The 57,037-nt window shown below is 66.5% G+C and carries 52 protein-coding genes, 1 tRNA gene and 2 pseudogenes (1 of these 55 cut by a window edge); 25 read left to right on the top strand and 30 right to left on the bottom strand.

Annotated features, from left to right (window positions below):
• Positions 1–168: 168 nt before the first annotated feature.
• A pseudogene (locus WC597_RS02985) lies at positions 169–285 on the top strand (hypothetical protein); the annotation flags it as partial.
• 1 nt (position 286) lies between these two features.
• On the opposite strand, the gene WC597_RS02990 reads toward WC597_RS02985, so the two are convergent.
• From WC597_RS02990 to topA, 5 genes are all read right to left on the bottom strand, one after another.
• The gene (locus tag WC597_RS02990) at positions 287–931 is read right to left on the bottom strand and encodes a hypothetical protein (protein WP_372692050.1); all 645 of its coding nucleotides are present in this window, start codon (positions 929–931) and stop codon (positions 287–289) included.
• 243 nt (positions 932–1,174) lie between these two features.
• A complete protein-coding gene (locus tag WC597_RS02995) occupies positions 1,175–1,627 on the bottom strand; it encodes a low molecular weight protein-tyrosine-phosphatase (RefSeq protein ID WP_372691745.1) in 453 nt (150 codons plus the stop codon).
• A gap of 22 nt (positions 1,628–1,649) precedes the next feature.
• The gene (locus WC597_RS03000) at positions 1,650–2,834 is read right to left on the bottom strand and encodes a hypothetical protein (RefSeq protein WP_372691746.1); all 1,185 of its coding nucleotides are present in this window, start codon (positions 2,832–2,834) and stop codon (positions 1,650–1,652) included.
• A gap of 5 nt (positions 2,835–2,839) precedes the next feature.
• Positions 2,840–4,729 (bottom strand): DNA mismatch repair endonuclease MutL, encoded by a 1,890-nt coding sequence (mutL, locus tag WC597_RS03005; protein ID WP_372692042.1) that lies wholly within the window; start codon positions 4,727–4,729, stop codon positions 2,840–2,842.
• A gap of 199 nt (positions 4,730–4,928) precedes the next feature.
• Complete coding sequence (gene topA / locus WC597_RS03010) at positions 4,929–7,556, bottom strand: type I DNA topoisomerase (RefSeq protein ID WP_372691747.1); 2,628 nt, start codon at positions 7,554–7,556, stop codon at positions 4,929–4,931.
• Between the two features lie 138 nt (positions 7,557–7,694).
• Between topA and WC597_RS03015 the strand changes: the two genes are divergently transcribed.
• A complete protein-coding gene (locus WC597_RS03015) occupies positions 7,695–7,889 on the top strand; it encodes a hypothetical protein (protein ID WP_159844650.1) in 195 nt (64 codons plus the stop codon).
• Here the strand turns inward: WC597_RS03015 and dprA are convergent.
• Positions 7,886–8,959 (bottom strand): DNA-processing protein DprA, encoded by a 1,074-nt coding sequence (gene dprA, locus WC597_RS03020; protein WP_372691748.1) that lies wholly within the window; start codon positions 8,957–8,959, stop codon positions 7,886–7,888. The genes WC597_RS03015 and dprA overlap by 4 nt on opposite strands.
• Positions 8,956–9,594, bottom strand: a complete 639-nt coding sequence (gene plsY, locus WC597_RS03025) for a glycerol-3-phosphate 1-O-acyltransferase PlsY (RefSeq protein WP_372691749.1) — start codon at positions 9,592–9,594, stop codon at positions 8,956–8,958. The genes dprA and plsY overlap by 4 nt, the downstream gene beginning before the upstream one ends.
• Before the next feature lie 127 nt (positions 9,595–9,721).
• On the opposite strand from plsY, the gene WC597_RS03030 reads away from it, so the two are divergent.
• Positions 9,722–10,654 (top strand): glycerophosphodiester phosphodiesterase family protein, encoded by a 933-nt coding sequence (locus WC597_RS03030; protein WP_372691750.1) that lies wholly within the window; start codon positions 9,722–9,724, stop codon positions 10,652–10,654.
• On the opposite strand, the gene WC597_RS03035 is transcribed toward WC597_RS03030, so the two are convergent.
• The 5 genes from WC597_RS03035 to ruvX form a co-directional block, all read right to left on the bottom strand.
• Positions 10,655–11,578: a DUF3693 domain-containing protein gene (locus WC597_RS03035; protein WP_372691752.1), complete on the bottom strand. Its 924-nt coding sequence runs from the start codon at positions 11,576–11,578 to the stop codon at positions 10,655–10,657. It lies immediately after the preceding gene.
• Positions 11,579–11,650: 72 nt separating this feature from the next.
• Complete coding sequence (pyrC, locus tag WC597_RS03040) at positions 11,651–12,922, bottom strand: dihydroorotase (RefSeq protein WP_372691753.1); 1,272 nt, start codon at positions 12,920–12,922, stop codon at positions 11,651–11,653.
• Positions 12,919–13,905: an aspartate carbamoyltransferase catalytic subunit gene (locus tag WC597_RS03045; RefSeq protein ID WP_372691754.1), complete on the bottom strand. Its 987-nt coding sequence runs from the start codon at positions 13,903–13,905 to the stop codon at positions 12,919–12,921. The genes pyrC and WC597_RS03045 overlap by 4 nt, the downstream gene beginning before the upstream one ends.
• A 39-nt stretch (positions 13,906–13,944) precedes the next feature.
• On the bottom strand, positions 13,945–14,868 hold the full coding sequence (locus WC597_RS03050; RefSeq protein ID WP_372691755.1) for an AEC family transporter: 924 nt from the start codon (positions 14,866–14,868) through the stop codon (positions 13,945–13,947).
• The gene (gene ruvX / locus WC597_RS03055) at positions 14,865–15,344 is read right to left on the bottom strand and encodes a Holliday junction resolvase RuvX (protein WP_372691756.1); all 480 of its coding nucleotides are present in this window, start codon (positions 15,342–15,344) and stop codon (positions 14,865–14,867) included. The genes WC597_RS03050 and ruvX overlap by 4 nt, the downstream gene beginning before the upstream one ends.
• A 73-nt stretch (positions 15,345–15,417) precedes the next feature.
• Between ruvX and WC597_RS03060 the strand changes: the two genes are divergently transcribed.
• The 3 genes from WC597_RS03060 (at position 15,418) to gatA (ending at position 17,799) form a co-directional block, all read left to right on the top strand.
• A complete protein-coding gene (locus WC597_RS03060) occupies positions 15,418–15,936 on the top strand; it encodes a hypothetical protein (protein WP_372691758.1) in 519 nt (172 codons plus the stop codon).
• 94 nt (positions 15,937–16,030) lie between these two features.
• Positions 16,031–16,318, top strand: coding sequence for an Asp-tRNA(Asn)/Glu-tRNA(Gln) amidotransferase subunit GatC (gene gatC, locus WC597_RS03065; protein WP_135195387.1), 288 nt, complete (start codon positions 16,031–16,033; stop codon positions 16,316–16,318).
• A gap of 2 nt (positions 16,319–16,320) precedes the next feature.
• Positions 16,321–17,799 carry an Asp-tRNA(Asn)/Glu-tRNA(Gln) amidotransferase subunit GatA gene (gene gatA / locus WC597_RS03070; RefSeq protein ID WP_372691759.1) on the top strand — a complete coding sequence of 493 codons (1,479 nt, stop codon included), beginning with the start codon at positions 16,321–16,323 and terminating at the stop codon, positions 17,797–17,799.
• A 59-nt stretch (positions 17,800–17,858) separates the two neighbouring features.
• On the opposite strand, the gene WC597_RS03075 is transcribed toward gatA, so the two are convergent.
• The gene (locus WC597_RS03075) at positions 17,859–18,191 is read right to left on the bottom strand and encodes a hypothetical protein (protein ID WP_372691760.1); all 333 of its coding nucleotides are present in this window, start codon (positions 18,189–18,191) and stop codon (positions 17,859–17,861) included.
• Between the two features lie 96 nt (positions 18,192–18,287).
• Between WC597_RS03075 and gatB the strand changes: the two genes are divergently transcribed.
• Complete coding sequence (gene gatB, locus WC597_RS03080; RefSeq protein WP_372691761.1) at positions 18,288–19,790, top strand: Asp-tRNA(Asn)/Glu-tRNA(Gln) amidotransferase subunit GatB; 1,503 nt, start codon at positions 18,288–18,290, stop codon at positions 19,788–19,790.
• Between the two features lie 132 nt (positions 19,791–19,922).
• On the opposite strand, the gene WC597_RS03085 is transcribed toward gatB, so the two are convergent.
• The 3 genes from WC597_RS03085 to WC597_RS03095 all read right to left on the bottom strand — a co-directional run bounded on the left by WC597_RS03085 (position 19,923) and on the right by WC597_RS03095 (position 22,346).
• The gene (locus WC597_RS03085) at positions 19,923–20,228 is read right to left on the bottom strand and encodes a hypothetical protein (protein ID WP_372691762.1); all 306 of its coding nucleotides are present in this window, start codon (positions 20,226–20,228) and stop codon (positions 19,923–19,925) included.
• A 335-nt stretch (positions 20,229–20,563) separates the two neighbouring features.
• Positions 20,564–21,622, bottom strand: coding sequence for an RcnB family protein (locus WC597_RS03090; protein ID WP_372691763.1), 1,059 nt, complete (start codon positions 21,620–21,622; stop codon positions 20,564–20,566).
• 163 nt (positions 21,623–21,785) lie between these two features.
• Positions 21,786–22,346: an RcnB family protein gene (locus WC597_RS03095; RefSeq protein WP_372691764.1), complete on the bottom strand. Its 561-nt coding sequence runs from the start codon at positions 22,344–22,346 to the stop codon at positions 21,786–21,788.
• A gap of 326 nt (positions 22,347–22,672) precedes the next feature.
• Between WC597_RS03095 and WC597_RS03100 the strand changes: the two genes are divergently transcribed.
• Positions 22,673–22,978, top strand: a complete 306-nt coding sequence (locus tag WC597_RS03100) for a sel1 repeat family protein (RefSeq protein WP_372691765.1) — start codon at positions 22,673–22,675, stop codon at positions 22,976–22,978.
• Positions 22,979–22,997: 19 nt separating this feature from the next.
• Here the strand turns inward: WC597_RS03100 and WC597_RS03105 are convergent, their stop codons facing one another.
• Positions 22,998–23,762, bottom strand: a complete 765-nt coding sequence (locus WC597_RS03105) for a polysaccharide biosynthesis/export family protein (RefSeq protein WP_372691766.1) — start codon at positions 23,760–23,762, stop codon at positions 22,998–23,000.
• A gap of 121 nt (positions 23,763–23,883) precedes the next feature.
• On the opposite strand from WC597_RS03105, the gene WC597_RS03110 reads away from it, so the two are divergent.
• The 4 genes from WC597_RS03110 to WC597_RS03125 all read left to right on the top strand — a co-directional run bounded on the left by WC597_RS03110 (position 23,884) and on the right by WC597_RS03125 (position 28,373).
• Positions 23,884–25,323, top strand: a complete 1,440-nt coding sequence (locus WC597_RS03110; protein WP_372691767.1) for a GumC family protein — start codon at positions 23,884–23,886, stop codon at positions 25,321–25,323.
• 47 nt (positions 25,324–25,370) lie between these two features.
• Complete coding sequence (locus WC597_RS03115) at positions 25,371–26,072, top strand: hfsB (protein WP_372691768.1); 702 nt, start codon at positions 25,371–25,373, stop codon at positions 26,070–26,072.
• Between the two features lie 121 nt (positions 26,073–26,193).
• Complete coding sequence (locus WC597_RS03120; protein WP_372691770.1) at positions 26,194–27,858, top strand: FAD/NAD(P)-binding protein; 1,665 nt, start codon at positions 26,194–26,196, stop codon at positions 27,856–27,858.
• A gap of 11 nt (positions 27,859–27,869) precedes the next feature.
• On the top strand, positions 27,870–28,373 hold the full coding sequence (locus WC597_RS03125; RefSeq protein WP_372691771.1) for a DUF1543 domain-containing protein: 504 nt from the start codon (positions 27,870–27,872) through the stop codon (positions 28,371–28,373).
• Between the two features lie 9 nt (positions 28,374–28,382).
• Here the strand turns inward: WC597_RS03125 and WC597_RS03130 are convergent, their stop codons facing one another.
• Genes WC597_RS03130 through WC597_RS03145 form a run of 4 tightly spaced genes read right to left on the bottom strand, consistent with a single transcriptional unit; the run spans position 28,383 to position 33,188 of the window.
• A complete protein-coding gene (locus tag WC597_RS03130; RefSeq protein ID WP_372691772.1) occupies positions 28,383–29,315 on the bottom strand; it encodes a glycosyltransferase family 2 protein in 933 nt (310 codons plus the stop codon).
• A 2-nt stretch (positions 29,316–29,317) separates the two neighbouring features.
• Positions 29,318–30,250, bottom strand: coding sequence for a glycosyltransferase family 2 protein (locus tag WC597_RS03135; RefSeq protein WP_372691773.1), 933 nt, complete (start codon positions 30,248–30,250; stop codon positions 29,318–29,320).
• Positions 30,247–31,707 carry a polysaccharide biosynthesis C-terminal domain-containing protein gene (locus tag WC597_RS03140; protein ID WP_372691774.1) on the bottom strand — a complete coding sequence of 487 codons (1,461 nt, stop codon included), beginning with the start codon at positions 31,705–31,707 and terminating at the stop codon, positions 30,247–30,249. Before WC597_RS03140 ends, WC597_RS03135 begins: the two co-directional genes overlap by 4 nt.
• Complete coding sequence (locus tag WC597_RS03145) at positions 31,704–33,188, bottom strand: exopolysaccharide biosynthesis polyprenyl glycosylphosphotransferase (RefSeq protein WP_372691775.1); 1,485 nt, start codon at positions 33,186–33,188, stop codon at positions 31,704–31,706. Before WC597_RS03145 ends, WC597_RS03140 begins: the two co-directional genes overlap by 4 nt.
• Positions 33,189–33,314: 126 nt before the next feature.
• Here WC597_RS03145 and WC597_RS03150 point away from each other — a divergent pair.
• Positions 33,315–33,406: transfer RNA gene (locus tag WC597_RS03150), tRNA-Ser, on the top strand.
• Positions 33,407–33,609: 203 nt separating this feature from the next.
• On the opposite strand, the gene WC597_RS03155 is transcribed toward WC597_RS03150, so the two are convergent.
• Positions 33,610–36,123, bottom strand: a complete 2,514-nt coding sequence (locus WC597_RS03155) for an ABC transporter permease (RefSeq protein ID WP_372691776.1) — start codon at positions 36,121–36,123, stop codon at positions 33,610–33,612.
• A complete protein-coding gene (locus WC597_RS03160; RefSeq protein WP_372691777.1) occupies positions 36,120–36,812 on the bottom strand; it encodes an ABC transporter ATP-binding protein in 693 nt (230 codons plus the stop codon). Before WC597_RS03160 ends, WC597_RS03155 begins: the two co-directional genes overlap by 4 nt.
• Before the next feature lie 240 nt (positions 36,813–37,052).
• Here WC597_RS03160 and WC597_RS03165 point away from each other — a divergent pair, with 240 nt between their 5' ends.
• Positions 37,053–37,592 carry an arylesterase gene (locus tag WC597_RS03165; RefSeq protein ID WP_372691778.1) on the top strand — a complete coding sequence of 180 codons (540 nt, stop codon included), beginning with the start codon at positions 37,053–37,055 and terminating at the stop codon, positions 37,590–37,592.
• Positions 37,593–37,753: 161 nt separating this feature from the next.
• On the top strand, positions 37,754–37,966 hold the full coding sequence (locus WC597_RS03170; RefSeq protein ID WP_372691779.1) for a hypothetical protein: 213 nt from the start codon (positions 37,754–37,756) through the stop codon (positions 37,964–37,966).
• Between the two features lie 126 nt (positions 37,967–38,092).
• Here the strand turns inward: WC597_RS03170 and WC597_RS03175 are convergent, their stop codons facing one another.
• The 5 genes and pseudogenes from WC597_RS03175 to WC597_RS03195 form a co-directional block, all read right to left on the bottom strand.
• Entirely contained in the window at positions 38,093–38,677 is a 585-nt protein-coding gene (locus WC597_RS03175) for a metallophosphoesterase (protein ID WP_372691780.1), read from the bottom strand.
• A gap of 36 nt (positions 38,678–38,713) precedes the next feature.
• Positions 38,714–39,439, bottom strand: a complete 726-nt coding sequence (locus WC597_RS03180; protein ID WP_372691782.1) for an FN3 domain-containing metallophosphoesterase family protein — start codon at positions 39,437–39,439, stop codon at positions 38,714–38,716.
• 11 nt (positions 39,440–39,450) lie between these two features.
• On the bottom strand, positions 39,451–41,799 hold the full coding sequence (locus WC597_RS03185; RefSeq protein WP_372691783.1) for a TonB-dependent receptor: 2,349 nt from the start codon (positions 41,797–41,799) through the stop codon (positions 39,451–39,453).
• A 331-nt stretch (positions 41,800–42,130) separates the two neighbouring features.
• Positions 42,131–42,391 (bottom strand): annotated as a pseudogene (locus WC597_RS03190) (STN domain-containing protein); the annotation flags it as partial.
• A 98-nt stretch (positions 42,392–42,489) separates the two neighbouring features.
• Positions 42,490–43,401, bottom strand: a complete 912-nt coding sequence (locus tag WC597_RS03195; RefSeq protein ID WP_372691784.1) for a FecR family protein — start codon at positions 43,399–43,401, stop codon at positions 42,490–42,492.
• A gap of 350 nt (positions 43,402–43,751) precedes the next feature.
• On the opposite strand from WC597_RS03195, the gene WC597_RS03200 reads away from it, so the two are divergent.
• Positions 43,752–46,265: a TonB-dependent receptor gene (locus tag WC597_RS03200; protein ID WP_372691785.1), complete on the top strand. Its 2,514-nt coding sequence runs from the start codon at positions 43,752–43,754 to the stop codon at positions 46,263–46,265.
• A gap of 10 nt (positions 46,266–46,275) precedes the next feature.
• Complete coding sequence (locus WC597_RS03205) at positions 46,276–47,946, top strand: alkaline phosphatase (RefSeq protein ID WP_372691786.1); 1,671 nt, start codon at positions 46,276–46,278, stop codon at positions 47,944–47,946.
• Positions 47,947–48,024: 78 nt separating this feature from the next.
• Here the strand turns inward: WC597_RS03205 and WC597_RS03210 are convergent, their stop codons facing one another.
• Positions 48,025–49,377 (bottom strand): MFS transporter, encoded by a 1,353-nt coding sequence (locus WC597_RS03210; RefSeq protein ID WP_372691787.1) that lies wholly within the window; start codon positions 49,375–49,377, stop codon positions 48,025–48,027.
• Between the two features lie 209 nt (positions 49,378–49,586).
• On the opposite strand from WC597_RS03210, the gene cyoA reads away from it, so the two are divergent.
• The 7 genes from cyoA (at position 49,587) to WC597_RS03245 (ending at position 56,479) form a co-directional block, all read left to right on the top strand.
• Complete coding sequence (cyoA, locus tag WC597_RS03215; protein ID WP_372691788.1) at positions 49,587–50,816, top strand: ubiquinol oxidase subunit II; 1,230 nt, start codon at positions 49,587–49,589, stop codon at positions 50,814–50,816.
• 13 nt (positions 50,817–50,829) lie between these two features.
• A complete protein-coding gene (gene cyoB, locus WC597_RS03220; protein ID WP_372691789.1) occupies positions 50,830–52,833 on the top strand; it encodes a cytochrome o ubiquinol oxidase subunit I in 2,004 nt (667 codons plus the stop codon).
• Positions 52,834–52,836: 3 nt separating this feature from the next.
• Complete coding sequence (cyoC, locus tag WC597_RS03225) at positions 52,837–53,466, top strand: cytochrome o ubiquinol oxidase subunit III (RefSeq protein ID WP_372691790.1); 630 nt, start codon at positions 52,837–52,839, stop codon at positions 53,464–53,466.
• A complete protein-coding gene (gene cyoD, locus WC597_RS03230) occupies positions 53,463–53,858 on the top strand; it encodes a cytochrome o ubiquinol oxidase subunit IV (RefSeq protein WP_372691792.1) in 396 nt (131 codons plus the stop codon). Before cyoC ends, cyoD begins: the two co-directional genes overlap by 4 nt.
• Positions 53,859–53,940: 82 nt before the next feature.
• Entirely contained in the window at positions 53,941–54,624 is a 684-nt protein-coding gene (locus tag WC597_RS03235) for an SURF1 family protein (RefSeq protein WP_372691793.1), read from the top strand.
• Positions 54,621–55,946: an ATP-binding protein gene (locus WC597_RS03240; RefSeq protein ID WP_372691794.1), complete on the top strand. Its 1,326-nt coding sequence runs from the start codon at positions 54,621–54,623 to the stop codon at positions 55,944–55,946. Before WC597_RS03235 ends, WC597_RS03240 begins: the two co-directional genes overlap by 4 nt.
• Positions 55,943–56,479 carry a response regulator transcription factor gene (locus WC597_RS03245; protein WP_372691795.1) on the top strand — a complete coding sequence of 179 codons (537 nt, stop codon included), beginning with the start codon at positions 55,943–55,945 and terminating at the stop codon, positions 56,477–56,479. Before WC597_RS03240 ends, WC597_RS03245 begins: the two co-directional genes overlap by 4 nt.
• On the opposite strand, the gene WC597_RS03250 is transcribed toward WC597_RS03245, so the two are convergent.
• The gene (locus WC597_RS03250; RefSeq protein ID WP_372691796.1) at positions 56,476–56,913 is read right to left on the bottom strand and encodes an HIT family protein; all 438 of its coding nucleotides are present in this window, start codon (positions 56,911–56,913) and stop codon (positions 56,476–56,478) included. The two genes, WC597_RS03245 and WC597_RS03250, sit on opposite strands and share 4 nt — an antisense overlap.
• A gap of 108 nt (positions 56,914–57,021) precedes the next feature.
• Between WC597_RS03250 and WC597_RS03255 the strand changes: the two genes are divergently transcribed.
• Positions 57,022–57,037: the start of a phage holin family protein gene (locus tag WC597_RS03255; protein ID WP_372691797.1), read on the top strand. It continues 344 nt past the right edge of the window; 16 of the gene's 360 nt are visible here — the first part of the coding sequence; its start codon is at positions 57,022–57,024; its stop codon lies beyond the right edge, outside the window.

A 57,037-nucleotide genomic window follows, 5' to 3' on the forward strand; every position in this document is an offset into this window, starting at 1 on the left:
AAAATCGGCCGGTCCGCTGCGCTGGTTGAAGGCTGCGCTGACCGGCCTCTTGCCAACCCCACCAACCCCAGTTCAGATCACCAAAGGACTCTCGTTATGGCTGGATGAGAAACGGGGGTCACGTCAGTCATCACCGATCTGGGCGACGCGTGGCACCGCTTCGCCGCCATGTTCGACTCCCTCCGCAGCGTGAACCACAGCGTGGGCTATTCAATCGACGGCGATCATATCAACGGGATCGAGTGCCAGCACCTACGCATCAGGCGCTCTCTGCAAGGCATCTATTTCAGCTTTTTGAAGGGCTACGGACAGAACTACGCGGACGAACTGTCTTGGCGGGACGATCACCGTCAGATGGACAATGGTCGGCGGATGCTTTTGCTCGCGCGGCGGGCGGCGAAGATGCCGGTCGCCAAGGAGTGGGTAGGCTATTGGCGGAAACGCCCGGCGGTTTCAGCGGCGGGCGTGGGGTGATGCGGAACTCCGCCGGCGCGCCTCGCTTTTCCGCCAAGCCCTCCCGAACCCTCTGCATCAACCCGCCTCTGATCGTGACCGAGAACTTGTTGGCCAGACGGTAGTCCGGTTCGATGCCCATCTCAGCCATCACGAGATGTGCGAGTTCCTGTGGCTTCATCCATCCGCCGCGCTTGCGCAGGATCGCCGACGCTTGACGGCCGACGAGGGGATACTTTTCCTTTGGCTTAGGTAGCTTGGGCGTGAGGAGGAACGGCTCCCAGCCGACGTCATAGAGCAACCTGATGTTGTCTCGGACTTGATCCATCCGACGACGGAGTTCGGTTTTCTCCCGGTCTATCCGTTCCTCAGCCTCGACAATTTCCTTGAGGCCGTTCGCGCTTTCGGCCTGAGTCTCAATGACTTTCAGTTCGCCAAGCAATTTGGCATAGCGGTCTTCGAGAACGGCCTTCGACATGGCCATCACCTCACCATCTGTCGGCTAATATCCGGTTTAGCCGGGTGCCGTTGGACGATTAGGTGACTTTGCGCCCTAACAGCGCCGTTGGGAGAAGGTGGCCCGAAGGGCCGGATGAGGGTCGGCTCCATCCGTCGGCGTCAGCCGTCGCAGTGGCTGACGTCCAGCATCCCACCCTCACCCTTTCGGCTTGGCGCATCGCTGCGCTCTGCGAGCCTCAAGCCCTCTCCCAACGGGAGAGGGTTACAGCTTTTCGACCAGGCCGCGCGCGGCGGCCGTCACCTCGGCCCAGGTGACCTCGAACCCGGCTTCGTCGCCGAAATAGGGGTCGGCGACGGCCTGGCCCTCGCGGCCGGGGACGTGGTCGAGCAGCAGGCTGAGTTCGGCGGTCGCGTCGGCGGGCGCCAGGCGGCGCAGGTTCTCCAGATTGTCGTGGTCCAGGGCCACCACATGGGTGAAGCGGCGGAAATCGGCCTGCGTCACCTGCCGCGCCTTCAACCCCGAGATCTCGACACCATGCCGCCGCGCCGTCGCCTGCGCCCTCGGGTCCGGCGGCTCGCCCGCATGCCAGTCCCCGGTCCCGGCGGAATCGACGATCAGATCGAGGCGGAGCCGCTCCGCCTCGGCGCGCAGGGCGGCCTCTGCGAGGGGCGAGCGACAGATGTTGCCGAGGCAGACGAACAGGATGGAGGGCATGGGATCTTTAAGTATTCCGGGGTCAGTTTTTCGGACCCGCCTCGTCGGCAGGTTTTAGAAATTGAGTGCGAAAGATTTCTGCGCCCGTTTCCTTGATGAACCCTCGGGCTGACAAAAGCGTCGAGCCGCTGAGTTCAACTTCCGCCCAAGACAAGAAGTGGCCGTTTACCTTGATAGCCAACTTGCTGGTCGGTTTTGTGCCCGGAACGTCGAAATCCATCGCCCCGGTGCGCTGACGTCCGTCATCGTCGATAAAGTGGAACTGCACTTTGATCGTCATCGCCGCTCCTTGAGATTTTGCATCGGTCATGAACCTCGGACCAATATCTGGCTCGAACATCGCAGAGGCGTGAGCCGCCGCGATTTGGCCGGCAACATCAACCACGATTTCCGCAACTGGTTTGGCCTCGGCCTGACGGTCAGGATGCCAAGCGTCCTGCCGCTTCAGGTTGCCGTGGAAATAAAATCCACGACGGTCGAGTAGGTGTTTGACTAAAGCATCCGCAGTGGAATGTGTGACGATGGTAGGTTTAGCAGCTGAACGATTGTCATCAGGATCATTTGTGATCGACAAGATCGTTTGATCAAGCATGCTTTTGAAATCAGCGTTCCCAACCAGTTCGCGCATTAAATCGCGAGTTTGAAACTTACCGTTTCCGTACAACGCTTCGATAAGAAGAAATCCAAATCGGAAAGCATCAATGTATTGTTGGGTGATAAGCGCTTCGCGAGCCAAACGCGTCATGTGAGAAGCAAACGATGGATCATCGTTACTTTCGACGGCATAAAAGGCTTGCGCCATCATATCGAAAGGAAGTGGCGGATTTGGCCTTACGCTCTTTGAGCTGAACCCGAACATTTGTATGGCTTCGCGTTCCTCATTGTTGGCGGGGATATAATCCACTTCCATTGCATTAATATCGATTGGAACGGCGAAATATAGATTGATGTAATCGCTAAAGCGTTGTGCGATACGACGTCCAATTTCCCCTATGCTACCGTTGATTGTAATCTCAGCCTTTATAGGGCCGTCGAGTTTTTTTACTGATGGTGCAAGGCTGGTTGGTTGGTTAGTAAAAAATAGAACAAATGCCGTAGCTTCGCCATTGGTGAACTCAAACGACATCTCGGCACCCGACCCATTCAAAATCCAGGCGTCATCCAGCTTTAATGGACGCAAGATTGGGAATTTGAGTCGAACGTCCATCCCTCTCACCTTCTCCCGAACAGCTTCTCCAAGTCGTGCAGCTTGAGCTCCACATAGGTTGGCCGTCCGTGGTTGCACTGGCCCGAATGCGGGGTGGCTTCCATCTGGCGGAGCAGGGCGTTCATTTCGGGGGCGGAGAGGACGCGGCCGGAGCGGACGCTGCCGTGGCAGGCCATGGTGCCGCAGATGGCGGCGAGGCGTTCCTTGAGCGACAGGGCCTGGCCGTGCTCGGACAAATCATCGGCGATGTCGCGGATCAGGCCCTGGACGTCCGTGTCGCCCAGCATGGCCGGGGTCTCGCGCACCAGGACGGCGCCGGCGCCGAAGGCCTCGACGATCAGGCCCATCTCGGCCAGTTCCTCGGCGCGCGAGGCAACGCGTTCGGCCTCGGCGGGGTCCAGATCGACAACCTCGGGCGTCAGCAGGGCCTGGCGGGTCACGGACCCCTCGGCCATCTGGGCCTTCATCCGCTCATAGACCAGGCGCTCGTGAGCGGCGTGCTGATCGACGATGACCAGGCCGTCGCGGGTCTGGGCGACGATATAGTTGGCGTGGAGCTGACCCCGCGCGGCGCCCAGAGGGTAGTCGAGGGGGTCTGTGGGGGCGTGATTGGTGAAGGGTGAGTCGTGAGCGGCGGGGTCGGCAGCGGCGGGGTGTTGCGGCCATAAGGGGCCGTCCCAGCTGGGTTCGACGCGGGCGCTGCGTTCGTTGAGGCCGGGGAGAACTTGCGCGGCGGCGGCGGGCTGGGACCAGCCGGTCCAGCCGCTGAAGCCCTGGGCCGAGGGGGCGCTGGGGCTGTAGGCGGGGCCTGAGCCCAGGCCGGTGTAGCGCTGGAAGCTGGACAGGGTGTCGGCGGCGACGGTTGTGCTGGCGCGGTGGCCGGCCGCGTGCAGGGCGTGGCGCAGGGCGCCGACGATCAGGCCGCGCACCAGGGCCGGATCGCGGAACCGGACCTCGGCCTTGGCGGGGTGGACGTTGACGTCGACATAGAGCGGATCGATGTCGAGGAAGAGGACGGCGGCCGGGTGCCGGTCCCGCGCCAGGAAGTCGGCGTAGGCGCCGCGCAGGGCCCCTTGCAGCAGGCGATCCTTCACCGGGCGGCCGTTGACGAACAGATACTGATGCGCCGCATTGCCGCGCGAATAGGTGGGCAGGCCGGCGTAACCCGACAGGCGCACGCCGTCCCGCGCCTGATCGATGAGCAGGGCGTTGGCCTCGAAGTCGCGGCCCAGCAGGGCGGAAAGGCGTCTCAGCCGGCCCTCGTCGCCGGGGTGTTCGGCGGGCAGGCGCAGGGTGACCTTGCCGTCCAGCGACAGGGTGAAGGCGACAGCCTCGTGCGCCATGGCCTGGCGCTTGATCTCCTCCGAGATGGCCATGGCCTCGGACCGCTCGGACTTCATGAACTTGAGGCGGGCGGGGGTGGCGTAGAAGAGGTCGCGCACCTCGACCCGCGCGCCGTGCGGGCCGGGGAAGGGGGCGGGGGCCAGGGGATGGGTCGCGCCACCCTCGACCGTGATGGTCCAGGCCTCGGTCTCGTCCTGTGACCGGGTGGTGATGGACAGGCGGGCGACCGAGCCGATGGACGGCAGGGCCTCGCCCCGGAAGCCCAGGGTGTGGATGCGCAGCAGGTCCACGTCGCCGGCGTCGTCGGGCTCCAGCTTCGACGTGGCGTGGCGTTCGATGGCCAGGGGCAGTTCGGCCCTGGGGATGCCCTTGCCGTCGTCGGCGATCAGGATGCGCGACAGGCCGCCGCCGTCGGCCTGGATCTCGATATTGCGGCCCCCGGCGTCCAGGGCGTTCTCGACCAGTTCCTTGATGGCGCTGGCCGGCCGCTCGACCACCTCGCCGGCGGCGATGCGGTTGACGGTTTCGGGGGAGAGGCGGCGGATGGGCATGAGGGCAGGAAGATAGGCGGCGGGGGGGATTCGCGCCACGCACTATCATTTCCCTCTCCCGTTGGGAGAGGGTGGCCCGAAGGGCCGGGTGAGGGTCGGGCGGTGGGCCAGTTCGCAACACCGCGACCCTCACCCTTTCGCGCGAAGGCCGATCGCTGACGCTCTCGGGCGCTCAAGCCCTCTCCCAACGGGAGAGGGATCAGTCTTCGGTCTTCGGCTTTGCGGCCTTCTTCGCCGGAGCCTTCTTCGCGGCGGGTTTCTTGGCTGCGGCCTTTTTCGGAGTGGCGGCCTTCTTGGCGGCGGGGGCCTTTTTCTTGGGCGCGGCGCCGGCCTTGGCGGCGAGCAGGGGGAGGGCGTCTTCCAGGGTCAAGTCTTCGGGCGCCACGCCCTTGGGCAGGGTGGCGTTGATCTTGCCGGACTTGACGTAGGGACCGAAGCGGCCGGCCATGACGTGGATCGGCTCGCCCGTCTCCGGGTCGGCGCCCAGATCCTTGAGCGGGGCCGTGGCGGCGCCGCGACCGGGACGACCGGCGCGTTTTTCCGCCAACAGGGCGACGGCGCGGTTCAGGCCGACCTCGAACACCTCGTCGATGTCCGAGACGTTGGCATAGGTGCCGGCGTGCAGGACGAAGGGTCCGTAACGGCCCAGGCCGGCGGTGATCATCTTGCCGTCCTCGGGGTGGACCCCGACCTCGCGCGGCAGGGCCAGCAAGCGCAGCGCCTGGTCCAGCGACAGGGAGGCGGGCGACCAGCCCTTGGGCAGGGACGAGCGTTTGGGCTTGTCACCCTCGGGCGGCGTGATTTCCACATAGGGGCCGAAACGGCCGATCTTCAGCTGAACCGGCTGACCCGTTTCCGGGTCGATGCCCAGTTCGCGGTCGCCGCTTTCGGCCGAGCCGTCCTCGGCCGAGGGGCTGGCGACGGGGCGGGTGTATTTGCAGTCGGGATAGCGTTCGCAGCCGATGAAGGCGCCGAACCGGCTGGTCTTCAGGCTGAGCTGGCCGATGTGACACAGGGGGCATTCGCGCGGATCGGATCCGTCTTCCTTGGCCGGGAAGATGTGGGCGCCCAGGCTTTCGTTCAGGGCGTCCAGGATGGCCGTGGTGCGCAGTTCGCCGGCGGCCTGGGTCGCGGCGTGGAAGTCCTGCCAGAACTCGCGCAGCAGCAGCTTCCAGTCCAGTTGACCGGCGGACACTTCATCCAGGCGGGTCTCCAGCGCGGCGGTGAAATCGTATTCGACCCATTTGGCGAAGAACTGCTCCAGGAAGGCCGTGACCAGCCGCCCCTTGTCCTCGGGATAGAAGCGGTTCTTGTCGACGCGGACATATTCGCGGTCGCGCAGGGTCGACAGGGTCGAGGCGTAGGTCGAGGGGCGGCCGATGCCCAGCTCTTCCAGCTTCTTGACCAGGGTGGCTTCGGAATAGCGCGGGGGCGGTTCGGTGAAATGCTGGTCGGTGCGGATGGCGTCGACCTTGGCCTTGGCGCCTTCCTTCAGCGCGGGCAGGCGGCTGGTGTCGTCGCTCTCGTCCTCTTCGGCGCCCTTCTGCTTCTCGTCGCGACCTTCCTCATAGACGGCCATGAAGCCGTCGAAGGTGACCACCTGGCCGGTGGCGCGCAGGCCGGTGAGGCCGTCGGGCGTCTCGATCTCGACCGTGGTGCGGTCCAGGCGGGCGGCCTCCATCTGGGAGGCGACCATCCGCTTCCAGATCAGTTCGTAGAGGCGCTGAAGATCGGAATCGAGGCGCACGGTGTCGGGATGGCGGGCGATGTTGGTCGGCCGGATCGCTTCGTGCGCTTCCTGAGCATTCTTGGCCTTGGTCTTGTAATAGCGGGGTTCCTGCGGAACGAAAGCCGGGCCGAACTGCTGGCTGATGACCTCGCGCGCCTGGGCGATGCCCTCGGGCGTGGTCTGGACGCCGTCGGTCCGCATATAGGTGATCAGGCCGCCGGTTTCGTCGACGCCCTCATACAGTTTCTGCGCCGCCTGCATGGTGCGCTGGGCGGAAAAGCCCAGCTTGCGCGAGGCTTCCTGCTGCAAGGTCGAGGTGGTGAAGGGCGGCGCCGGGTTGCGGCGGATCGGCTTCTTCTCGACCGAGTTGATGGTGAAGTCGCCGGCGTCGATGGCCGCGCGGGCGGCGGTGGCGGTCGCCTCGTCCTTGATGTCCAGACGCTGGACCCGCTTGCCTTCGTGCTTGACCAGGCGGGCGGTGAAGGGCGGGCTATCGGCGTTCAGGTCGGCCTCGATGGACCAGTATTCCTGGGCCTTGAACTTCTCGATCTCCATCTCGCGATCGACGACGATGCGCAGGGCGACCGACTGGACACGGCCGGCCGAGCGGGCGCCCGGCAGCTTGCGCCACAGGACCGGCGAGAGGGTGAAGCCGACGAGGTAATCCAGCGCGCGGCGGGCCAGATAGGCGTTCACCAGCTCCATGTCGATCTGGCGCGGGGCGGCCATGGCGTCGAGCACGGCGGACTTGGTGATGGCGTTGAAGGTGACGCGTTCGACGTGCGTGTCCTTCAGCACCTTCTTCTTGTTCAGCACTTCCAGCACGTGCCAGCTGATCGCTTCCCCTTCGCGGTCGGGGTCGGTCGCGAGGATGACGCGGTCGGCGCGCTTGGCGGCCTCGGCGATTTCGGACAGGCGTTTGGCGCCCTTGGCGTCGGCCTCCCAGTGCATGGAGAAGTCGTCGTCGGGCAGGACCGAGCCGTCCTTGGACGGCAGGTCGCGGACGTGGCCGTAGGAGGCCAGGACTTCGTAGTCCGGGCCGAGATACTTATTGATGGTCTTGGCCTTTGCGGGGCTCTCGACGATGACGAGGTTCATATCTGTCCGGTCTCGGGAAGGGGCGCGAACGTGGTTGGAGCGGGGCCGTGAGTCAATCGCACCTGTCGTCTTACAGCCTAAGGTAGTTGTGTTTTAATGAAGCGCGGTTAGATTGTGGATCTGGCAACGGAGACGATCATGGCGACGGCGCGAAGCGAAAACACATCCGCGACGGAGTTCCGATCGGACATAGAGGCGGCGGCCTTTCCCACGCGGGAATATATCGGCGCCATGGCGCTGGAAATGGCCCGGCTGGCGCGCGACGAGGGCGACGTGCGGCTGGCGGGGATGCTGGAACAGGTTGCGGGCGTTGCGGGTCATCCGCCGGCCTAGGTGGACGCCAGCCCGCCGGGCAGCAGGTCGGCGCGGCCGGTCAGGCTGAGTTCCAGCAGGGCGGCGGCGACCTGGGAGACGGGCGCGGCCAACGCGCGGGCGATCTCGTCGCGGGGCGTCGGGGTGGGTGACAGCAGGGCGGCGACACGGTCGAGGAAGGCGTCGTCGATGTCGCCGTCGAATCTCATTTGATCCGCCGCCGGCTCGCGCAGGGTGCGCAGGGTGTTGAAGGCGCGGTCGATGTCCTCGATCCCCTCGCACAGGATGGCGCCCTGACGCAGCAACTCGTTGGGGCCGCGGGCGCGGGGATCCAGCGGCGATCCGGGCACGGCGAAGACGTCGCGGCCCTGTTCGGCGGCGAGGCGGGCGGTGATCAGGGAGCCGGACCTGATCTCGGCCTCGACCACCACGACGCCGCGCGACAGGCCCGAGATGATGCGGTTGCGACGGGGGAAGTCTCTAGCCTGGGCGCGGGCGCCGACGGGGCTTTCGGAGACGATGCAGCCCTGGTCCGTCAGGCGGGCGTAGAGGTCGGCGTGTTCGGGCGGATAGATGTCGTTCACCCCGCCGCCCAGGACGGCGACGGTTCCGGTCTCCATGCCTCCTTCGTGGGCGGCGGCGTCGATGCCGCGCGCCATGCCCGAGACGACGACATGGCCGGCCTGGCCCAGTTGTTGCGCCAGACCGCGCGCGATCCGCTGACCGCCTGCCGAGGCGATGCGGGCGCCGACGATGGCGACGCAGGGCTGGTTCAGCAGGTCGGCGCGGCCGCGGGTCCACAGGATGGGCGGGGGCGGGTCGAGTGCCGCCAGCAGCTCGGGATAGTCGTCGTCGCCCAGCACCAGCAGGCGGGCGCCGATGGCGTCGCCGGCGGCCAGTTCACGCTCGACCGCCTCGACCGGCGGGGGCGTGGAAGCGGCGCCGGACTTGCGCACCAGATCGGGCAGGGCGTCCAGCGCGCTGGCGGCCGAGCCGTAGCGGGAGAGCAGCTGGGCGAAGGTGACCGGACCGATGCGGTCGGTGCGGGTGAGCCGCAGCCGGGCGAAGCGTTCGGCCGGGCTCAGGCTCACGCCTTCTTGGCCCCGATGCGCGGTTCCTCGCCCTTCAGCAGCCGGGCGATGTTCTGGTGGTGACGCACCCAGATCAGGACGGCGGCGAAGACGGTCAGGGCGAGGATGGGCAGGTCCACCGGCAGGCCGACGACGGCGAGCGGCAGCAGGGCCAGCAGGGGCGCGGTCGCCGCCGAGATCAGGGCCGCCAGCGACGAATAGCGGAAGACGAAGGCGCTGATCAGCCAGACCGCTCCGGCCATCAGGCCCAGGGGCCAGGCGGCGGCGATGAGCAGGCCATAGAAGGTGGCGACCCCCTTGCCGCCCTTGAACTTGAGCCAGACGGGGAACAGATGGCCCAGGAAGGCCGCGCCGCCCGCGACGGCGCCCGCGACCTCGCTGTCGAACAGGTGACGGGCGATCAGCAGGGCGACGGCGCCCTTGCCGGCGTCCAGCAGCAGGGTCGCCAGGGCCAGATCCTTGCGGCCGGTGCGCAGGACATTGGTCGCGCCGATATTGCCCGAGCCGATATTGCGCACGTCGCCTGCGCCGGCCGCGCGCGTGATCACCACGCCGAACGGAATCGAGCCGAGCAGATAGCCGCCCAGCGCGACCAGCGCCAAGGTCCCGATCGCGGGGCCCACCAGATCCTGCACGTTGATTCGCTCCCCGCGTGTCGTTGCGGCAAAATGCGTCGGCGCGCGGCGCGGAGCAAGCGCGATCCGACCTCTTGACCCGATGATCGGCGCAGCGTCTGGTCCGCCCGCCTTGCCGGAGACTGTCATGACCCGAATCCCCGTCGCCGCCGCCGTGGTTTTGTTGTTGTCCACGACAGGTTGCGTCGGCGCGCCGCCTGCGGCTACGACGCCCGCCGCTGGGCCTGCGCTGGCCGCCTGGTTCGACTGCGTGCGCGACGGCGGCGTGGCGATCTCGGCGCACCGTGCGGTTTCTGCGATGGATCAGCCCGAGAACTCCATCGCCGCCATTGAGGCGACGGGGCGGGCGATTCCCAATGCGATCCTGGAACTGGACGCCGTCCTGACCAAGGATCAGCATCTGGTGCTGATGCACGACGAGACGATGGAGCGGACGACCACCGGGCGCGGCCGGGTGGCGGACCTGACCCTGGCCCAGGTGAAACGGGCGCGGCTGAAGGCCTCGAACGGCGCCCTGACCCGCGCCGCGCCCCCGACCCTGGGCGAGGCGCTGGACGCCGCCGGGCGCGTGGGGGCCATCGCCAGCATCGACCTGAAGCCCGCCGACGGCGAGACGACCGTGGATCTGGCGCGGGCGGTGATCGATCAGGTGCGCCGGTCGCGGGCGGGCAACCGGGTGATCCTGATCACCTATAACGAGGCCGATGCACGGGCTGTGGCGGCGATGGCGCCGGAGATGATGATCTCGGCCGGACTGAGCGGCGTTGACGGATTGCAGGGATTGAACGCACCGCAGATCCTGGCCTGGACCGGGACGCGCGAGGAACGGCCTGCCCTGTGGCGCGCCCTACGCGACGCCGGCGTGGAGGTTCAGTTCGGCACGCTGGGCCGGGAAGGCGTACGCCGCGACGACCGCTACGCCGCCGACGGCGACGTGTCGGAATACCGCGACCTGGTGCGCCAGGGCGTGACGGTGATCGCCACCGATACGCCGCTGGCGGTCAAGTCGGTGCTAGGCGCCGAGGTGGCCAAGGCTGCGACGTGCGAGCGGCCGCGCTGATCAGCGTTTTGCCGGCAGCACCGCCATCAGGGCGCGGGTGAAGCCGATGGGGGCGACGGTCAGGTGGTCTTCGTCGGTCAGGACTGTGGATCGGACCGTCAGGCCCGGATAGGCGCGCGATTTCAAGGTGCGCTCCATCGTGCGGACATCGGCGACCATGTCCGCGCCGGAGGTGTTGCGACGGTCGGGGCCGGGCACCTCCCAGCCGCCGATGTACATGAAGACGTCGGCGGGCAGGTCGCGATGGGTGCGGGCGTAGTCGGCCTCCATCCCCATGATGTGGCGCTTGTCATACCAGAAGGACGGGCTGCCCAGGACATAGGCGTGGAACAGGCCGGGGTCGGTGAAAAGGATCTGTGCGCCCAGCAGGCCGCCGTAGGAATGGCCCAGCAGGACGCGGCGCTCGGGATCGGCGCGGAAGCGGCTTTCGACGAAAGGCAGGGCCTGGGTCTTCAGATAGGTCTGATAGGCGGGGCCGCCGCCGTGGAGCATAGAGCTGGAACTGCGGGGGCCGTTCGGGGTCGGCGTGTAGTCGCGGTTTCGACTGATCGTGCCGCTGTCGCCGCGCGAATAGGACAGGCCGACGAGGATGAACTCCTCGATCACCAGGCCATCCAGGTTCACGCGCCGGGCGATCTGACGGATGATCGGGAAGGCGTAGTCGGCGTCGGTGACATAGAGGACCGGATAGCGGCGCTGGGGGCTGGTCTCGTAGCTGGCGGGCAGGCTGATGAAGACCTGATAGTCGCGGCCGGAGACGGGGTCCGGCACGGTCCAGACCTGGGTGCCCGTCAGCACATAGGGCGCGCCTTCGGCCGCGTCAGGCGCAGGCGAAGACTGGGCGTCCGCCGGTTCCGAACAGCCCATGACGGCGCCGGCCAGCAGAACCAGCCCCAGGCCGGCGATGCGTTTCCAGATCGTCATGACCGATTCCCCGATAAGCTTCACTGTCGCTGAGCCTAGGGCGGAATGTGGCGGAAACCCGGAGAGGCTAGGTCAGTGAACCTTTCGTCCGCCCACCCACGTCCCGATCACCTTGCCTTGCAGACGCCGGCCGTCAAACGGGGAGTTCTTGGATTTGGAATGCAGGGCGTCGGCGTCGACGATGATCGGCGCGCCGGGGTCGAACAGGACCAGGTCGGCGGGGGCGCCCTCGGCCAGAACCCCGGCGTCGAGGCCCAGCAGGGCGGCCGGTCCCTGGGTCAGGGGCCGCAGCACGTCCAGCAGGTCCAGACCGGCCTCGTGGTGCAGGGTCAGGGCGGCGGGCAGCAGGGTCTCCAGGCCGATGGCGCCGGGCGCGGCCTCGGCGAAGGGGCGGCGCTTGTCCTCGGCCGGGGCCGGGGCGTGGGCGGAGGTGATGACGTCGATCAGGCCTTCGCGCACCGCCTCGATCAAGGCCTGGCGGTCGGCTTCCGACCGCAGCGGCGGGTCCAGCCGGTAGAAGGTGCGATAGTCGCCGATGTCCACCTCGTTGAAGCACAGGTGGTTGATCGAGACGCTGACGGCGACCTCCAGCCCCTTGGCGCGGGCGCGGGCCAGGGTCTCCAGCGCGCCCTCGGTCGAGATCTGATCGACCAGGAAACGGGCGCCGGTCTGTTCGACCAGGGCCAGGTCGCGTTCCAGACCGATACGTTCGGCGATGGCCGGGCTGCCGGACAAACCCAGGCGCGTGGCCAGTTCGCCGGAGGCGGCGACGGCGCCCTCGGTCAGCCACGGATCGGCCGGGCGGCAGGCGATCAGGGCATTGAATGCGGCGGCGTAGCTCATCACCCGCTGCAGGGTGCGGCTGTTGACGATGACCTTGTCGCCGTCGGTGAAATACAGGGCGCCGGCCTCGTCCATCAGGCCGATCTCGGCCATGCGCTGACCCTCCAGGGCCTTGGTCGCGGCGCCGGCGGCGCGGACATTGACCAGGTTCAGGGCCGCGCCGCGCCGCTGGATGAAGTCGATCATCGCCGGGTCGTCGACGGCGGGGTCGGTGTCGGGCTGGACGACGATGGTGGTCACGCCTCCGGCCGCGGCGGCCAGGCTGGCGGACTTCAGCGTCTCCTTGGGCTCGGCGCCGGGTTCGCCGGTCTTGACCCGGATATCGATCAGTCCGGGTGCGAGACACAGGCCGTCGGCGTTGATGATCTGATCGGCGTCGATGTGGGATGCGCCGTGGACGACGCGGACGATGCGACCGTCCTCGATCAGAAGGCCGCCGGGACCGTCATAGTCGGTAGCGGGGTCCAGCAGGCGGGCGTTGATGATGGCGACGGTGGTCATCGGGCGTACCCCCCCCAACGGGCGGAGAGGGAGGCGAGGACGGCCATGCGGGCGGCGACGCCCATCTCGACCTGATCCTGGATCAGGGAGACGTCCAGATCGTCGGCGACGTCGGAATCGATCTCGACGCCCCGGTTCATCGGGCCGGGGTGCATGACCTTGGCGCCCGGCTTGGCCCAGGCCAACTTTTCGCGGTCCAGGCCCCAGAAGCGGAAATACTCGCGGGTCGAGGGCACCAGGGCGCCGGCCATCCGCTCAAGCTGAAGGCGCAGCATCATGACCACGTCGCAACCTTGCAGGCCCTCGCGCATGTCGTGGAAGACCTCGCAGCCCCAGCGGTCGGCGTCGCCGGGCACCAGGGTCGGCGGGCCGATCAGGCGCACCCGCGCCCCCATCATCTGAAGCAGGGCGACGTTCGACCGCGCCACGCGGCTGTGGGTGATGTCGCCGCAGATGGCGACGGTCAGGCTGGTCACATCGCCAAAGGCGCGGCGCATGGACAAGAGGTCCAGCAGGGCCTGAGTCGGGTGTTCGTGACGGCCGTCCCCGGCGTTGACGACGGCGCAGCCGACCTTCTGGCTAAGCAGCTCCGCCGCGCCCGAGGCCGAGTGGCGGATGACCAGAATGTCGGGCTTCATGGCGTTCAGCGTCACCGCTGTGTCGATCAGGGTCTCGCCCTTCTTCACCGACGACGATCCGACCGGCATGGTCACCACGTCGGCGCCCAGCCGCTTGGCCGCGATCTCGAACGAGGAGGAGGTGCGGGTCGAGTTTTCGAAGAACAGGTTCACGACCGTGCGGCCGTGCAGCAGATCCAGCGCCTTGGACGACTGGCGATTGAAGTCGACGAAGGCGTCGCCGAGATCCAGCAACTGCGGGGTGACGAACGGATCGAGGTCCGACGCGGCGAGGAAGTGGGGTTTCGGGAACGGGACCAGCCGATCGCGGATGGTCTGGTCGGTGACGTCTGAGGGCTGGGTCATCGAGACGCGGCTATAGGCGTGACTCGGTCTGAACGCGAGTCAGACGAAGTGGAACAGCGCCAGAAGAATGGGGATGACCACGGCGCTGCCTACGGTGGTCAGGGCGATGACGCCGGCGATCAGGGGCGCGTCGCCGCCCATCTGACGCGCCAGGATGTAGGAGGCGGCGGAGCCTGGCGCGGCCCCGCAGATCAGGGCGATGCCCTGGGCCAGGCTGTCGCCGCCCAGGGCCCAGGCGATGAACCACATCAGGGGCGGCATGACGCCCAGCTTGACCAGGGTGACGGCGGCGATGGTGGTGCGGCGGCGCCGGACCTCGGCGAAGGACAGACCCGCCCCGGCGACGATCAGGCCCAGCGGCAGGGCGGCGGCGCCCAGCAGGTTCAGGGCGTCGGACAGGCCGGGGATCAACGGCACGCGCAACAGGTTCAGCGCCAGGCCGATCAAACAGGCCAGCAGGATGGGGTTGGCGATCATCGACTTCGCCAGACCCAGCACCGAAGGCTCGCGCCGCAGCGACCCCCATTTGGCCAGCACGGCGACGCAGGCGATATTGGTCACCGGAATGATGAAGGCGATGGCGACCGCCGCCATGGCCGTGCCCTCCGAGCCATAGACAGACTGGATCACCGGTACGAAGACGAAGCTGTTCCAGCGGATCACGCCCTGGAAGACGCTGGTGTAGGCCGGGCCATCCAGGGTGATCAGGGGCTTGGCCGCCAAGGTTGCGGCCGCCACGATCAGGGTCGCCCCGACCGCCGCCGCGCCCGCCACGGTCGCGCCGCCGCCGGCCAGGTCCGCGTGCCAGATCGCGGGGATCAGGAAGCTGGGGTAGAAGATGTTGATCGACAGCTTCTCGATCGGCCGCCAGGCCTCGTCGGGCAGGAAGCCGGATTTTCGCAGCCCATAACCCAGGGCGATCATCAGAAAGACCGGCAGGACGCCGGCGATCAGGGCCGTCAAATCCAGGTCGCCTGATCCCGCACCCGATCCAGCGCCCCCTGCAGGATCCAGGCGGCGGCGGTGCGGTCCACGACCTGGGCGCGGCGGTTGCGGTTCAGATCCAGGTCCTCGATCAGGAAGCGTTCGACGGCGCTGGTGGACAGCCGCTCGTCCCAGAAGGCGATGTTGATCGGGCGCAGCCGTTCCAGATTGCGGGCGAAGGCCCGGCACGACTGGGCGCGCGGGCCTTCGGAGCCGTCCATGTTGGCCGGCAGGCCGATGACCAGGGCTGAAACCTTGCGATGGGCCATCAGCTTGAACAGCTGCTCGGCTTCCAGCGTGAACTTGGATTTGCGGATCAGCTCCAGCGGCGAGGCGATCAGGCGCGTGGTGTCCGACACGGCGACGCCGATGGTCTTCTCGCCCAAATCCAGCCCCATCCACGGCGTGTCGGGCGGGCAGGCGGCGGGCAGGTCGAGGAGGTCGAGAACGGGCACGGCCTGCGGTTAGGACTGGCGCGGCCTTAAGTCAAAGGCGATGGTGATCGCCCCGAAGACGGAGGACGGCGAAATGCGCAGGGTTTTCCTGACGGCGGCGGTGGTTCTGGCCTTGGGTCTGTGCGGCTGCGGGCCGGCCGAGACGCCACGCAAGACGGCGGGCGCCAAGCCCGCGCCCACGCCGATGTCTGTGACCAAGGCGCCGACCCGACCTGTCGGTCCGTCAGCGCGTCATCCGGTCATTCCTCGCGAGGAGATAGGCACGGCGGCCGATATCTCCCAGTTCCACGCCCTGCCGGCGCTGAGCGCCAAGGTCTTCAGCCTGTCTGGCGGCGATCCGGCGGTGAACGGCCTGGTGACCTATTTCGCCCTGTTGAGCGGCCCGGCCGAGGGCTGGAGCGTCTATCCGCTGGGCGACTATGCCGAATGGCGGGTGGTCGAGGCGAAGGCCGGACGCGTGGTGCTGGCGGTGCGTCCGGACACGGCGGGGCCGGACGGGAATATTCTGAAGGCGGATCGGACGGTGCAGGTCGACTTCGCCTGGAATGGCGAGACGCCGCCAAACGCGGTCGATGTCAGCACGACGCAGTGACGCGGCGTCAAACGCCCGGCGTCTGATCCTTGTGAATCCCTGTGCAGGCGGCTAATCCGACCGCTTCGTTTCATTCTGTGTGTTGGAGGGCCGCATGGCCATCGACGCTGCGACGGTGCGCAAGGTTGCGCATCTCGCCCGCATCAAGACCCCCGAGGACCGGCTGGAGCCGCTGGCGCAGGAGCTGAACGGCATCCTGGCCTGGATCGAGCAGTTGGACCAGGTGGATGTCGAAGGCGTGGAGCCGATGACCTCGAACGTCGCCCAGCCTTTGCGTCTGCGCGAGGACGTGGTGACCGACGGAGACAAGATCGACGCCGTCCTGTCCAACGCCCCGAAATCGGCCGACGGCTTCTTCGTCGTGCCCAAGGTGGTCGAATAGTCATGAGCGACCTGACCAAACTGACCCTGAAGGGCGCTGTCGACGGCCTGAGGGCCAAGGATTTCTCCTCGGCCGAGATCACCCACGCCTTCCTGACCAACATCGAGGCCGCCAACCCGACGCTGAACGCCTATGTCGAGGTGACGGCGGACAAGGCGATGGATATGGCCCGCGCGTCCGACGCCCGCATCGCCGCCGGCCAAGGTGGAGCGCTGGAAGGCGCGCCGCTGGGGATCAAGGACCTGTTCTGCACCGAAGGCGTGCAGACGACGGCCGGCTCAAACATGCTGCGCGGCTTCGTGCCGCCCTATGAATCGACCGTCACCGCCAATCTGTGGCGCGACGGGGCGGTGATGCTGGGCAAGCTGAACATGGACGAGTTCGCCATGGGCTCGTCCAACGAGACCTCGGCCTTCGGTCCGGTCGTGAACCCGTGGAAGTCGGCCAACTCCAACGCCGAGCTGACGCCGGGCGGGTCTTCGGGCGGTTCGGCCTCGGCCGTGGCGGCGGACCTGTGCCTGGCCGCGACTGCGTCGGACACCGGCGGTTCGATCCGCCAGCCTGCCGCCTTTACCGGCACGGTCGGGATCAAGCCCACCTATGGCCGCGCCAGCCGGTTCGGCATGGTGGCCTTCGCCAGTTCGCTGGACCAGGCTGGGCCGATCACCAAGACGGTCGAGGACGCGGCCCTGCTGCTGCGCTCCATGTGTTCGTTCGACGCCAAGGACTCCACCAGCCTGGACATCCCGACGCCCGACTGGACCCAGTCGGTCGGCAAGTCGGTCAAGGGACTACGCATCGGCGTGCCGCGCGAATATGTCGTGGACGGGATGCCGGCCGAGATCCAGGCCCTTTGGGATCAGGGCGTGGCCTGGCTGAAGGACGCCGGCTGCGAGATCGTCGAGATCAGCCTGCCGCACACCAAATACGCCCTGCCGACCTACTATATCGTGGCGCCGGCCGAGGCTTCGTCCAACCTTGCCCGCTATGACGGGATGCGGTTCGGGCACCGGGCCGAAGAGTTCAAGTCGCTGGATGACCTGTACGCCACCTCGCGCGCGGAAGGGTTCGGCAAGGAGGTCCAGCGTCGCCTGACCATCGGCGCCTATGTGCTGTCGGCCGGTTTTTACGACGCCTACTACGTCAAGGCGCTGAAGGTGCGTCGCCGCATCGCCGAGGACTTCGACAACGTTTGGGGTCAGGTGGACGCCATCCTTACGCCATCGACGCCGTCAGCGGCGTTCGCGCTGGGCGACAAGCAGATCGACCCGCTGACCATGTATCTGAACGACGTCTTCACGGTGACGACCAATCTGGCCGGCCTTCCGGGCATCTCGGTGCCTGCGGGCGTGGACGCCGGCGGATTGCCGCTGGGTCTGCAGGTCATCGGCAAGGCGCTGGACGAGGCGACGGTGTTCCAGGTCGGCGCGGCGCTGGAACGCGCGGCGGGCTTCACGGCCAAGCCGGGAAAATGGTGGTGAGATAACTTCTCTTTGTCGGAGAAGCGAAGGGGCCGGCGGATCGCCGGCCCCTTCTTTAATTACTCGGCCGGGAGCGCCTTCAGGTCGGTGTCTATGGCGGCGATCTTGGCGTCGGTGATATTGCCCTGGGAGTAGGGGGCGACCTGGCGCAGGGTCATGCCTTTGAACTGGCCATAGGCGGGGTGTTTGTCGAGGCCGGGCAGGTGCTTGTCCAGGACCGCCTTGGTCGCGGGATCGGCGATCAGGGCCTCGATGGTGCTGTCGATGGTGGGGTGGGCGGCGTGATGCTCGTGCTCAGGCGCGGGGGTCGGAGCGGGCGCAGTCTGGGCCGAGGCGGCGCCGGCCAGCAGCAGGGAGGCCGCAGCGGCTGCGGCGAACAGGGTTTTGGTCATCGAAATCTCCGTTGAGAGGCGCAAGTTGATCGCCTTTCGCGACATCATCAAGACAGCCCCCTTTCTCGCCGCCGACGAGGGCGCTAGGACGAAGCCATGACCGACACCGCTACGAACTCGAAAACGATCAAGGGCCGCACGGGCGATTGGGAAATCGTCATGGGGCTGGAAATCCACGCCCAGGTGGCGTCGAAGGCCAAGCTGTTCTCCGGGGCCGCCGTCGGCTTCGGCGCAGGGCCGAACGAGCAGGTGTCGCTGGTGGATGCGGGCTTCCCCGGCATGCTGCCCACGCTGAACAAACACTGTGTCGAACAGGCGGTGAAGACCGGCCTGGGCTTGCGCGCCCAGATCAACAGGCGCAGCCAGTTCGACCGAAAGAACTACTTCTATCCCGACCTGCCGACCGGCTATCAGATCAGCCAGCTCTATTATCCCATCGTGGGCGAGGGCGTGGTCGAGGTGGAGGCCGAGGACGGCAGCTTCTTCAACGTCGGCATCGAGCGGCTGCACCTGGAGCAGGATGCGGGCAAGCTGATCCACGACCTGTCGCCGACCGAAAGCTATGTCGATCTGAACCGGGCCGGCACGGCGCTGATGGAGATCGTCTCGCGCCCCGACCTGCGCACGCCGGACGAGGCAGTCGCCTATGTGAAGAAGATCAGGACCATCCTGATCTATCTGGGCACCTGCGACGGGGACATGGAGAAGGGCAATCTGCGGGCCGACGTGAACGTGTCGGTGTGCCGTGTCGGGAACTATGAAAAGTTCAAGGCAACGGGCGAATTCGGCTATCTGGGGACGCGCTGCGAGATCAAGAACGTCAACAGCTTCCGCTTCATTTCTCAAGCGATCCAGTATGAGGCGCGCCGCCAGATCGAGATATTGGAGGACGGCGGTTCGATCACCCAGGAGACGCGGCTGTATGATGCGACGGCCGGCGAGACGCGCTCGATGCGGTCCAAGGAAGAGGCGCAAGACTATCGCTACTTCCCCGATCCCGATCTGTTGCCGCTGGACCTGGAAGAGGCCTGGATCGCCGAGATCAAGGCGTCGCTGCCGGAACTGCCGGACGACAAGCGCAAGCGTCTGATGGCCGACTATGGGCTGTCGCAATACGACGCCATCGTGTTGATTTCGGAACAGGCCAAGGCGGACTATTTCGAAGAGGCGGCCAAGGGCCGTGATGCCAAGCTGGTGTCCAACTGGGTCACCAACGAGGTCTCGGCGCGCCTGGCGGCAGACAACAAGGACTTCAGCGAGAACACGCTGCCGGCGGCGCATGTGGCGCAGCTGGTCGAACTGATCGAGACGAACGTCATCTCGTCCAAGATCGCCAAGGAGGTCTTCGATCACGTCTGGAACGGCGAGGGCTCGCCGGCCGAGGTGGTCGAGAAGCATGGCCTGAAACAGGTCACCGACACCGGCGCCATCGAGAAGGCCGTGGATGAGATCATCGCCGCCAACCCTGACAAGGCGGCGGCCGTGGCGGACAAGCCCCAGGCTATCGGCTGGTTCGTCGGTCAGGTGATGAAGGCCACGGGCGGCAAGGCCAATCCGGCAGCGGTCAACGACATCCTGAAGGCCAAGCTGGGCCTTTGATGCTTGGGGGCTGCGGCCCCCAAACCCCCAGCTGGTCGCTAACGCTCGCGACGCGGTCGCTCGCTGCTTGAGCGACGCGTTCAACTAAAAAGGCCCCGCGGATCGCTCCGCGGGGCCTTTTCAGTTCTGGGCTTAGGCCGAAGGCGGCGTGGGCGGGGTCGGCGGTTCGGGGGGAGCCGGCGGGATCGGCGCATCCGGATCGGTGGGCTCCGTAGGCTCGGGGGGCGCCGGCGGCGGGGCAGGTTCTTCGCCCGGCGGGGGAGCCGGCGGCGCAGGAGGTGTGGGCGCGTTCGGATCCCAGGACGGCGGGGGCGTCGGATGGTGCGGCGTCTGCTGATCGACCGGCGGCGGCGGGGGAGGCGCGGTCGGGGCTTGTTGGGCCGTCGCGGCGCCGGCCAGCAACAGCGAGGAGGTCAGGGCGGTCAAGGCGATCTTCATGGGGAAATTTCCTTTACGAGAAATGGCGTCTTGAAGGCGTTCGGGCGTCGTCGGGGAGGACAACGACGAGCAAGGTCGGAGCCTAACGAGGCCGTTTTTCGTCCCCTGTTCGTGGAGTAGTTCTGAAGCGTGGATGCTTGGGTCGTCTGTCGATCACCTGGCGAAACGCGTTTTCGCCGGGGCGCGGATACATGCCGATGCAGTCGCGGAGAGGTCGCGAGGCCCCATTCGAAGGTCACGGCAGGGCCATGGTTGGGCGTTCGGCGATGCGCCAAAAGACGAAAAAGCCCGACGGCCGGGGGCCGTCGGGCTGAAGCTTCGAAATCGTCAGGCGGTCACCAGCGCCAAGCGTCACGGATGACATCGACAATATAGCCGTCGTATTCGTCGATCAGATAGATGGTGTTGTCGACGGAAACCCAGCGCGTGCCCTCGGGCGGATAGCCCAGGCCGTAGGTGCGCCAGTCGTTCAACTGATACCGCCAGAAGGTGTCCGGCAGATACTGGCCGACCGACCATGTGCGGTTCCAATACGAGCGTGGGACGCTGTAGTAGCCCCAGCCTGGCGCGAAATAGAAGCCGGCGCGGATACCGTTGTAGCCTCTGAAACGATTGTCGTTCCTCCACCAGTCGGAGCGGTGGTTGCGATAGAAGTCACGCCGCCACTGGTCGCCGTTGAAACGCTGGCGGAACTCGCGGTGCTGGCGGTCGCGGTCGCGGCCGTTGTTCCAGCCCGAGCCGGGACGGTCGGGGCGTTGACCGCCGGCGTTTGGACGGTCTGGGCGGTTCCAGCCATTGCCAGGCCGATCCGGGCGTTGGCCGCCGGTGCTGGGGCGGTCAGGACGATTCCATCCGCCGTCAGGCCGATCCGGGCGTTGGCCGCCGGTGTTGGGACGGTCAGGCCGGTTCCAGCCGCCCTCGGGTCGTTCGGGACGTTGGCCCCCGGTGTTCGGACGGTCGGGTCGATTCCAGCCGCCTTCGGGTCGGTCGGGGCTTTGGCCGCCAGCGTTAGGACGGTCAGGCCGGTTTGCGCCACCGTCGGGCCGGTCAGGACGTTGGCCGCCGGTGTTCGGACGGTCGGGCCGGTTCCAGCCGCCTTCGGGACGGTTGGGGCGTTGGCCGCCGTTGCTGGGTCGGTCGGGGCGCTCGCCGCCGGACGGCCGTTCGGGGCGCGGCGTGTTGTTTGCAGGTCGGCTGGGGCGTTCGGCACGCGGTTCGCGCGGTGCGTCCTCGCGGCCCATCTGGGAGCGTTCCGGGCGGTTCACGCCGCGGGCGCGGCCTTCGCGACGCGGTTGGTCCTGCTGAGCCTGGTCCTGGGCCAGGGCTTGGACCGGCGCTGCGAGCGGGCCGGAGACGGCGGCGATGGCGGTGAAAGCCATCAAGAGGCGTTTCATGGTCTTTGGTTCCTGCACGCCGGTTTTCCGGCGGCTTGAGGGGATGATCGACCTGTGGCGATGAACCCAGGCTGAACATTGTTCGCAATCAAGGGACTGGCCGAAAAAAGAGAACCCCGCAGACAGGGCCTGCGGGGTCCGAAAGGTCGATCTGTGGCGGGGCCTAGTAGACGCCCGACAGGACACTGGCGATCAGGCCGCTGGCGACGGCGATCATCAGGATGTCGTTACCGGCGTGGACGTAGCGATAGCCGTGCGGGGCTTCGCGAAGGCCGTAAACATAGGGATCGCGCACATAATAGTTGCGATACTGGTCAGGCAGATAGCCGCCCGTGCGCCAGCGATAGTTGCTGTAGCGCGGCTCTACCTGATGGTAGCCGTAGCTGGGCGCGTACCAGTAGCCCGCCCGCGGACCGTCGTAGCCGCTGAAGTCGGAGCGCCCGCGCCACCAATCGCGATTGTTGCGATCCGAGTGGTCGTTACGCCAATCTCGGCGATCGTTCCGGTATCCATGACGGTCTTCGCGGCGATCAGGACGATGGTCCTGGCGGCCGTCGTAACGGTCGCCGCCCCAATTGCTTCGGCCGTTGTGGCGGTAGTCGCGACTGTTCTGGCGATGCTCCTGACGATACGCGTGGCCGCGGTCCTGCGCCTGAACGAGCATCGGCGCGGCCGTGGTCGACAGGGCGATGGCGACGACGGCGACCTTGGTGAGGCGGTTCATCTTCATGCTCCATTCTGGGTCGACGACGGATATGCCGATCCGACCCGTTGATGACGGCGAGGTTCGGTTCGGTCGCCTGAACGCGTCCTGAACGACCCTGTCAGGTTCCGGGAGCGGTCGTGGTCTCGCATCGCGCGCAGGCGAGAGACGTAAACGAGAGATTTCGCAGAGATTTCCGAGGCATGAATCGCTTCGGCAGTATTCATTTCTGCTTTACTGAAAAGACTGGTCGATCCCGTTTCGCGTTAACTTTAACTTCAAACCGCGGGTATTTGATGGCGTCTCAGAGGCGGGCCCAGAATGGCGCCTGATCAGGAGATACGGTGATGAACGCGCAAGAAATGGCGCACGACCTGCAGACCCCGCAAGAGGGCCTGCCGCTGCCGACCCCGGACATGTCCGGCGACGACCTGTTCAAACTGGGCATGATGTATTCCGCAGGTTCGGGCGGTTGCCCGATGGACCGGGTGTCGGCCCACATGATCTTCAACCTGGCGGCCATGAAGGGCTCGATCGAGGCACGCGTATATCGCCGCGAGATGAGCATGGAGATGGAACGCGAGGAGATCGCCGAGGCCCAGAAGGCCGCGCGGCGCTACATCGATCAGGGCGTGGTGCAGTTGGTCGCCTAAAAGGGATGTAGGCGACCTTTTAGAACTGGGCGAATCCTCTGCCGTTCGATCCGTTGATCGAGTAGGTAAAGCCGATGGGCAGGGCGGCGCGGACCTGGGTGAAGAAGGCCGCCAGTTCGCCCAGGGTCGAGCGGGGTACGAAGATGATGTCGCCCCGCCGCAGGGCAATGACCTCGCCGCGACGCGGACGCAGGTCCACCACCCGCATCATGCGCGATCCGCCGGGACCGCGACGGATCAGGGCGACGCGATCCTGACGCGAGGTGGGCGCGAAACCGCCGGCCTGGATCACCGCCTGATAGGCATCCAGATCGCCGATCATTTCGAAGACGCCCGGCGTGCGGACCTCGCCGTCGACCCAGACGCGGATCGGGCCGGCCTGACGCAAGGTCACCTCGACCGTCGGCCGCACCAGTTGCGGCGCATAGGCCGCCGACACCACCTGCTGCAACTCGGGCAGGGTGCGATCTCCCGCCATGACCGAACCGATCAGAGGCAGGGCGATGCGGCCGTCGGGGCCGATCTTCACCGTGCGGGTCAGTTCCGAAGCCGTCGGCGTGGCCACCTCGATCTCGTCGCCGGGATAGAGCAGATATTCCGGCTCCTGATCCGTCCAGTCGGCGAAGGGAATGCCGGGGAAGTCGCCGTTCGTCGGCTGTTCGACGCGATGGACGCCGCCCGGCCGGGGCATCCGCGAGGCGTTTCCACCGCCGCACGCCGCCAGCGAGGCCGCGATGGAGGCTGAACCCAGGGTCAGCAGGAACAGGCGGCGATCTGACAGCATGAGAATCGGTCGGCCTCGACGAGGAGATTTGAGCCAACTTCGCCGATCATGGGTAATCATCGGTTAACGCCGGTGGGCGAAGGGTGATCGGGACAAATCTTCAAGGGATTCGGCCCGCTCGATGCGTTCCACGGCACATATCACGACAAGACCGCGCTATGGCGTGCTGGACGTGATCGGCCTGCTGTTTCGCGAACTGCTGCTGATGATCATCGTCTTCGTGGTGATCCTGGCGCTGGGGTTCGCGGCGACGATGACGCTGAAGAAGAGCTACACCGCCACCGGATCGGTCTTCGCCGGGGTAGGCCAGGAATACGTCTATCAGCCGCGCGTCGGTACGGCCGAGCGAGGCCAGGCGCCGCAGGGGGACGAGGTCGCCAACTCCGAAGCCGCCATCCTGGGGTCGGGCGCCGTGCGCCAGAAGGTGGTCGAGGCCCTGGGCCCCGCCGCCATCCTGGGCGAACAGACCAGGGGCGGACCGGAAAAAGCCGAGGCGGCCGCGCGACGCGTGATCGGAACCAGCCTGGGCGTCGCCACGGCGCCGGGCAGCGCGGTGATCCACCTCAGCTACAAGGCCGACGATCCCGAACGGGCGGCGCGGGTTCTGAACGCCGTGATCGAACAGTATCTGGTCTATCGCCGAGAGGTCTTCCAGGACAAGACGCCGGCCATCGCCAGCCAGCGCGTGGCCTTCGAGGACGAGCTGGGCAATGCGGACCGGGCGTATGAAACCTTCCTGATGTCCAACGACATCGGCGATTTCGCCGCGGCCAAAACGACGCTGGCGGCGACCTATCAGACGGTCTTCACCGATCGGATGTCGACGCAGAGCCTGTTGAACCAGACCAGCCAGCGGCTGAACACCCTGATGGCGCAGCAGGCGGGGACGCCGGCGGAGGTGGCGCTGCAGCAGGATCTGAACATTTCGGCCCAGGATCAGGTGCTGCAACTGCGCACCGAGCGCGAGCAAATGCTGTCGCGGTATCAGCCCGACGCCCAGCCGGTGAAGGACATCGAGGCGCGGATCGGCCAGCTTCAGGCCTATGTCGCGACCGGCACGGCCGTGGGCGCCAAGGAGGTCCGCACCGGGCCGAACCCCGTCTGGACCGAGCTGGAGACGACGCGGATCAATACGCGGGCCGAGCGGGATTCGCTGGCGGCGCGTCTGTCGGTCCTGGATCGGCAGCTGAACGATATTCGCGCCCGCCAGACGCGATTGACCGCGCTGGAATCCGAGAACACGACCCTGGCCGGCAATCGCGAGGTGCTGAGCGCCTCGATCCGCGAGTTCCAGCAGCGAGAGACGCAGAGCCGCGCCGACAACGCCCTGGTCGCCGCCGGCGCCGACAATGTCACCGTCATCGAGCGCGCCCAGCCTCCGTCGACGGGCAAGAGCCTGAAGATCCCGCTGCTGGCGGCGGTCTTCCTGTTCGCGGGCTTCACCGCCTTGTGCGTCGGCCTGTTGCGGGTGTTCACGCGGCGCGGGTTCACGACGCCGGCCTCGGTCAGCCGGACGCTGGACATGCCGGTTCTGGCCGTCGCGCCCGCCAAGGCGGCTTAGCGACAGTCGTGCTAGATTAGGGCGTAAGGGAGCGCCTTGGCGATTCGATGGTCGATCTGACTTCAGAAATGGCGGGTCTTTGGGCGGCGCTGGGACCGGCGCCGGCGCACCGCGCGCGCGTGATCCAGTTCGCCTCGGCCGCGACCGGCGAGGGCGTTTCCACCGTGGCGCGCGAGTTCGCCCGACTGGCGGCGGTGCGGGCGCGCAAACCCGTCTGGCTGATCGACGGCGACCTGGCCCAGCAGGGGCAGTTGGAGACCGTGTCGGCCGAGCCGGATCGGTTCGGTCAGGTCGGCAAGGCGGCGCAGGCCTCGCCCGACGGGTCCAGCTTCTACGCCGTGACGCCGCGCGTGACGGGGCGCGACGGCAAGCCGGTGCCGGATTCGCGGCTGCTGACGGCGCGGTCGTGCCTGGGCGGACGGCTGTGGGTCACGCATTTCCACATGGAGGCGCTGCGCTCCGGCCATCGTGTCGAGGCGGTCGGAGAGCCTCGCTATTGGGAGGCCTTGAGGCGCCACGCCGACACCATCGTCATCGACGCCCCGGCCGCCGACCGCAACGACATGGCGATCATCCTGGCGCCCTTCGTGGACATGACGGTGCTGGTGGTCGCAGCCGAGAGCACGGCGGCCAGCGCCCCGGTCATCCTGCGCGACGAGATCGAGGCCGTGGGGGGGCGGATCGCCGGGGTGGTGATGAACCGCTCGACGTATAAGCCGCCCAGTTTTTTGCAGCGGCTGACGGGCTGACCCCCTTCCAAATGCGGTGATTTCGGTGTCCGATTTCGGACATTCGCATAAAAAATTAGGGGGTTGAGCCGGAAATGGGCTCAGCTGCGGCGCCTTTACGCACGTCGCGCATTGTGCGGCCATGACAAAGTCAGTCGCATTCGTCGGAGCGGGGCCGACAACCCTCTATGCGCTTCATGCCCTTCTCTCGCGAGGTGTGGTCTCGGCGCAAATTACGGTCTTCGAGGCCAGCCAGACCGCCGGATGCGGCAGCCCCTACAGTTCGGATTGGAACGACAGGGCGATGCTATCGAACATCGCCAGCATAGAAATCCCTCCACTTCGGGACACTCTGGCGGATTGGCTCGCTAAACGGACGAACGCAGAGCTTGAGGCGCTGGATGTCGATCCTACGTCTCTCGACGAGCGAACCTTCGTTCCACGCATCGCCCTGGGCCGATATTTCGAGACCCAGTTCGCGATCATGGTGGACCAGGCCCGCGCCGCCGGTGTGAGCATTGAGGTCCGAACGGGATGCCGCGTTATCGACGCCGCAAACAGAAATGAAGGCGTGGAGCTGACCTTCATGTCGCCGCCGTCGCAACGCGTGACAAGGGCGGTGTTCGACCACGTTGTTCTGGCCACCGGTCACCAGTGGCCGTCGCGCCAGCAAACCCAGCCTGGCTATCTTCTCAGTCCGTGGCCGGCGTCGGTCCTAACGGATATTCCGGCGACGAGCGTCGGCATCCGCGGTTCGTCGCTGACGGCCATCGACGCAGCGGTCGCGCTCGCTACGTCGCATGGCGAGTTTAGTCACCGTCACGGGCAACTAATCTATAAACCCGCGCCAGATACGGACAGCTTTCGCATCACCATGATGTCGCGAAAGGGCCTGCTCCCGGAGGCCGACTTCTATTTCCCGCTGCCGCATCCGCCGCTTGCGTATTGCACCCCACAGGCGGTCGCCGCCGCCATGGCCCGAAGCCCGGTCGGATTGCTGGATGCGGTGTTCGATTTGTTTCGACGGGAACTGATCGATCTGGATCCCGACTACGCCGCCGAAACGGGATTGCACGACGCAACGCTAGAGACCTTCGCCGAAGCGTATTTCGCCCGGCGCGCAAAGGTCGATCCCTTTGTCTGGGCTGTCGCCAACCTTGAAGAGGCGCGGACGAACCATGCTGCAAAGGTGACGGTGGCATGGCGCGACGGCATCCTTCGCATGCATGAGGTCGTCGCTGTCATCGTGTCCCATCTGGATGCCGAGCAGTTCAACCGTTTCAACCGCGCCTTCAAGCCGGTCTTCGTCGACATCTATGCCGGCGTGCCTCATGAATCGATCGAGCGAATGCTGGCCTTGCACGCAGCCGGCAAGCTGGAAGTCCTGGCCCTTGGCGACGATTATGAAGTCGACGCACATTGCCCCGAGGGCGGGGCACGCTTGACGGTCGAGGGCGAGACCCGCCACTTCCCGATCTTCATCGAGGCCACGGGTCAGGCGGCGTTGAGCGGCATTCAGTTCCCGTTCCTGTCGCTGCTGGAACAGGGGATCGTTCGAGACGAAGTCGCCAATGACGCGCCCGATGTGGTCAGGGGGATCGCCGTCGATGAGCTGTTCCGGCCCGTCAATGCACCTCTACCCATGGACAGGCTGTTCTGTCTGAGCCTGCCGTTTCTCATGGGGCGGCATCCCTTCGCACAGGGGATCACCAGTTCACACGAGATGGGGGGGATCGTCGGTCGGCGGCTGGCGTTGATCCTGGATACCGCAAAGCCTGTGGTCGATCTCGCCGAAACGGCGGCCTGAAGTGAGGGTTGATGAAACTGTTTGCGATCTACATCGGCGGAGAACATCCGGCGGCGAACATTGAGGTGCACGATATGCGGTTCCTCGTCGCCCCGACGATCGAGGCGACGCACGAGGCCTTGCTCGCGCAGTGGTGGGGTCGCGAGGGCACACTGCACATCGATTGTTGGTCGGAGATTTCGCAGGCGGACGGCTATGAGGTCAGTCTTTCGTCCATGCCCTACGAGGGCAAGGAGAAGCTCTATTACGTGAACCTCGGCGGCTATGACGGCGTCGCCTTCGCCGAGCAGCACCGGAATGTCTTCGTGGTCGCCGACAGCCTGCCTGCGGCCAAGGCGCGCGCCATCAAACAGGCGACGGGATGGACCGACGCGCATCGCGACGAAATGTATGAGGCAGAGCAGGCCTTTGCACTGGACGATGCCGCTCAGGCTGAACGGTTACATATTCACCTGAAGCCGAGCCTGCTGTCCTGCGAGCCGGACTTCACCTGCCACTACACCCCAATCCGCTGAATCCTGAGGTCAGGCTTCAGGGCGGGCGAGCATCGCTGAGCCATAGAGTTTCGGCTCGAACCCCTTGGTCCAGAAGACCTTGCCCAGGCCTCGGGCGCAGCGGTCATAGGTGTGGGCGCGGTCGGGGCGGCGCAGGAGCGCGGACAGCAGCGACAGGGCACCCCAGACGCCGGTCTGTGCCAGGCCGACCAGCATCCATTTGACGACGCCGGGCCAGTCGCGACGATCGGCGGCCATCTGGGTCGGGCTCTGGCCATAGGCGAAGGCGCGGGTCAGGGCGTATTTCAGGGTGGCGCGGTGGGGCGGGGCGAACTCGTCCGCCCAGGCCTCGGAGGCCCAGCCGTAACGGCCGCCACGCGCCGACAGGGCGGTAAACAACCGATCGTCCTCGCCGCCCGTCTCGTTCATGGCGACATCGAAGGGGGCGTTACCGGGCAGGGCGGTCGCGCGCATCATCAGACTATTGCCGCAGCCGTGGATGGCGTCGGTCAGGCCGGTCTCGCGCGGGCCGTCGCGGCCGAAGAACCGTTCCAGATAGGCGGTGGTCCAGCCGGTGTTAGCCGACACACGCCCGCGAATGGGGCCGAAGACGACATCGGCGCCGGTGTGGTCTTGCGCATCCAGCAGGGCGGCGAGCCAGCCGGGGGAGGCGGCCTCGTCATCATCCAGGAAGGCGATCAGGGGCGCGTCGGTCGCGGCCAGACCGACGTTGCGCGCGGTCGCCACGCCGGGGACGGGGGCGTGGGCATAGGTCAGGGGGACGGGCGCCTCGGCAAGCAGGCGCTCGATCAGAGCGGCGGCGGAGCCTTGCGGGTCATTGTCGGCGATGACGATGGCGGCGACGCGGTGAAGCGATCCGGTCTGGGCGAAGACGGACCGCAGGGCGCGCTCCAGACTGTCGGGGCGGCGCAAGGTCGGGATGATGACGGCGACGTCGCGCATGGTCAGACGGCGTCCGCATAGACGGCGGCACGGTAGAGCCGTAGCGCAAAGGCGCGGGCCTTGACCGGCAGTGCCGTGGTCAGGGCGGCCTGTTTCATCAAGCGGCGCGCCAGGGGCAGGGCGGGCAGGCGTTTCAGAGCGCGCGCGGCCTTGTAGCTGGGATAGGTCTGGACGACGGCGGGGTGCAGGGCGACCACGCGGGCGAAGTTGCCGGCGCCCTGGTCGAACTTGCGCGCCAAGTCCTCGACTGTGTCCAGGCCCATGTGCGTGGCGGGATTGTCGATGTGGACGACGGGAAAGCGGCGGGAGACGCGCATGGCCCACTCCACATCCTCCCAGCCCCAGCCGCTGAAACCGGGATCGAACGATTCGGCGGCGAAGACGTCGCGACGCACCAGCAGGTTGGAGGTATAGACGTATTTCTCGGGCGTCAGGGCGCGCTGGGACGCCGGCAGACATTCCGAGGCGCCGGACAGGGCGCGGTGGACGGCGAACCGGGCGTCGGTCGGGGCCTGATCGAGAGAGAAGCCGCCGAACGCCACGGCGGGGGCGTTCTGGGCGAACAGGCGCATCCAGGTCTGCAGGAAGACGGGCGTATCGGGCCGCATGTCGCTGTCGAGGAACAGATAGGCCTCCCCTCGGGCGGCGGTGGTGAGGCGGTTGCGGCCTCTGGCGCGGCCTTCGTTGGCGGCAAGGGTGATCAGGCGCACGGGCAGGTCGAGGGCGCCGATAGTCGCCTCAAGCCGGGCCGTCAGATCGGCGTCTGCCGTGCCGTCGTCCAGCAGGATCAGCTCGACCGCGCCAGACAGGGCGGCGGCCTCCGTATCCAGTTGGCGCAACAGGGCCTGGGGATCGTCGCGCAGGAAGGGGATCAGGACCGAGATCGTCGGCCTTGCCTGCGACCAGGCGGCGTTGTCGTGGATATGGGCGCTCATGCCGGCACGCTCCGACGCGCGCGGATCAGGCGCAGCAGCACGTCGCGGACGCCGGCGGCGTTCAGGGTCAGGGCGACGGCCGCATAGACGAGGCCGCCCACGCTCGCGTCCAGAATCAGCTCGAAGAATCCGCCGATGGGCGGCAACAGCCAGACGACACCGGCCATGACGGCGGACGCGACGCCACAGCGGATCAGCGCCTCCCACGGCATGGGCAGAGCGATGGCGCGGCGGCTGAGCAGCAGGCAGGCGATCAGGCCGATGGCGAAGCTGGCGGTGGTCGAGACGGCCGCGCCGGTCACGCCCATGCGGGGGATCAGCACCAGGTTCAGCGCGACGTTGCACAGGGCCGGGATCGCCATGGTGACCAGCAGCAGGCCGGTCTTCTTGCCCAGGGTGAAGCCGAAGCCGAAATAATAGGCGATCATGCCGGACAGGAAGGACGAGGCCGCGATCCAAGGCGTGACCAGGGCGGCGGCGGCGCGCAGATCCTGGCCGATCATCAGCTCCGCCAGCGGCCGCGCGACCAGCGACAGGCCGACGGCGGCGGGCAGGCCGATCAGGATCAGGGTCGAGCCCTGCTCGACGGCCGTCTGGCGCAGGGCCTCGCGCCCGCCGCGCTCCAGCGCCATGACCATAGCCGGCGCGCCGGCCGCGCCCAGCCAGATGAAGATGACGTCCAGCGTCCGGTTCGCCAGGCTGTAGCTGGCGTGATAGGCGCCGACCGCCGCCGCATCCATGAAGGCGGCCAGCAGAAACCGATCCGTCGAGGCCAGCACCAGCGCCAGCGTCAGCGAGGCCGCGATGGGATAGCCGTAGAGGGCGTAGGCCTTCAGCCGCGTGCGATCCACGGTTCCGCCCGTCGCCTGGCGCAACTCGCCCGGCAGGATGAAGGGCAGGGCGAACAGGGGGGCGATGGCCAGACCCAGCAGGGGAGACGCCGCGCCGGCCCCGGCCAGGGCGAACCCGGCCCCGACCAGAAAGCCCAGGATGGCCACGCCGATGTCCACGGCGGCGGATTTCGACACCTCGCCCGCCGCGCGATATCGCTCCTGCGCCAGCTTGGCCAGGTTGCGCACCGGCGCGCCGGCCAGACCGAAGGCGACGGCGATCTTGAACGCGGGCGTCAGCGGGGCCAGCCACACGATCAGGGCCGCGATGGGCGTGAAGACGGCGATGATGGTGAAGGAGGTGCGGTACAGGCTGGCGAAATGGGTCGCCATTCCTTCGGGCGTGCGCTCGGCCGCCCAGAAGCGCGCCATCGACGCCTCCAGCCAGGTGAAGGTCACGGTGTGGGCCAGGGTGGTGACCGAAAACGCCAGGGCGTAGTGGCCGAAGTCGTCGGGGCTGATCAGGCGCGTGAAGACGAAGATGGTCAGGAAACCGACCACCCCCTGGACGATCTGGGCCGGCAGATAGCCCCAGACGCCGCGCCAGAACATGCGCTTCTCGCTCAACGCACGGCCGCCCGGTCGCCCAGCAGGACGGGGATGGTGACGGCGATGACCCACAGGTCCAGCCAGAAGGACTGGCGCTCGATATATTCGATGTCCAGCTGAACACGCTCACGCACCTGGGCCTCGGTGTCTACCGGGCCGCGCGAGCCCTTGATGGCGGCCCAGCCGGTCATGCCGGGCTTCATGCGGTGGCGGTGGGCGTATTCGGCGACCAGCAGGGCGGATTCGGTCTCGCCGGTCTTCATGCCGATGGCGTGGGGGCGCGGTCCGACCAGGGACATCTCGCCCGACAGGACGTTGAAGATCTGGGGCAGTTCATCCAGGCTGGTGGCGCGGATGAAGCGGCCGACGCGGGTGACGCGGTCGTCGCCGGGGCAGACCTGGCGGCTGGCGGTGGCGTCGGCGGCCTCGTGGCGCATCGAGCGGAACTTCCACACCACGATGGTCTCGTGATTGAAGCCGTGGCGACGCTGGCGGAAGAAGATCGGGCCGGGGCTGTCCAGACGCACAGCGAGAGCGACCAGGGCCATGACGGGGGCGGCGACCACCAGGGCGACCGCGCCGACCAGCAGGTCCTGCATCCGCTTGTTGAACGCCCGCCTATCGGGATCGACCGGCCCGTCCAGCGACGCCAGCGGCGCATTGGCCAGGCGGTTCAGCACGCCGTCGCCGCCCAGCTCCGAATCGACCAGCACCGTCAGCGGATTGGGCAGGGCGTTCAGACGCTGGGTCAGGTCGCGCACCCGCTGGCCCGCATTGGGATCGATGGCCAGGACGATCCGGTCCACATAGGGGGTCATGCGGTGGGTCAGCAGGGCGTTGGCGTCGCCCAGAACCGGTACGCCGGCAACGCTGTCGGGCGAACGGGCCAGGCGGTCGTCGAACACGCCAAGCACATTCATGTCGCGCCGCTCCAGCGCCCGCTCGATCAGGATCCTGGCGTTCCGGGTGGCGCCGACGATGACGATATTGGGCGACAGGGCGCCGAGACGCCGCCAGCGGGCGATCACCGCCAGCCACAGCCCATGCAGCACGACCAAGGCCGACGTCGTCGTCAGGACCCAGGGCGCGACGATGTCCAGAGCCGGCCGATCCAGCAGCCACCCCAGGATCAGGGCGATGCTGGCCGAGACCATGCCGACGCCTGCGACGCCGAACAGATGCAGGACCCAGGGCGTGTCGCGACCGAATCGATAAAGCTGAAAAGCACGAAGCAGGGCCAGAACCGCGACGGCGCCGGCGGCCAGGGGCGCGGCGTCGCCTATGGTCATGGTGGCCAGATTCATCGGCTGGATCGCCAGCGCTGCGGCCAGCGCCAGCCCGACGACGACCAGCACGTCAATGAGCCTGAAATAGTGGGCCGACAGCCGCACGGCCGAGCGCTCGCGGGCATTCAGCCACACCTCGGGCCGGAACGGTCCACGCGCGGCGCGGCCCTTGGGCGGCGCGTCGGCGGCGAGACTGGCGGGGCGGTCGAGCAAAGGAGGATCCAGCGGCGAAGAACGGCCGCGATACTGCGGGTATCGCCTCTATGTCGCGTTAACGTGGACAGTTTCGCCCGAACCGGATTGCGCGACGCATCAGCCTCCGCTATCGACGCCGTCGCAGGAGACGTGGCCGAGTGGCTGAAGGCAACGGTTTGCTAAATCGTCGTACCCCGTAAGGGGTACCGAGGGTTCGAATCCCTCCGTCTCCGCCATTTCCCTAGAAAACAAGCCAAAACAGTCAGTTATTCGCTATCTGGCGAAGGCTGAAGGACGCTGTTTGTGAGAGCGGATGGGGTGTGACTGGTAGTCATGCCGAAGAAGTCACGCTGAAGAATCGGGCCTAAATGGCCATTGCCAACAAGACTTTCGATCTGTGGCGCGCTACAGGTTGTCTGTCTCTGCATCGGCGCCACTCTCAATCCGATCTGAGCACAGGCGCAGGGCGCCGCGACAAGGCATGTACGGCCGCTAAACCGCCGCCCAGGGCCGCAATCCCCGTGGCGCCGGTCAGCAGGAGGAGGACGCCGGTCCAGTCCATGCTCCATGTGGCCTTGAAGGCGAGGGTCACGACAGGCCAGGCGCCGGCTGCTCCAAGCAACAGGCCGGCGAGGCCGGCGATGGCGCCGACCAGACTGTATTCCACGAGGTAGGCGGTCAGGATCTGGGCGTGGGAGCCGCCCAGCACCTTGAGGACGGCGGCCTCGCGCGCCCGTTCGCGCACGCCTGCGGCGATGGCTCCGACCAGAACGAGCAGGCCGGCGAGACCGGCGACGGCCGCGGCCCCACGGATGGCCAGGGCGAGGCGGTCGAACAGGGTGGCGGCGGCCTCAAGCTGTTCGCGGACGCTGATGATGTTCACTTCGCGGAAGTCCTTGCCGAGGGCCTGGGTCAGGGCCCTTTCCTCGGCGGGTGTCGCGCGGGCGATGGCGACGCTGCGGGGATTGGCGCCTTCGATGGCGGCGGCGTTGAGGACGAGCAGGAAGTTGGTCCCGAACCCGCCCGGCTCGGTCCGGCGAAGGGCGGCGATGCGGACGTCCATCTCCCGACCGAGCAGTTGCAGGGTCAGGCTGTCGCCGACCCTGAGATCGGCGGCCTTGGCCAGATCTTGCGAGAGGGCGATCTGCGGCGGACCGGCGTAGTCGGCGGCCCACCACCGGCCGGAGACGATGTTGGCATCGTCCGGCGCGCCGGCCAGGGCGGTCAAGAGAATGTCCTGGTCGAAGGCCCAGCGTTCACCCTGAGGCAGAGCCTCCAGATCGACGGGCGCGCCCTTCAATCGCACGATCCGCCCCGTGAGGAGTGGAAGCCGCCGGTAGCGGTCCGGTCCGAGGTTCGCCATCACCTTGGCCACCGCCGCATCGAACGCCGCGCCGCGATCGGCGGGGATTTCGGTGAAGACCACGGACGGGGCTGATCGCGGGGCGACCTCGGTGATCTGGCCCAACAGGCTGGACTGAATGAGCACGACCATGGCCAGAAGCGCGACGCCCAGGCCGATGGCGGGAGAGGCGGTGCGCGCCGCCGAGCGGGGGCCGGCGAGGTTGGCCAGCCCCAGGCGCCCCGCGCCGCCGGCGTGTCGTCTCAGACGTCCGGCCAGGGCGGCCGCCGCCCGGCCAAGCAGCCACAGAAGCGAGAAGGCGACGACCGTGCCGCCGATCAATGCCGCCGCTGCAAGTTTCGACGGCGCGGTCCACAGGGCCAGGCCCGCCAGTCCGATCGCGGCCAGCACGGCGAAGATCAGTTCGACGCCAAACACGGGCCGGTCGGTGAGCTGGCGACGGAACAGGGCCGAGGGCGGGGTCGCGCGGGCGCGAGCCAGGGGCGCGAGGGCGAAGGCGGCGGCCGCCAGAAGGCCGAAAGCCCCGGCCTTGACGAGCGGCGCGGGATAGACGGCGAAGAGGGCGGGAATGGGCAGGCTGTCTTTCGCCAGTACGCCGATGACGAGCGGCACGACGGCGCCGATCACGAGACCAATGGCGACCCCGACGGCGGCCAGCACGCCGATCTGGATCAGATAGATGTCGCGGATCAGCCCGCCCTCTGCACCCAGAGCCTTCAGCGTCGCGATCGACGGCTTGCGGCCCTCCAGATAGGCCGAGACGGCGCCCCCGACGCCGAGGCCGCCGGCTACGAGAGACGCCAGGCCGATAAAGCCGAGGAAATATTCCAGCTGATCGATCAGTCTTCCGGCGCCGGCAGCCGCCTCGGACCGATCCCGGGCTTCGAGCCGGCTCTGCGGAAACCGTTTCTCTATGTCCGCGATGGCGGCCTTGGGATCGGCGTCGGCAGGAAGGGCGATGCGCACCGCCTCGCCGAACAGGCCGCCGGGGGCGAGCAGGCCGGCCCGTTCGACGGCGGGAACCGTCGTCACCACGCGGGGGCCAAGCGCAAAGCCCCGGCCCAGCCGGTCGGGTTCGGCCACAAGGACGGCGCGCGCCACGAACGGCGTCCCGCCCACGGTGAAGGTGTCGCCGAGCCTGAGGTTGAGGCGATCCAGCAGGCCCTGTTCGACGACGGCGCCCGCGATGCCGTTCTCGATGCGCAAGGCCGTGGCCAGATCGGGCGCGCCGGACAGTTCGACAGAGCCGACCAGGGGATAGGCGGCGTCAACCCCGCGCATGTCGACCAGGCGGCGCTGGCCGGCGCCGGTCTCGGCCATGCCGTTGGCCCGCACCGAATAGGCGACCGGACCCAGGGTGGCGAAGGCGGCGCGTTGGTCGGGACTGAACCGGCCCTGGTCGCGGCTGAAGACGACGTCGCCGCCGAGGATCTCCCGCGCCTGACTGGCCAGCCCCTGGCGGAAGGCCTCGGCGGTCGAGCCCGAGGCGGCGATCGCCGCCACGCCCAGGGCCAGACAGGCCAGGAAGATGCGGAACCCCGCAATCCCGGAGCGGAGCTCGCGGCGCGCGAAGCGGAAGGCGAGCCTCATGCGGAGACCTGCGACGGGGCGACGACCTGGCCGTCGCGCATCGTCACGATCCGGTCCGCACGGGCGGCGAGACGGTCGTCATGAGTCACCAGGACCAAGGCCGCGCCGCTGTCGTGCACGAGGTCGAACAGCAGGTCGGCGACCAGGGCGCCGTTGGTCCCGTCCAGATTGCCGGTCGGCTCGTCGGCGAACAGGAGTTCCGGCCCGACGGCCAGGGCGCGGGCCAGGGCCACACGCTGCTGCTCGCCGCCCGACATCTGGTGGGGATAGTGTGACCGGCGGGCGCCGAGGCCGACCCGCTCCAGCCAGTTGTGCGCCTGTGCGACCGCATCAGGCCGATGGGCCAGCTCCAGCGGCGCGGAGACATTTTCCTCGGCCGTCATATTGGGAAGCAGGTGAAAGCTCTGGAACACCAGGGCGGCGCGACCCCGACGCAGACGAGCGCGGCCGTCTTCGCCCAGAACGGCAAGATCCTGATCGAACAGCATCGCCCGGCCGCAGGTCGGCGTCTCCAGGCCGGCGGCGATGGAGATCAGCGACGACTTGCCCGACCCGGAGGGGCCGACGATGGCGACCGTCTCTCCCGGCGCCACGACCAGATCGACGCCTCGAAGGATTTCCACCGGTCCTGCGGCCGAGGGCAGGGTGAGGACGACGCCGTCGAGGACGAGCGGAGCGGCTGAAGCCATCGATATGTCGCTTGCTGCATTGGGAGGAGGAAGGTCGGTCCCTATATGGGTGCGCAGATCATGACTCCAAAGCCCTCATCGCCCACACCATTCATGCCTCGCCGCACGCTCCTGACCGGAGGGCTGGGGCTCGTGCTTGCCGGATGCAGTCCGTCGAAGGACGACGCGCCAAAGGCGCCGGCCACGCCCGCGACTTCGGCATCGAGCACGGCTGCGGCTTCGGGCGCGCCGGAGAAGATCGTGACCCTTCTGGGGGATTCCATCACGGCCGGTTTCGGCTTGCCTTCGGCCGAGGCTTTGCCTGTCCGGCTGGAAGAGGCGTTGCGTGCAAAGGGGCTCAGCGTCAGGGTTCGCGGGGCCGGGGTGTCGGGCGACACGACCGGCGGCGGGCTCGCCCGTGTCGGCTATAGCGTCCAGGACGACACCGATCTGTGCATCGTCGCCCTGGGGGGCAACGACATGCTGCAGGGCGTGGATCCGGCTACCGTCCGCGCCAATCTGGAGGCCATCATCGCATCGCTGAAGGCGCGCGACATTCCCGTCCTGCTAGCGGGGATGAAGGCGCCGCCCCAGTACGGCGCCTATGCCGCCGAGTTCGACCGCATCTTCGTGGATCTGGCCCGCAAGGACGATGTCGCGGCCTATCCCTTCCTGCTGGAAGGCGTGGCCCTGGATCGTCGTTATAACCAGCCGGATGGCATCCATCCCAACGCCCAGGGGGTGCGCATCATCGCTGAAGGTCTGGCGCCGATCGTGGCGGTCGCACTGTCTGGCGGCTAGGGAGGCGGCGAAGGTCATGGGATCGCCCTTGAACCCCCGTTCGCCCATCGCCATCTCGGGTCTGCCCTTCCTGGGCGTTTCCTCCCAAATCAACTTTCGGCCTCGTCGCCCTGTGCGACGGGGCTGATTTTGTCCGGAGCGATCTCCTGTCCGAGCCCGCCATGCCCAAAGCCAACGACACCGTCCATCTGCGCTTCACGTTGAAGGGCGAGAGCGGCCCGTTCTGGCAGACGAATGCGACAGTCGCTTCGGTCGGCGGTGGAACCGCGCTGCTCGATGGTCTGGATCGCCAGATCGCGGCGCGCATCGCCGATTTTCGCCGGGCCGGGGAGGGCCGCTGGACTCTCGACTTCGAGGTCCGGTCGAGGCCCTGAGGCGAAAAGGGGCTTTATTTGCTCGAACCGCCTCGGCGAGGTCTTCGATCAGGCGTGGGCAAATACGCCTGCTCGATTCGTCGCCCGCCATTCTGCCGAATGGCGGGCGTTTGTCCGTGTGCGCCTTTATTGGTCGCCGATGGTAAATGGTTCCTGCCTCGGCACGCCGTCGGGTCCCTTTGTAAGCCGGAAGCCATCGACCAATCGGCCGGCGGCGGTAAACGCGCGATAGACGATGGCGTCGGTTGAGACGTCGAGAGTCTGGAAGGTCTGGGTCCGCTCGGCGGTCCTGTCGGCCCAGGTCAGGTTCGCAATCGGGTACATCTTCGGCCCGGCGACCGAGACCACATAGGTCGAGCCGTGGTCCGAGGTATGGCCCGGCCCCGCATTGCCCATGACGCCCTCGCCGATGGCGCCGCGCGCATAGCCATGGTCATGAGCCTGGAGCACCAGATCGACCCGGTATTTGTCGATCAAGGGCTTCAAAGCGTCGCGGACACGCGAATTGTCCCGGTCGGGATCGATCGAGAACAGCGGGAAGTGCAGGAACATCACCGTCCAGCGGTTGGGATTGTCGGCCAGTATCCCGTCAAGCCAACGCACCATCTCGCCGCGCATGGCCTCGTCGCCATCGAACAGGGGGGCGTCGATCGAGATCAGGCGCATGCCCTGATAATCGACGGCCCAGGCGGTTTCCTTCAGCCGCTCCACGCCCGCCGGTCCAGTCTCCGGCAGGGTGAATTGGCGTCACCACTGTGGGTTCAGGATCGGACCGCGGCCGTATTCGTGATTGCCCGGTGTCGGCATCTGCGGCGTCTGGGCATAGAGGAAGCTGCCCGAAGCGAACCATTCGCCCCATTCGTTATCGCTGTCGTGCCGGTTGATCAGATCGCCGGCATGGATGACGAAAGCGGCGTCGCCGGCCTTGCGGAACCCCACCCTGAGCGTGCGGGAAGCCTCGCTGAGGATATTGTTCTGCATGTCCCCCATATAGAGGAAGGTGAAGGGCTGGGCCGTGTCCGCCGCCGTGCGGAACTGCAGCCACTCCGACCAGTTCTGGCCCGAACCGACCCGATAGACATAGGTCGTCGCCGGCTTCAGCCCCGTCATCACCGCCGAATGATAGGCGGCGCGGAATTCGGCCGCCTCGCGCACGGCCAGGACGGCGTCGTCGGTCACGGCGTCCTGACGCGTCGCCGTGGCGATGAAGTCCGGTCCGTCCAGCGCCTCGGCGAACTGCACCTCGCCGGTCAGGCCCGGCGCGGTCCGCCAGGTGACGGCCATGGCGTGAGCGGGATCGGCGGTCAGGTTCAGGATGATCCGTTCCGGCTGGGCCGTCGCCGGCGCGATTGGCCGGTCTGAGGCCTGGACTGGCGCGGGTTCGGGACGCTGGACCGCCTGGGCCAGGGCGACGGCGGGACCGCCCAGGGCCGCCAAAGCGGCCCCGAGCATCAGGGTGCGGGTGAATATCATCTGCGTCACCCTCAGAAGACGTAGTTCAGGCCGAGCGAGATCGACCGCCCGTTCTTGATATAGGCGCGGCTGGAACCGGTGCTGGCGCCGGCCGTGTACCAGTAGGTGTGGTTGTCGAAGAGGTTCTGGACCTCTAGCGAGGCCGTGGCGCCGCCCCACAGCTTGCGCCGCACGTTCAGGTCCACGAACTCATAGTCCTGCTCGTACGGATTGTTGCCGAAGTCCTGGATGCCTTCGAGGAATTCCGACTGGTATCTGTAGGCGGCATAGGCTTCCCAGCCCGAGTATTGCCAGAACAACTGGACGTTCGCGATGGCTTCTGGCGTCTCCATCAACGGCAGGGTGTAGCCGTCCGGGTGCCAGGAAATGCCTGTTTCCGCTTCCGACCGCTGCACCGTCAGGTTCACGCTGGCGCCCAGGCCCGACAGGGCGCCGGGCAGCCAGTGAAAGATCTGCTGGCCGCTCAGTTCGACGCCGTAAACCTTGGCCCATTTGCCGTTGTTCGGCATTGAGATGGTCACGCCGTCCGGGCTGACGTTCACGCCCGCCGTCCCGTCGCGGATGTTGCTGGACGAGGAGCGGAACAGGAAGTTGCGGATGTCCTTGTAGAACAGGCCCATCGAATAGGCGCCGGTGTTGCCGTTGTAGCGCTCGATCGACAGGTCGTAGTTGATCGCCCGCATCGGCTTCAGATCCGGGTTGCCCTGCTCGATGCCGACCAGCAGCCAGTCCGAGGTCGGGTTCTCCGCGCCATCGCCATCGCCATCGGGATCGGCGTCGTAGCTATACTCCCGCGACGAGGACATGCGGGCGATGTCGGGACGCGCGAAGCTGGTCCAGATCGCGGCGCGGATCTTGGTGCTGGGGTTCAGCGCATAGTTCAGGTGGATCGACGGCAGGACGTTGACGAAGTCGCTCTTGTCGTCGGCGAAGCCTTCGCCCTGCACCGGATCCAAGGCATAGGCCGAGATGTCGTTACGGGTGCTTTCAACCCGCAGCCCGCCGATGATCTGGGCATTGCCGAACCGGGCCGTGCCCATCAGATAGGCCGCCAGGATGTCTTCCTTGAAGGTGAAACTGTCCTCGCCGCTCAGTTCCGCCTGCGAGGGGTCGGTCGCGAAGCCTTCGAAGAAGGTGCTGTCGCCGTTCATGGCGCGCTGCAACTCGGCCAGCATGGCCTGGTTGTCGATCACCGTGCCCAGGCGATAGAGGCCGGAATATTCGCCGTCGAACAGGTTGGTGACCTCCTTGCCGTAGAAGGAGGAGAAGTCCGCCAGGGTGCCGTCGGCGTCCAGATCCAGAAACTCGCCGTTATAGGTCGAGCGCTTGGACGAATAAAATTTGGCGCCGGTCTTTACCGATTCCAGCCAGGCCGAGGCGGGGCTCCATTCGATGTTGAACTGACCCTGCCACAGGTCCTCCCCGGCGCCGCCGACCTCGCAGGACAGGCCGGCATAGTCGTATTGGGCCGGATCGTGCACAGCCGCCATGCCGGCGTCGTTCAGCACCCATTTGGGAAAGCGGCTGTCGCCGAAGTTGGTGACGTTGACGCCCTTGTTGCCCAGCCAGCCGTATTTGTCGCTGCGGAACTCCATCTCGTAGCTGTCGTCGGTATTGTCCTCGGACTTGGCGTAGGACAGGTCGTAGTCGGTGGTGAAGTCGCCGAAGCGGCTGACGCCGCCCAGGTTCAGCGACATCACCGTGCCGGTTTCGCGCGAGCCTTCCCAGAAGCGACGCAGGCGGAAGCCCTGAGGATCCCACGTCCCCGAGGCGCCGTTCAGCGTATAATAGGAACGGGTCGAGCGGTCGGCGTCGGTAATGACGCCGTCACGGTCGCGGTCAACGATCTGGGCGATTGTATAGGCGTAGATTCGCCCCTTGGCGCCCGAGCCGATGATGGCGGAATCCGGGTTGGCCAGACCGGTCTGGCGAGGATCGACCTGCGAGAGGCGCGTCGAGTTTCGGCTGGTGTCGTTGCGGAAGTTCAGGCGGTTGCCGAATTCGTCCTGGGTGTATTCGTTGTACTGGCCGCGAAAGTGAAAATCGTGGTCGCCGCCCCGATAGTCCAGGCTGGCGTTCAGGCCCTTGCGCTCCACCTCTGTCTCGCCGAACGCCAGGTCCATGCCGCGCAGGACGAAAGTATCGGTGTCCCAGCCCAGGCTTTCGCTGTCGTCGTACCAAACCGGCGGTTGGTTATCGCCATCGACGCCGTTCTGTTCGAACTGCGACTTGCGCCGCGACCAGCTGACGGTGGCGAAGACGCCCCAGTTGTCGCTGAACTGCTTGCCGAATGACCCGGAGATTTCGCCCGAGGTCCTGTCGTCGAACTTGTCCAGCATGCCGGCCGAGGCGGACAGCACCGCATAGGTCGGCTTGTGGTCGAACGCCGTCGGCGTGCGGATGTCGATGGAACCTGCGCACGGCGTTGACGCCCGGCAGGCGCGACAGGGATTCTGCGACGTTGTTGGCCGGCAGATTTCCCATGTCGTCTGCGCTGATCACGTCCGAGATGAAGTCGGCGTCGCGCTTTGCGTCCAGCGATCGCAGCATGCCGGCGGCGTAACCGACCACGACGACGTCCTCCACCTCGACGGCTTTCGACGGGTCAGCCGACGCAACCACCGTCTCGCGAACCACGGTCAGAACCCCCCGAACTTCACGAACTTCGACGCCGGCGCCAGCAATCAGGCGACGAAGCGCTTCGCGTGGCGTCATGGCGCCCGATATCGACTGGGACTGGCGGCCACGCGTCAGTGCAGGGTCGAACACGATCGGAAGGCCTGTCTGGCGCGACAGCGTTTGCAGAGCCCGTCCCAGATCCTGGGCGGGAATGGTCAGGGCGGTGCGCGCCTCGGCGGTGTTCGCGACCTGCCAGGCGTGGGCCGGCGCCGTTACGGACGCGAGGACGGCGACGGCCGCCGCCGCGAGGAGGCCGGTCTTTTGAATAGGCATGTTGATGGATCCCCCGCGACCGAGCTTGGCCGCTAAAGAGGAAGACGGCGAAATTCGCGGTCCTGACACCCGTCTTGAAAACTTGCTTTCGTTGTCACCTAAGCTTCAGACAGGACGTACTGACCCGTGGCCTTCGACGTCAGTTTGAGACCATGAAGGCGCGCGATCGCAGCCAGGGCGTTCTCTGGATGCTCATAGGAAAACCGCCCGCTGACCAGGGCATCGCCCAGCCTGGGATCGGACAACGACACCCGTACGCCGGTGACGCGCTCCAGATCGTCGATGACGCTGAGAAGCGAGACTTCGTCGAGTTCGAGCCATCCTCTGGTCCACGAAGGAAACGCGGTCTCGGCCTCGGGCTGAGCCAGGACGACACGTTCGACGTCGCCCTTTTTCACGCGTGCGCGCTCACCGGCGTGAAGGCGCACGATCTGTTGGTCGGACGCGACATCGACGACGCCTTCGAACACCACCACCTCGACCATGGCGCCTTCAGGCGTTTCGAGACTGTCGACATTGAAACGTGTCCCGACGGCGGTGACGCGGACCCCGTGGGTTTCCACGATGAAGGGCCGCGCCTTGTCGTGAGCAACTTCGAAGAAGCCCTCGCCGTCCAGCCGCAAACGCCGTTGGTCTCGATCGAGGCGGACGCGCAGTCTGCTGGCCCCGTTCAGTCGAACCGCCGAGCCGTCGGCGAGAGAGACCGCTTCTGACTGCCCGCGTTGTCCGACTATGACGTCTCCACTGGGCAAGAGCCCGACCAGCACAGCCGCCATCGCCACCGACGCTGCCAGTCCGACCGGCGCACAAATGGACCAAGGCTTTTTCCGACGCGTCCCGAGCGCTGAACGCGATATACGCTGTGCGGCCCACAGGACGGCCGGGTCGGCGATCAGCGCCTCGTGCTGGCTCAGAAGTCTATGCCGATCGGGCCGATCTTTCAGCCAGCCGGCCAAGTCCTGCTGCCACGTCCTCGGCGTCAGCGGCAGAGGCCAGTCGGCGTCGCACATAGGACAGCAGCGCCCGATTATGCGTCACCAGCGCCCAGCCGACCTCATGTTCATGACTGACCAAGCTTCACCACCTCGGCGGCGGCTATAGAAGCATGGCGTTACGGAAGCTTGGCGGTTCCATTTCAGTTTGACAGCATCGCCTTCATATCGAACGCCCTGACCAACGGAACTGCGAACGATCCCACGCCGCGCGAGCGCGTAGACTGACGATCCATTCCCCGTCGGTGAACGGATCAACCGTCGCCGCATCGTCTTGCGGGCGTCGTCAAGACGATGCGTGAGCGTCTTCGGCCCGACATGGCGTCGTCGTAGGCAGCACCCCAGCTTAGCCGAATCTGGGGGATCAGATGTCCAAGACCACATTGAAGACGCGCCTGTTGGCGGCCGCGACCCTGACGGGCGCCATGACGGCCGGATCGGTCGCCTGGGCGCAAGAGCCGGCGCCGGTCAGCAGCGTCGAAGACGTCATCGTCACCGCGCAGCTGCGCGAGCAGAAGACCATCGACGTGCCGTTCGCCCTGACGGCCTATTCCGGCCAGTTCCTGGAAGACCTGGGCATCCAGGAGTTCGAACAGCTGTCGGCCTTCGTGCCGGGCTTCCTGGTCCAGAACCAGTCGCCGAACAATCCGGGCTTCGTGATGCGCGGCATCACCTCAGATTCCGGCGCCGCGACCTCCGAGGCCCGCGTGTCGGTGTTCCAGGACGGGGTGTCGATCTCCAAGTCGCGCGGCTCCTATGTCGAGCTGTTCGACCTAGAGCGGGTCGAGGTCGCCAAGGGGCCGCAATCGACCCTGTACGGGCGCGGCGCCCTGATCGGCGCGGTCAATCTGGTGCAGAACCGCGCCCGTCCCGGCGCGACCGAAGCCTATGCCAATATCCAGGCCGGCAACGAAGGCTATCGCATGGTCGAGGGCGCGCTGAACCTGCCGGTGGGCGAGACGGCGGGCCTGCGCCTGGCGACGCGTCTGAAGACGCGCAACGGTTCGGTCGAAAACCTGCTGGGCGGCGACGATTTCAACTCCATCGAGACCCGCGCTTTCCGCCTGTCCGGGGCCTGGACGCCGTCGGACGCGATGCGGTTCGACGTAATCGCCAACTATCAGAAGGACAATGCCTCGGGCACCTCGTTCAAGTCCATCGCCTATGCCCCGGCCGATCCGAACACCGGCGCGGTGCTGGGCGGCAAGAAACCCTGGGAAGGCGCGGCCCTGACGCGCGGCGCAGCGTTTGACGGCGGCAAGTCGCTGGGTCTGGATCGCGAAGTCTGGGGTGTGACGGGTCTGGCCCGCATCGACCTGAACGCCGCCTGGACGCTGAACTCGACCACGGCCTATCGCGAGTTCACAAACTACGAGACCTTCGACGCCGACGGCGTGTCCCTGCCGCTGTTGACCGCCGCCGAGGATACGAACGGCGAACAGTGGAGCCAGGATCTTCGCCTGGGCTTCGACAACGGCGGGCGGCTGACCGGCTTCGTCGGCGCCGGCTGGTTCCACGAGAGAGGCTATCAGCGCACCCCGACCCAGTTCGACGAGCGCCTGATCCTGACCCAGCTGGCGGGGCTGCTGGATGGTTCTCCCACGACGGTCGGCGACCGGACGCTGCCGCTGGTCGCCTATCCAGCCATCGCGCAGGCTGCACTGGGCGGTCTTTTGACGCCGTTGGGAGCTGGCGCCTTCGCCGCGCCGATCGCCGCGAACCTGAAGCCGGCGCATATCGAGACGCCGACCAACAGCTCGGAACTGACCTCCTACGACGTCTTCGCCGACGCCACCTATGCCTTCACCGACCGGTTCGAGATGTCGGCGGGCGTGCGCTACACCCGTGACGACAAGACCACGGGCTTCGCCAACTCGGTCCAGAGCCGTTCGACCCTGGGCGCTCTGCTTGCGCTACAGGCCGGCGCCATTCCTGCGGCGCAGGTTCCGACCTTCCTCGGCGCGCTGGCCAACCCGGCCTATCTTGCCATTCCGGCCAGCGCCTTCCCGCTGTTCGGGCTGATCTCGCAGCCGACCGCCAACAACGGCGACTTCGCCTATTTCGACTCCGAAGACGACGGCGTGACCTGGCGTCTGACGGCGCGGTACGCCCTGACGGGCGACACCAACATCTACGCCAACTATGCGCGAGGTCGTCGCCCGGAGGTCATCAGCGCTTCGGCCCCGTCGGCGCCGCTGGGCACACCTCGGTTCGCCCCGGTCGAGGCCGAGACGGTCGACAGCTATGAGATCGGGGCCAAGTCGTCGATTCTGGACGGCCGCCTGCGCGTCGACGGCGCTGTGTTCCTCTATAACTACGAGAACTTCCAGACGACGGTGCAGCAGGGCACGACCTTCATCGTCACCAACGCCGGCGAGGCCAAGTCGTACGGGTTCGAGACCCAGGCCAACTTCGCCGTTACGTCGAACTTCGACCTGTTCGCCACCTATGCCTACAACCACTCGCGGTTCGAGAACGGCATCTATGACGGCAACCAGTTCCGCCTGTCGCCGGACAACGCCGCCTCGATCGGCGCGACCTGGCGCCTGCCGGTCAGCGGCGGCGAGATCGCGGTTCAGCCGACCTACACCTGGCAGTCCAAGGTCTTCTTCAGCGACGACAACGACCTGCCTGCACTGCAGAGCCGCAACATCGTCCGTGACCTGGTTCAGGACGAGTATCAGGACGCCTATGGCCTGCTGAACCTGCGCGTCCGCTACACGCCGGATTCGGCGAATTGGGGTGTAGAGGCCTTCGGCGAGAACGTGCTGGACGAGGAATATGTCAAGGACGCCGGCAATACGGGCGATGGCCTGGGCATGCCGACCTTCATCGCCGGGCGGCCCGCGTCGTACGGCCTTGTGTTCAAGCTGAAGCTCTGAGGATCCGACGATGAAAATGGATCGCCGCAGTCTTCTGGGTCTCCTCGGCGCGGGGGCGGCGTCGCCAGCCGTGGCGCAGGGGGCCAACACCGGATCGGTCGCCTTCCTGCACGGGGTGGCCAGCGGCGATCCCGACATGCGCTCAGCCGTCTTCTGGACCCGCGTCACCCCGGCCGATTCGTCGGTCGGGGAGGTCGCAGTCGTGTTGGAAGTCGCCAGGGACGCCGGGTTCGGCGAAGTCGTGCGCCGCTCGACCGGCCTGCGTGCGCGGGCCGAGCGGGACTTCACCGTCAAGCATGATCTGGACGGCCAGGGGCTGGAGCCGGGGGCTGAGTATTTCTATCGGTTCGTCGCTAATGGCGTGACCTCGCCGGTCGGGCGGGTGCGGACCCTGCCTGAGGGCGCGACGGCCGATCTGGCCCTGGCCGTGGTGTCGTGCCAGCTTTATCCCGGTGGGCTGTTCAACGCCTATGACGCCCTGTCCAGGCTGGATCGGCTGGACGCCGTCGTCCACCTGGGCGACTACATCTACGAATATGGGGCCGAGCCGTCCGACTATGGCATGAGCTCGGGCGCGGCGTTGAACCGCGTTCCGCAACCGGCGCATGAGATCGTCAGCCTGGCCGACTATCGGACGCGCCACGCCCAGTACAAGACCGATCCCGACCTTCAGGCCGCCCATGCCCGTGCGCCCTTCATCTGCGTGTGGGACGATCACGAGGTGGCCAACGACGCCTGGATGATGGGCGCGGAGAACCACCAGCCCGAGACCGAGGGCGACTTCGCGACGCGCAAGGCGGCCGCCCTGCGCGCCTATTACGAATGGATGCCGATCCGCGAGCCCAAGGCCGGCGCGCTGAACGAGGCGATCAATCGCAGCTTCGACTTCGGCGACCTGGCGACCCTGACGATGGTCGAGACGCGGCTGCTGGCGCGCGGCGAGCAGATGACCTTCGCCGACATGCCCAAGACGGCGGAGGGCGCGCCCGATGTCGCGGCGTTCGAGGCCCAACGCCAAGCGCCGGATCGCGACCTGCTGGGCGAACGCCAGCGTCAGTGGATCGGCGAGACGTTGAGCCGATCCAAGGCGGCGGGCCGTCCGTGGCAGATCCTGGGCAATCAGGTGGTGATGGCCAAGGTCAAGGGACCGGACATCTCGCGCATGATGCCGCCGGAGCAGATCCAGCAGATGCTCGCGAGCCTGGCGGAGGATGTCCGACCGCAAATCGAGGCGGCGATCCAGCTGTTCAAGTTGGGCCTGCCGTTCAATCTGGACAGCTGGGACGGTTATCCGGCCGGGCGCGAGCGTCTGTACGAGACCTTTGCGGCGGCGGGCGTGGCGCCCATTGTCCTGGCGGGCGACAGCCACGCCTTCTGGGTCAACGAACTGCATGACAAGGCGGGCGCGCGCCGGGCGGTGGAGTTCGGCACGTCCTCGATCTCCAGCCCGTCGCCGGGCGACCATGTCGGCGGCCTGCCGCTGGGCGTCGCGCTGTCGGCGGCCAATCCCGAGGTCAAGTTCTGCGATCAGACGTCCAAGGGCTATGTGCTGCTGAACATCACCCGCGATCAGGTCGTCGGCGAGCTGTGGGCCGTGTCGACCATCGCCGCCAAACCTTATGAGATGAAGAAGGTGAAGACCTTCACCGTCTCGCCACAGGGCGACCTGACGGAAGTCTGATCCCGCCATAGGCCCAAACGCAACACGGCCCGCAGGCGACTGCGGGCCGTGTCTTTTTGTGCGCGGTGAACCGGTAGATCAGACCGCTTTGGCGCGGTCTTTGTCGGAGGAACTGCGGGCCAGTTCGCGGTTCAGCCATAGGGCCACGAGGGTGCAGACGGCGCCCGACAGCAGATAGGCGCCGGCGGCGATCAGGCCGAACTGGCTGGAGATCCACAGGGCCGCTAGCGGGGCGAAGCCGGCGCCGAACAACCAGGCCAGGTCCGAGGTCAGGGCCGAGGAGGTGTAGCGGTGGGTCAGGCTGAAGCTGGACGCCACCGGGCCCGACGCCTGACCGAACGAAAGGCCCAGCAGGATGAAGCCGGAGATCATGAAGGTCAGCTCGCCTGCCGGGCCGCCGTTCAGCAGTTGCGGCGCAAAGCCCGAGAAGGCGGCGATGCCGGCGGCCGTGATCGCCAGCAGGGTGCGGCGGCCGTAGCGGTCAGCCAACACGCCCGAGGCCAGAATGGCCAACAGGCCGAAGACGGCGCCCACCATCTCGATCAGCAGGAAGCGGACCGGCGTCTCGTTGGTGAACAGGAAGACCCACGACAGGGGGAAGACCGTGACCATGTGGAACATGGCGAAGCTGGCCAGAGGCGCGAACGCCCCAATCGCGATCTTGGGGCCTTCGGCGCGCAGGGCCTGCGACACCGGCGTCGGCTGAAGCTCGCGGGTCTCGAACAGCTTCTGGAAGGCGGGCGTCACTACGATGCGAAGGCGCGCGAACAGGGCCACCACGTTGATGGCGAAGGCCACGAAGAATGGATAGCGCCAGCCCCAGTCCAGGAAGTCGGGGGCCGACAGGGTGTTCAGGAAGAAGGCGAAAAGGGCCGAGGCGACCAGCAGGCCGATGGGCGCGCCGAGCTGCGGAATCATGGCGTACCAGCCGCGCTTGCCCTCGGGCGCATTCAGCGCCAGCAGCGAGGCCAGGCCGTCCCAGGTGCCGCCCAGGGCCACGCCCTGGCCGATGCGGGTGAGGGCCAGCAGCACCGGCGCCCACATGCCGATGCTTTCATAGCTGGGGATGAAGGCGACCGATACGGTCGAGGTGCCCAGAAGCAGCAGGGCGGTCGTCAGCTTGGCTCCGCGCCCGAATTTGCGGTCGATGGCGATGAACAGGATCGTGCCCAGCGGGCGGAACAGGAAGGCGAGGGCGAAGATCGCGAACGACAGAAGGGTGCCGCCCACCGCGCCCGCATAGGGAAAGATCAGCTGCGGGAAGACGACCACGGAGGCGATGGCGTAAACAAAGAAGTCGAAAAACTCGGAAGTTCGGCCGATAATGACGCCGATGGCGATTTCGCCCGCATCCACCTTGCCATGGTGCGAGTTTATCTTGGCGGCGTCGCGTTCCAGCGACTCTGACGAAGGGGTCGTCGAGGCGGACATGGGCTTGGTCGCTCCGTGTGAGACAGGTATTCAGGCGTACGGCGGGTCGCCGCATTATGACCGGGCGCCCTTTGCGATGAAAGCGGCCTCAAGAGGATAGGACAGATTGTCCAATGTCGTTCCAGATCGAAGCTGACTATCGGGCGCAGTTCGAACGCCAACCGTCGCGACGCCTCCCCCTTGTCCGACGCTTTTCGATTGGATCCGCCTTGCGCCGTCTGCGCCTTCTCCTGCTCGCGCCCGTCGTGGCCCTGCTGTCGGCCTGCAATCTGGTCGTGCTGAACCCTGCCGGCGACGTCGCCGCCCAGCAGGGCGACCTGTTGATGATTTCGACGCTGCTGATGTTGATCATCATCCTGCCGGTTATGGCGCTGATCGTCTTCTTCGCCTGGAAGTACCGCGCGTCGAACAAGGAGGCCGAGGCCGAATATCAGCCCGACTGGGATCACTCCACGTCGCTGGAACTGGTCATCTGGGCCGCGCCGCTGATGATCATCATCTGCCTGGGCGCCCTGACCTGGGCCGGGACGCACCTGCTGGATCCCTATCGGCCGATCGACCGGATCAAGCCGGGGCAGGCCGTCGCCGAAGGCGTCGAACCGCTTCAGGTCAACGTCGTCGCGCTCGACTGGAAATGGATGTTCATCTACCCGCAGTACGGCATCGCCACGGTCAACGAACTGGCCGCGCCGATCGATCGTCCGATCCGCTTCCACATCACCTCGTCCTCGGTGATGAACAGCTTCTACATTCCTGCTCTGGCCGGTCAGATCTACGCCATGCCGGGCATGGAGACGAAGCTGCACGCCGTGATCAACCGTCCGGGCGAATACGAAGGCTTCTCGGCCAACTATTCCGGCGACGGCTTCTCCAACATGCGCTTCGCCTTCCACGGCCTGGATCAGGCCGGCTTCGATCAATGGGTGTCGGGCGTGCGCCAGGGCGGTCAGGCGCTGGGTCGCGATGAATATCTGGAGCTGGAAAAGCCCAGCGAGAAGGTTCCCGTCATGCACTTCGGCGTCGTCGACGTCGCGCTGTGGGACGCCATCCTCAACATGTGTGTCGAGCCGGGCAAGATGTGCATGGCGGAGATGATGGAGATCGACGACAAGGGCGGCCTGAGCATGGCGTCGATACGCAACACCATGCCGCTGGTTTACGACAAATACGCCGGGCGCGGTAAGTCGCAGGCCTATTTCGGGTCGAACGAAAGCTACGTCATGACCATCTGCACGCCGTTGCAGGCCGAGGCCGCCGCCGCCGAGCGCGTGCGTCAGGCCGAACTGGACACCGCCGTCGGACCAGCCAGCCTGGAGCGTCTGACGGGGCAGGGACTGTCGCCCAAACGTACGCCCATGGCCTCGCTGACGACCCTTGCGCCCAATCCCTTCGCTACGGGGCCGGTTTCGACCGACGTCCGTTCCGCCCCCAACGCCTGAGCGAACATAGTCGATGAACGCTGACCAACTCATTCCGCTTATCTTCGGGCGCCTCACGTGGGAGGCCCTGCCTCTGCAAGAGCCGATCCTGGTCGTGACCATGTCCGTGGTCGTTCTGGGCGGCCTGACCCTGTTCGGCGCCCTGACCTATTTCAAGCTGTGGGGCTATCTCTGGAAAGAGTGGTTCACCACGGTGGACCACAAGAAGATCGGGATCATGTATATGATCCTGGGGCTGATCATGTTCGTGCGCGGCTTCGCCGACGCCATCATGATGCGCATCCAGCAGGCCATGGCCTTCGGCGGGTCCGAGGGCTATCTGAACGCCCACCACTATGACCAGATCTTCACCGCCCACGGCGTGATCATGATCTTCTTCGTGGCCATGCCGATGGTGACGGGCATCATGAACTATGTCGTGCCGCTGCAGATCGGCGCACGCGACGTGTCCTTCCCCTTCCTGAACAACTTCAGCTTCTGGATGACCACGGCCGGCGCCATCATCGTCATGGCCTCGCTGTTCGTGGGCGAATTCGCACGCACCGGCTGGCTGGCCTATCCGCCGCTGTCGGGCATCGGCTACAGCCCCGGCGTCGGGGTCGACTATTACATATGGGCGCTGCAGATCGCGGGGGTGGGGACGACCCTGTCCGGCATCAACCTGATCGCGACCATCGTGAAGATGCGCGCGCCCGGCATGGGCATGATGAAGATGCCGGTCTTCACCTGGACCTCGCTGTGCACCAACGTGCTGATCGTGGCGTCCTTCCCGGTCCTGACCGCCGTCCTGGCCCTGCTCACGCTGGACCGCTACGTCGGCACCAACTTCTTCACGAACGACTTCGGCGGCAACCCGATGATGTATGTGAACCTGATCTGGATCTGGGGTCACCCCGAGGTCTACATCCTGATCCTGCCACTGTTCGGCGTCTTCTCTGAGATCGCCTCGACCTTCTCGGGCAAGAAGCTGTTCGGCTATACGTCGATGGTCTACGCCACGGTCGTGATCACCGTGTTGTCGTATCTGGTGTGGCTGCACCACTTCTTCACCATGGGCTCTGGCGCATCGGTGAACAGCTTCTTCGGCATCACCACCATGATCATCTCGATCCCGACCGGGGCCAAGATCTTCAACTGGCTGTTCACGATGTACCGTGGACGGATCCGTTTCGAACTGCCGATGATGTGGCTGATCGCCTTCATGCTGACCTTCGTGATCGGCGGGATGACGGGCGTGCTTCTGGCGGTGCCGCCGGCCGACTTCGTGCTGCACAACTCGCTGTTCCTGGTGGCCCACTTCCACAACGTCATCATCGGCGGCGTGCTGTTCGGTCTGTTCGCGGCCATCAACTTCTGGTGGCCCAAGGCCTTCGGCTTCCAGCTGGACAAGAAGTGGGGCCTGATCAGCTTCTGGTGCTGGGTGCCCGGCTTCTGGCTGGCCTTCCTGCCGCTATACGTCCTGGGCCTGATGGGCGTGACGCGCCGGATGCGGGTGTTCGACGATCCGTCGCTGCAGATCTGGTTCGTGATCGCCGCCATCGGCGCCGGTGTGATCGCTCTTGGCATCGCGGCCATGTTCGTCCAGTTCGCCGTGTCGATCATCAATCGAGACAAGCTGCGCGACGTCACGGGCGATCCGTGGGGCGGCCGCACGCTGGAGTGGGCGACGTCCTCGCCGCCGCCGGCCTACAACTTCGCCGCCACGCCGGTCATCCATGACGCCGACGCCTGGTGGGACATGAAGAAGAAGAACTATCAGCGCCCGCTGAGCGGCTACAAGGCGATCCACATGCCGTCGAACACCGGAACGGGCGTCATCATCTCGGGCCTGTGTCTGGTGATGGGTCTGGCGCTGATCTGGTACATCTGGTGGCTGGCGGCGATCAGCTTCATCGGGGTGCTGGCCGTCTCGATCGGGCACACCTTCAACTACAAGCGCGACTACTACATCCCCGCGGATGAGGTGCGTGCGACCGAAGAGGCGCGCACGCGCGCCCTGGCCGGAACGGAGGCCTGATCCATGAGCGCGACCGCGACTGCGACCGAGATCGACCCGACCGTCTTCCACCTGGAAGAGGAGCCGCATCACGAGGAAGGCTCCAGCACCATGCTGGGCTTCTGGCTCTATCTGATGAGCGACTGCCTCATCTTCGCGATGCTGTTCGCCGTGTTCGGCGTGCTGGGCGGCAACTACGCCGCCGGGCCCGGACCCAGGGAGCTGTTCGACCTGGAGCTGGTGGCGATCAACACCGCCATGCTGCTGTTCTCGTCGATCACCTACGGCTTCGCCATGCTGGCGATGGACAAGAACAACCAGCGTCAGACCCTGATCTGGCTGGCGGTCACCGGCCTGTTCGGACTGGCCTTCCTGGGGATCGAACTCTACGAGTTCGCGCACCTGATCCATGAGGGCGCGACGCCGCAACGCAGCGCCTTCCTGTCGGCCTTCTTCACCCTCGTGGGCACCCACGGCCTGCACGTCACCTTCGGCATCATCTGGTTGGTGACGCTGATGGTTCAGGTCAGCATGAAGGGCCTGATCCCCGCCAACAAACGCCGCCTGATGTGCCTGTCGATGTTCTGGCACTTCCTGGACGTCATCTGGATCGGCGTCTTCACCTTCGTCTATCTGCTGAGCATGCTGCGATGAGCGCCGACAAGAACGACCACTCGCCCGACACTCACGAGGCCGATCACCTGGGCCACGAGGCGCACAATCACGGCTCGTTCAAGAGCTATATGATCGGGTTCGTGCTGTCGGTGATCCTGACGGCGATCCCGTTCGCCCTGGTCATGACCGGCGTCCTGCCGACCCAGGCGACGGCCCTGATCGTCATGGGCTTCGCCGTGGTGCAGATCGTGGTCCACATGATCTACTTCCTTCACATGAACTCCAAGTCCGAGGGCGGCTGGATCATGCTGGCGCTGATCTTCACCATCATCGTCGTCGTCATCGCCCTGTCGGGTTCGCTGTGGGTCATGTACCATCTGGACACCAACATGATGCCCACGATGCACGACATGACGAACATGGGCGGCTGAGGTCGAGATCACGGACCCGTCCTCAGTCCCGGCCCCAGACAAGGCCAAGCGCTCGCGACCGATACGCCTCGTCGTATCGGTCGTGGGGCTGGCGCTTTTCGTCGGTTTTCTGGCGCTGGGCGGTTGGCAGGTTCAGCGCCTGGCCTGGAAGACCGACCTGATCGCCCAGGTCGACGCCCGCGTCCATGCGCCGGCTGAACCCGCGCCGGGGCCGAGGCAATGGCCGACCGTCACGCGACAGGACGACCAGTATCGTCGCGTCGTCGTCCACGGCGCCTTCCTGCACGACAAGGAAACCCTGGTTCAGGCCGTGACCGACGCGGGCGGCGGCTTCTGGGTCATGACGCCGCTGGTCGATGCACGCGGCTTCACCGTACTGATCAACCGGGGCTTCGTGCCCGCCGGCCGACGCGATCCGGCCGACCGTGCGGACGGGCAGGCGAAGGGGCCGCAGTCCGTCGTCGGCCTGCTCAGGATCACCGAGCCGAAGGGCGGCTTCCTGCGGGCAAACGACGCCGCCGGGGACCGCTGGAGGTCACGCGACGTGGCGGCGATCGCGGCGCGGCGCGGCCTGACGAACGTGGCGCCCTATTTCATCGATGCGGACGCGACGCTCAATCCGGGCGGCTGGCCGCTGGGCGGATTGACGGTGATCCGGTTCGCCAACAGCCATCTGGTCTATGCCCTGACCTGGTTCGGCATGGCCTTGCTGACGCTGGTTGGCCTGTGGCTCTTCCTGCGTGACGGCCGGCGCAAGCGGCCATGACCTCGGGCCTTCAAAGGCTGCTGGGGCTGGGTGGGCTCAGCGGCGGGGTCGCCTCGCACGGCGGGGCCAACCGGCGCAACATGCTGCTGTTGATCCAGCTGCGCTGGCTGGCGGTCGCCGGACAGGTGGCGACGATCCTGCTGGTCCAATATGTGATGCGGATCCCGCTGCCGGTGCTGTGGCTGCTGGCCGCGCCTGTGGGACTGGTGCTGGTCAATCTGATCAGCGCGCCCCTGACCGCACGTCGCGAGGAGGTCGAGGATCAGGCCCTGATGATCGCCCTGCTGGCGGATGTGGCGGCCCTGACGTGGCTGCTGTTCCTGACCGGGGGCGCGGCCAATCCGTTCGTGGCGCTGTATCTGCTACAGGTCGTGCTGGGGGCCGTGCTGCTGGCGCCGGTCTATGCTTGGGTTCTGATCGCCATCACCAGCCTGTGTTTCGCCGGGCTGGGCCTGGATTCCCAGCCGCTGAACCTGCCGCCGGCGCGCGAGGATTCGCTGCTCAGCCTGTATCTTCAGGGCAGCTTGATCTGTTTCGTCCTGATGGCGGTGCTGCTGGTTCTGTTCGTCACCCGGATCAGCCAGAACCTGCGCGAGCGCGACGCCTCCGTCGCCGCCATGCGCCAGCAGACGGCCGAGCACGATCACATCGTCCGCATGGGCTTGTTGGCGTCCGGGGCCGCGCATGAACTGGGCACGCCGCTGGCGTCACTGTCGGTGATCCTCAGCGACTGGAAGCGGATGCCGACGCTTACACAGGACGCCGACCTGGTTCAGGACATGACGGTCATGCGGGCCGAGGTCGAGCGCTGCAAGGCCATCGTCACCGGCATCCTGATGTCGGCCGGCGAGGCGAGGGGACAGGCGCCGGAGCGCACCACCCTGCGGGCCTTCGTCGCCGATGTGGTCGCCAGCTGGAACGGCGACGGCGTGACCGTGCAGATCCACGACGAACTGGCCCAGAACCCGTCGATCATCGCCGACCCGGCCCTGCGTCAGGTGCTGGGCGTGCTGTTCGACAATGCGGTGGAGGCGGGGGCCAGGCGCATCGCCGTCACCACGACGCGCACGGGCGACGCGCTCGGTATCGCCGTGAGAGACGACGGACCGGGGTTCCCGGCCGTCATCCTTCAGGCCTGGGGCAAGCCCTACAACTCGACCAAGCCACGCGCGGGCGCCGGCCTGGGGCTGTTCCTGCTGATGAACGTGATCCGGTCCCTGGGGGGGCGGGTCGAGGCTTCCAATCCCCCGGCCGGCGGCGCAGAGGTGAGGCTGACGTTGCCGCTGTCGGCGTTGGCGCCCAAGGACGAAATCCTTCCATGACCGATGACGCCAGACTGCTGCTGATCGTCGAGGACGACGAATCCTTCTCGACCACCCTGCGACGCTCGTTCGAACGGCGCGGCTATGCTGTCGTCAGCGCCGCCAGTCCCGACCAGATGACCGAGGTGCTGAAGACGCATCGCCCCGGCTATGCGGTCGTGGATCTGAAGCTGGGCGGCCATTCCGGCCTGACCTGCGTGGAGGCCCTGCACGCTTTCGATCCCGAGATGAACATCGTCGTCCTGACCGGCTTCGCCAGCATCGCCACGGCTGTCGAGGCTATCAAACTGGGCGCCCGCCACTATCTGGCCAAGCCCGCTAGTTCCGACGACATCGAGACCGCGTTCGGGCGGGCGGACGGCGACGCCGAGACGCCGCTGGGCACGCGCCCGACCTCGATCAAGACCCTGGAATGGGAGCGGATACACGAGACGCTGGTGGAGACCGACTTCAACATTTCCGAGGCCGCGCGTCGCCTGGGCATGCACCGGCGCACCCTTGCGCGAAAGCTGGAAAAGCGCCGCGTGACCTAATCCAGCGCCGCCGCGATCCGGTCGGCCAGAGCCTGCAAGGTCGCCGTGTCAGCCATCGGTGCATGGCCGTGACCCTTCATCTCCCGGTCGGTCCAGCGCGGCACGATGTGGAAATGCAGGTGGAACACTGTCTGCCCGCCCGCGTCGCCGTTGAACTGCATGATCGCCAGACCCTCGGGCTGCAACGCCTTCTCCACCGCCTTGGCCGTGCGTTGCAGGGCGGCGGTCATATGGGCCAGAACCTCCTGCTCGACCTCCAGCAGATTACGGGCCTGGGACTGTTTGGCGATGATCAGAACGTGGCCTTCCGACTGCGGAAACACGTCCATGAAGGCCAGGACGTGCTCGTCCTCCCACACCTTCACCGAGGGGATTTCGCCGCGCAGGATCTTGGCGAAGATGTTGTTCGGGTCATAGGCGCCGTGCAGGCTCATAGGCGGTCTCCGTACGGGGTCATCTTTGGATAGCAGCAGCGGGCGCGAAGGGGGAGCCTTCGCCTGCGTCATGCATTATGGTCACGCTTGAACACAACGAGGGACGTCATGATCCGTTTCATCA

Origin of the sequence: Brevundimonas sp., assembly GCF_041648115.1 — a bacterium.
In the GTDB taxonomy this organism is placed as follows: Bacteria; Pseudomonadota; Alphaproteobacteria; order Caulobacterales; family Caulobacteraceae; genus Brevundimonas.

Coding starts and splice junctions, on each gene's coding strand:
- WC597_RS03250 (WP_372691796.1), bottom strand. CDS start 56,913: ATGAGCCTGCACGGCGCCTATGACCCGAACAACATCTTCGCCAAGATC.
- WC597_RS03060 (WP_372691758.1), top strand. CDS start 15,418: ATGCGCAGGGTTTTCCTGACGGCGGCGGTGGTTCTGGCCTTGGGTCTG.
- WC597_RS03090 (WP_372691763.1), bottom strand. CDS start 21,622: ATGAAACGCCTCTTGATGGCTTTCACCGCCATCGCCGCCGTCTCCGGC.
- WC597_RS03130 (WP_372691772.1), bottom strand. CDS start 29,315: ATGCGCGACGTCGCCGTCATCATCCCGACCTTGCGCCGCCCCGACAGT.
- WC597_RS03115 (WP_372691768.1), top strand. CDS start 25,371: ATGGTCGATCTGACTTCAGAAATGGCGGGTCTTTGGGCGGCGCTGGGA.
- WC597_RS03035 (WP_372691752.1), bottom strand. CDS start 11,578: ATGACGATCTGGAAACGCATCGCCGGCCTGGGGCTGGTTCTGCTGGCC.
- gatC (WP_135195387.1), top strand. CDS start 16,031: ATGGCCATCGACGCTGCGACGGTGCGCAAGGTTGCGCATCTCGCCCGC.
- gatB (WP_372691761.1), top strand. CDS start 18,288: ATGACCGACACCGCTACGAACTCGAAAACGATCAAGGGCCGCACGGGC.
- WC597_RS03160 (WP_372691777.1), bottom strand. CDS start 36,812: ATGGCTTCAGCCGCTCCGCTCGTCCTCGACGGCGTCGTCCTCACCCTG.
- mutL (WP_372692042.1), bottom strand. CDS start 4,729: ATGCCCATCCGCCGCCTCTCCCCCGAAACCGTCAACCGCATCGCCGCC.
- WC597_RS03245 (WP_372691795.1), top strand. CDS start 55,943: ATGACCGATGACGCCAGACTGCTGCTGATCGTCGAGGACGACGAATCC.
- WC597_RS03135 (WP_372691773.1), bottom strand. CDS start 30,250: ATGAGCGCCCATATCCACGACAACGCCGCCTGGTCGCAGGCAAGGCCG.
- WC597_RS03180 (WP_372691782.1), bottom strand. CDS start 39,439: ATGATATTCACCCGCACCCTGATGCTCGGGGCCGCTTTGGCGGCCCTG.
- topA (WP_372691747.1), bottom strand. CDS start 7,556: ATGAACCTCGTCATCGTCGAGAGCCCCGCAAAGGCCAAGACCATCAAT.
- WC597_RS03195 (WP_372691784.1), bottom strand. CDS start 43,401: ATGTGCGACGCCGACTGGCCTCTGCCGCTGACGCCGAGGACGTGGCAG.
- WC597_RS03100 (WP_372691765.1), top strand. CDS start 22,673: ATGAACGCGCAAGAAATGGCGCACGACCTGCAGACCCCGCAAGAGGGC.
- pyrC (WP_372691753.1), bottom strand. CDS start 12,922: ATGACCACCGTCGCCATCATCAACGCCCGCCTGCTGGACCCCGCTACC.
- WC597_RS03095 (WP_372691764.1), bottom strand. CDS start 22,346: ATGAACCGCCTCACCAAGGTCGCCGTCGTCGCCATCGCCCTGTCGACC.
- WC597_RS03105 (WP_372691766.1), bottom strand. CDS start 23,762: ATGCTGTCAGATCGCCGCCTGTTCCTGCTGACCCTGGGTTCAGCCTCC.
- WC597_RS03155 (WP_372691776.1), bottom strand. CDS start 36,123: ATGAGGCTCGCCTTCCGCTTCGCGCGCCGCGAGCTCCGCTCCGGGATT.
- gatA (WP_372691759.1), top strand. CDS start 16,321: ATGAGCGACCTGACCAAACTGACCCTGAAGGGCGCTGTCGACGGCCTG.
- WC597_RS03200 (WP_372691785.1), top strand. CDS start 43,752: ATGTCCAAGACCACATTGAAGACGCGCCTGTTGGCGGCCGCGACCCTG.
- WC597_RS02990 (WP_372692050.1), bottom strand. CDS start 931: ATGTCGAAGGCCGTTCTCGAAGACCGCTATGCCAAATTGCTTGGCGAA.
- WC597_RS03015 (WP_159844650.1), top strand. CDS start 7,695: ATGGCGACGGCGCGAAGCGAAAACACATCCGCGACGGAGTTCCGATCG.
- WC597_RS03210 (WP_372691787.1), bottom strand. CDS start 49,377: ATGTCCGCCTCGACGACCCCTTCGTCAGAGTCGCTGGAACGCGACGCC.
- cyoB (WP_372691789.1), top strand. CDS start 50,830: ATGAACGCTGACCAACTCATTCCGCTTATCTTCGGGCGCCTCACGTGG.
- WC597_RS03000 (WP_372691746.1), bottom strand. CDS start 2,834: ATGGACGTTCGACTCAAATTCCCAATCTTGCGTCCATTAAAGCTGGAT.
- WC597_RS02995 (WP_372691745.1), bottom strand. CDS start 1,627: ATGCCCTCCATCCTGTTCGTCTGCCTCGGCAACATCTGTCGCTCGCCC.
- WC597_RS03030 (WP_372691750.1), top strand. CDS start 9,722: ATGACCCGAATCCCCGTCGCCGCCGCCGTGGTTTTGTTGTTGTCCACG.
- WC597_RS03170 (WP_372691779.1), top strand. CDS start 37,754: ATGCCCAAAGCCAACGACACCGTCCATCTGCGCTTCACGTTGAAGGGC.
- cyoC (WP_372691790.1), top strand. CDS start 52,837: ATGAGCGCGACCGCGACTGCGACCGAGATCGACCCGACCGTCTTCCAC.
- WC597_RS03240 (WP_372691794.1), top strand. CDS start 54,621: ATGACCTCGGGCCTTCAAAGGCTGCTGGGGCTGGGTGGGCTCAGCGGC.
- WC597_RS03120 (WP_372691770.1), top strand. CDS start 26,194: ATGACAAAGTCAGTCGCATTCGTCGGAGCGGGGCCGACAACCCTCTAT.
- WC597_RS03125 (WP_372691771.1), top strand. CDS start 27,870: ATGAAACTGTTTGCGATCTACATCGGCGGAGAACATCCGGCGGCGAAC.
- WC597_RS03110 (WP_372691767.1), top strand. CDS start 23,884: ATGCGTTCCACGGCACATATCACGACAAGACCGCGCTATGGCGTGCTG.
- WC597_RS03205 (WP_372691786.1), top strand. CDS start 46,276: ATGAAAATGGATCGCCGCAGTCTTCTGGGTCTCCTCGGCGCGGGGGCG.
- WC597_RS03045 (WP_372691754.1), bottom strand. CDS start 13,905: ATGACCCAGCCCTCAGACGTCACCGACCAGACCATCCGCGATCGGCTG.
- WC597_RS03075 (WP_372691760.1), bottom strand. CDS start 18,191: ATGACCAAAACCCTGTTCGCCGCAGCCGCTGCGGCCTCCCTGCTGCTG.
- cyoD (WP_372691792.1), top strand. CDS start 53,463: ATGAGCGCCGACAAGAACGACCACTCGCCCGACACTCACGAGGCCGAT.
- WC597_RS03085 (WP_372691762.1), bottom strand. CDS start 20,228: ATGAAGATCGCCTTGACCGCCCTGACCTCCTCGCTGTTGCTGGCCGGC.